The sequence below is a fragment of the Bacillus sp. SIMBA_008 genome (assembly GCF_046535495.1).
GTDB classification, from domain to species: domain Bacteria; phylum Bacillota; class Bacilli; order Bacillales; family Bacillaceae; genus Bacillus; species Bacillus subtilis.
On sequence record NZ_JAWRWL010000003.1, the window covers coordinates 288091 to 345761 of the forward strand.

The following is a 57671-nucleotide window of genomic DNA, read 5'->3' on the forward strand; positions in this document are numbered from 1 at the left end:
TAACTGTTCAAGCACGTTCATTGACCTCTTCCCCCTTTCACGATTCGAAGTAGTGATGTTTTTCTAAATATTCCTTGGCAACGACAGACGGTTCTTTGAGATTGCCGTCGACTTCATAGTTAAGCTCCTGCATCGTGGCTGTGTCGATTTTTCCGAGCATTTTCTTGATGATGCCTTCAAGCTCAGGATGTTCTTTGAGCACCTTTTCCGGAACAACCGGAGAGCAGTCGTACGGCGGGAAAAATTGTTTATCATCCTTTAGCATTTTGAGACCATAGGACTTGATTCTTCCATCGGTTGAATACGCAAGCACAATGTCCATTTTTCCGCTTTTCACCGCGTCGTACACAAGGCCGATCTGCATCGGATACGTGCCGCCGAATGTCATGCCGTAGGTTTTCGTAAAATCCTGATAGCCGTTTCCTTTGAGCTTCATCCAATAGTTGTCAACGCCCAGCTTTAATTGCGGCGCCCATTTTTTAACCTCTGATACGGTCTCTAAATGGTATTGGTCGGCCAGCTCCTTGCTGACTGTAAAGGCATATGTATTATCAAACCCGTAGGAGTCATACCACTTTAAATCATATCTTTTTTTAAACTCCCGCTGAGTAAGCGCCAGCGCTTTGTCCGGATCTTTTTCAGGTTCCATTCTCAGCGTGCCTGTCAGCGCGTCTCCCGTATATCTTGTGGCCGCAATGTCGATTTCATCATTCATTAAAGCCTGCTGCTGCACCGCGTTGGAGCCAAGATTTTTGATCGTTGTTGTTTTGAGATCAGTATGGTGTTCGATCAACTGGCCAAGCATGCTGGCGATGATTTCTGATTCGCTCATGCTTTGCGCGCCGATTTTAATGGTCTGGTCTGCAGCAGCGCTGAGACCAGGAAGCGAACAGCCGCTCAGCGTCAGCGTTGCCGCAAGTGCTAAACCTATCATTAATTTGAGATATTTTCTTTTCATGAGCCGCCTCCTTATGACAATTCCTTCAATCTCTGCATGCCGGCAGGTGTCAGTTTTCGTTCAGCAACTGCCAGCACATAATCAATCACAATTGCCAATATCGTGACAGGTACCGCGCCCCCGATGATATATTCCGGCTGATACAAATTCAGTCCGATAAAAATGTAATCACCCAATCCGCCGCCTCCGATAAAGGAAGCAAGCGTGGCCCAGCCGATTAAGTAAATCGTCGATGTTCTGATTCCCGCCATGATCACTGGCGCGGCAAGCGGCAGCTCCACCAAGCGGACTTGTTCAGCCGGCGTCATTCCGATGCCTTTACCAGACTCGAGCAGATTTTTGTTGACGCCGCGAATGCCGGTATACGTGTTGCGAAGAATCGGCAATACGGAATAGAAAAACAAAGCCACAATGGCCGGAACCTTCCCTACACCAAGGAGCGGAATAAAAAAAGCGAGGATGGCCAGACTCGGCAGCGTCTGAATGATATTGACAATGCCGATAATGGTGCCGGCTCCTTTTTTCATTCTGGTAAGCACAACTCCGAGGGGGACGGCAACCAGCACACCTAAGATCACAGCAATGAGCGATATCGTAATATGCTCGTATGTTTTATAAAGAAGCTCGCCCCCATTGGTTTGCAAAAATTGAACAATATGATGCATGACTTATCGCCCCTCCCTATGACAATGCTGCGAGCTGCTTTTCTTCTCCCCAGAGGGAGTCATACACGATGTCGACCAGACTTGCCCTCGTCACAATTCCGATCAGGCGTCGATCTTCATCCACAACGGGAACATATTTGACACCCCGTTTTAAAATTTTGCGGACCGTGTCGCGCAGCAGTGTGCCGCCCAGTACTGTGTATATATCTTCATGTAAAACCTCACCTATGAGATTGGCCTTTTTCCGGCATTGATCAATGATTTCAACATCGACATAGCCTTGCAGAACGCGCTCGTCATCGACGACCAGCAATGAATCGACCCGTTCCTGCCTCATCAGCTGAATGGCCTCAGAAAGCGTTTTATCCGCGGTGATCGTTACAGGCTGTGTGTTCATAATCTGGTCAACCCGTTCAACATCCGGGCTGGATGACTGAATCAGCCGCTCCTTGCCGATAAATTCCTCAACAAATTCGTCTGCCGGATTTCTTAAAATGTCATCGGGCGTTCCAACTTGAACGATTTCTCCCGCTTTTAAAATCACAATTCGGTCTGCCAGCTTAATCGCTTCATCCATATCGTGGGTAACAAATACGATGGTTTTATGTAAGGTTTTTTGCAGTTTTTTAAATTCTTCCTGGAGAGAATCCCTCGTAATCGGGTCGAGTGCCCCAAACGGTTCATCCATTAAGATAAGCGGCGGCTCCGCGGCAAGTGCCCGTAATACACCAATACGCTGCTGCTGCCCCCCGCTTAATTCATGAGGGTAACGGTCTAAATATTCAGGCCCCATATCGACCAATTTTAAAAGCTCACGCGCCCGTTCTTTCCGCTGCTGCTCCGGCCATTTCAGCAGTTTTGGGACGAGTGAGATATTCTGCTGAATGGTCATATGGGGAAACAGGCCGATCTGCTGAATCACATAGCCAATTTTGCGCCTGAGCTCTACAGGATCCTGGTCCATGATGTTTTCGCCGTCAATGAAAATCTTCCCGGCGGAAGGCTCAATTAATCGGTTAATCATTTTCATTGTTGTCGTTTTTCCGCAGCCGCTCGGCCCGATAAAGCAGATAAATTCGCCTTTTGCAATCTTAAGATTTACGTTGTTCACGGCTTTTTTGCCGCCCTTGTATGTTTTCGAGACATTTTCTAATGTCAGCAAACATCGCACCTCCAAAATTAAGTTTATTCAATTTGTTCAGTTTAAATTTAATTTTTCAGACAATTGAATGCTTCCCATTATAGAATAAAGTTTATAAAATAAAAAGTTTACAATTTGTTCATATTATTTATAAAGTATGTGTAAACGCTGATTTACCCGCATTGACGTGTGTTGATCTCCTTATTGCTCCAATTTCCTGCCAAATTCTCTTTTGACAGCATTTTCGCCGTATCAAAAATGTGGTATATTGACATCGGAATTGTTAGCTGAAAGGATGAAACCGTTGGAGAAAGATCCGTTAACGATCATTGAACAAGCCGAGGACCATTTTATAGAAAGAATCGCGGAAAACATGCATGCATTTGGAATGCCCTCTACCGTCGGACGAGTGCTGGGCATTATTTATATGAATCGAAAACCGATGACGCTTACGGAATTATCTGAGGCCACCGGCATGAGCAAAACACGCATGAGCCAGGTAGTGCGGGAAATGCTTGATGCCAACATTGCCGAGAAGGTGTTCGAAAAAGGCGTGCGAAAAGATTTATATGAGGTTGAGCAGGACTACTATCAAACATTTATCACGCTGTTTTCAGCCACCTGGAGCAAAGTCGTCAGCAAAAACAAAATGATGCATAAAAAACTCAATCGGGAGCTGCTTAGCGTGTTGGATGAAGAGCTTACTCCTGAAGCGGAAGAAAAAGTGAATGAACTGCTGAAAGAATTAAAGGAATGGCTTGATTATTATAATTGGCTCAGCCGTTTGATTGAGTTTTTTGAGAGCGAAGAAATTTTTAAATATGTGCCGAAGCCGTAAAAAACGCCCTGTCATTACAAGGCGTTTTTTCTTATGCGGCACCTTCCAGGTTTTTCTTTTTTCTCTTTTTAATCGGGCTTAATGCTCGTTCAAGCCAGCCCATTACCAAATCGGCAATCACCGCCATCAGAGCTGTGGGGATCGCTCCCGCTAATATAATCGCGGTTCCGTTTGTGGCGTTTGATCCTCTGACGATGATGTCCCCGAGACCGCCAGCACCGACAAATGTCCCGATGGCCGTAATGCCGATGGCAATGACAAGCGCGGTGCGCAGGCCGGCCATTATGACAGAAAGCGCAAGCGGAAGCTCGACCATCCGCAGCACTTGAAATTTTGTCATCCCCATTGCTTTTCCGGATTCAAGATAGGCGTGCTCAATACTGATAATCCCAGTATACGTATTTCTGATAATCGGCAGAAGAGAATACAGAAATAATGACAATATCACCGTATTAGCGCCCAGCCCCATGACAAGCATCAGCACGGCGAGCATGGCGAGAGCCGGGATGGTCTGAATGACGTTCGTGACCGCAAAAACCCATCCGCTTAATCTTCTGTATCTGGCTATCAGGATGCCAAGCGGAATTCCAACAATGGCGGCAAATAAAACGCCGTACACCGACATCAGAAAATGGCGGTAAAACTCCTGCAGCACATAACCGCCGTTTTGCGAATAGTATGTGCCAAGCTGCTGTAGTACTTCCATATGATCCACCTCTTTTCTTAGTTAAAATAATGATGTTTCTCTAAAAATTCCTTTGCTACGACAGACGGCTCCTTCAGCTTGCCATCCACCTCATAATTAAGTTCCTGCATCGTTTCCGTGTCGATTTGCCCAATCAGCTTATTGATCACACCTTCAAGTTCCGGATGCGCCTTAAGCACCTTTTCCGGAATCACCGATGAACAGTCATACGGCGGAAAGAAACGCTTATCGTCTTTTAAGATTTTCAGATCATATGCTTTAATCCGTCCATCCGTTGAATAAGCCAAAACCGCATCCATTTTCCCGTTTTTGACTGCGTCATAGACTAGCCCGATCTGCATTGGATAAGTTGTGCCGAACTCAAAGCCATATGTGCTGACAAAGCCTTTATACCCGTCGCCTTTTCGTTTCAGCCAAGCATTGTCGACGCCTAATTTATATTGGGAGGCATTTTTCTTCAGGTCAGACACGGTGTTAATATGCTCCTTTTCCGCAAACTTTTTTGTTACGGTGAAGGCATATGTGTTATCAAAGCCGTAGGAATCAAACCATTTATAAGAAAAGCGCTTTTGAAACTCGTTCTGCACAATGTTCAGCGCTTTTTTCGGATCTTTCTCCGCTTCCTTGCCGAGGGTGCTTGTTAAATCTGTTCCGGAATAGCGCGTGGCTGAAATATCAATGTCACCGCCCAGCATCGCTTGGTGCTGAACATAGTTTGAGCCGAGGTTTTTCACTAAAGCGGTATTCAAATCTGTATCATGTTCAATAAGCTGCGCGATCATATTCGCTACAATTTCTGATTCTGTCATGCTTTGCGCCCCGATTTTGATCGTGTCGTCAGAAGCGCCGCCGAGACCCGGCAGAGAGCAGCCGCCTAGCAGCATGACAAAGACGAGAGCAAACGCGCCAAGCCATTTGATTTTTGTCATTTTCAACAGTGCCAACTCCTTACGAAACTTCCTTCATCCCTTGCAAGCCTTTCGGCGTCACCTTTCGTTCTGTCACAGCCAGCACATAATCAATAATAATTGCCAGAATTGTGACAGGCACGGCACCGCCAATGATATATTCAGGCTGGTATAGGTTCAGTCCGATAAAAATATAGTCCCCGAGGCCGCCTCCCCCGATAAACGACGCAAGTGTCGCCCAGCCAATTAGGTAGATCGTTGATGTGCGGATCCCCGCCATGATGATGGGAATCGCCAGCGGGATTTCGACGAGCCGAATCTGCTCCCAGCCGGTCATGCCAATCCCTTTCCCCGATTCCAGGAGGTTTTTATTTACACCTTTAATGCCGGTATACGTATTGCGCAGGATCGGCAGCACCGAATAGAAAAATAAAGCGACAATCGCAGGCACTTTTCCTACGCCGAGAAGCGGAATAAAAAAGGCTAAAATCGCCAGACTCGGCAGGGTTTGCACAATGTTTACGAAACCGATAACCGCACCTGCGCCTTTTTTCATTCTGGCAAGAGCAACGCCGAGCGGCACTGCAACGATAATGCCCAATACAACGGCTATGAGTGAAATATATAAATGCTCTCCTGTTTTATACAGCAGCTCTCCGCCGTTCGTTTGCAAAAAAGTCATCATTTGATTCATCTTAAAAGAGCTCCTCCCCTGGTCAGATCGTCATGAGCTGGTTTTCCTCGTCGCCCCAAATGGAATCGTACACGATATCAACAAGGCTTGCTCTTGTCACAATCCCTGCTAAATGGTTCTGTTCATCGACGACCGGAACATACTTGATCCCCTGCTTCAAAATTTTTCGGACTGTATCGCGAAGTAGCGCCCCTTTTTGAACGGTATATATATCTGAGCGGTATACATCGCCAACGATGCTCGCTTTTTTGCGGTTTTGATCAATCATTTCCACATCAACATAGCCCTTCAGCACGTTTTGCCGGTCCACAACGAGCAGCGAGTCAACACGTTTTTCTCTCATCAGCTGAATCGCCTGAGAAAGCGTTTTGTCCGCAGATACCGTCACCGGCGTTCTGTTCATCATTTGCTCTACCCGCTCGATATCCGGTCTTGACTGAATCAGGCGCTCTTTCCCGATAAATTCTTCAACAAACTCATTTGCCGGGTTTCGAAGAATCTCATCAGGTGTGCCGACTTGAACGATTTCTCCCGCTTTTAATATCACAATCCTGTCCGCAAGCTTAATCGCTTCATCCATATCGTGGGTTACAAACACAATCGTTTTGTTTAAGGTTCTCTGCAGTTTTTTGAATTCTTCCTGAAGGGAATCACGCGTAATCGGATCAAGCGCTCCGAACGGTTCATCCATTAAAATGAGAGGGGGTTCCGCTGCCAGGGCGCGCAGCACGCCGATTCTCTGCTGCTGTCCGCCGCTGAGCTCATGCGGATAACGGTCTAAATACTCTGGGCCCATATCCACAAGCTTTAACAGCTCGCGCGCCCGTTCTTTCCGTTTTTCCTCAGGCCATTTCAGCAGCTTTGGTACGAGTGAGATGTTCTGCTGGATGGTCATATGGGGGAACAAACCAATCTGCTGAATCACATAGCCGATTTTTCTCCTCAGCTCAACCGGGTCCTGTTCCATAATATTTTCTCCGTCGATAAAGATCCTTCCAGACGATGGTTCTATCAGTCTGTTGATCATCTTCATCGTCGTCGTTTTTCCACAGCCGCTCGGGCCGATAAAACAGATAAATTCACCTTTGGCAATATCTAAATCAATGCTGTTCACAGCTTTTTTGCCGCCTTTATATACTTTTGACACTTGTTCCAATTTCAGCAATCCGTGCACCTCCGCAGGTTTCCTTTAAATTTTCTGAAAAGTATAATCCTTATTATAGTTTGAACTTTGTAAAATAAAAAGTTTACAATGTGTTGAAATTATATGTTATTTATAGATTATTTATTGTTATGACCGAGACGGAAAGGGTGTTCTTACAATTACGCCGGATACCTCCCACTTCCTCTGCATTCAGCTATTTTCAACACCAGGAAGAAATATGATATATTGACACCATCAATTGCCATTCGAAGGGATGATCAGCTGTGAAAAAAACCGCTCTCGACATCATTGAACATGCTGAAGAGCATCTCATTGAGAAGATTGCCGAAAATATGCATACGTTTGGAATGCCTTCAACTGTCGGACGTGTGCTCGGAATTATTTATATGAATCGAAAACCAATGACCTTAAGCGAGCTCTCTGAGGCAACGGGCATGAGCAAAACACGGATGAGCCAGGTTGTCCGGGAAATGATCGATGCCAATATCGCCGAAAAGGTGTTTGAAAAAGGCGTACGAAAAGACCTTTATGACGTCGAGCAGGATTATTATCAAACCTTCATTTCTTTATTCGCGGCGAATTGGACAAAGGTCGTGAGCAAAAACAAAGTGCTCTATAAAAAATTAAACCGGGAGCTGAGTGATCTTTTACAAAGGGACGGGCTTACCCCGGAAGCGGAAGAGAAAGTTAATCAGCTGCTGAATGAATTAAAAGAATGGCTTCATTACTATGATTGGCTGAGCAGGTTGATTGAATTTTTTGAGAGTGAGGAAGTCTTTCGGTATGTGCCGAAAACAAAAGAAAGCAGCTCTCTAAAATAAGAGAGCTGCTTTTTGTATCATGAGGTTAAGACCGGAAACATGCCTTTCAGCCCGGCACCAATCATCCCGACCGCAACCACGGCTAAGATTAATCCCATCAGTCTGGTAATCACATTCATCTCGGTTTTTCCGAGTTTGCTGCTGATAAAAGCAGAATAGTGGAAAAAGAGAAAGGTCAGGGCAATAACGGCGGCTATGCCGATCGTGACAGCCGCATAATGACCAATGCCGCTATGACCGGCGGAAAGGCTCATTACTGTTGCAATCGTTCCGGGCCCAGCAATGATCGGAATGGATAAAGGTGTGACTGATATATCCGCTTTTTCCTTGCTTTCCTTATGTTCATCATGGTGAAGAGATTGCACGTGTGATTCTTTCGCATTCAATAGATTATAGGCAATGCCGAAAATGAATATGCCGCCCGCCACTCGGAGCGCGTGAATGTTGATATCAAACAGTTTAAAGATAAGATGGCCGAAAACCAAAAAAGCCGCGAGAATAAAAAAGGATAAAATAGCTGCCTTCCGGGCAATCGCTTTTCTTTCCGCTGCAGTATAGCCTTCTGTCAGCGTCAGAAATATCGGTACGTTTCCGATCGGATTCGATACTGCGAATAAAGAAATGAAGACGTGAACGATGAATGAGAACATCTTATACCTCCTTGTTGATAGTCTCTGCACAGGAAATAGAATGATTCTCCACCCTTTTACCCGGAGGCGATTTCCCGGTAAACCTTTATAGCCTGTCAGAAACGCGCCATGCTACAATGAAGTGACAAATTGAATAGGAAGGACGTATACAGATGTTCAAAAAAATTGCGGCAGATGCCTTGGGCTTATCTGATATCGGAAAAATTATCGAACCTCAGGACTATGACAAAACAGACGCAGATGATTATGTCATGCATGAAGATAATGAGAAAATTTATTTCTTGATTAAAACAAAAGCAGACGAGTATTGCTTTACGAACCTGGCCCTGATCCATGTAGACGGCGAACGCGCCACTTCCTCGAAACGAACGTTGAAACGCTATCCTTATTCGCAATATAAAATCTCTGACGTTTTTCTTGAAACTGCCGGAAAAGTCGATTTGGATGTTGAAATAAAGTTTAAGCTAGGCGGAGAACAATTCGACATTGATGTCCACAAAGACCAGATTGAAAAGTTAAAAGACCTTTATAAAGCACTGCTTCGCATCGCTGAAACAACCTATGAAAATGACATTTTAATCAATCAAGCGGAGCAAAGCTTAGATAAAGCAGTGACGATTCTTCACCATACCCGCCCTGAGCAAGTCAATATTGAAACGCAATATAAAGAACTGACCGAATTCGGATTCACTTGGCTGACATCCGTTCGCTCGCAGTATCATATCAAGGATTTTGGGGATGTATTTGAGAAATATAGGAATAACTAGATAAAAAAAGACACAGCTGCTATCGGGCACGTGTCTTTTTTTGTATGAATATTGATTACTTTACAACTTTTTTCTTTTATAATAAAACTATTAGTCTATTTTCCCTATATTACATGTAAAGGAGTTATTTTATGTATTGTCCTCAATGCGGCCATCAAACAGATGGCGGAAATTTTTGTGAGAAATGCGGATCACCGCTCCCCGGTCAATCAGGCCACCAGCATCCAGCTCAAACTGGAGCCGCTGCAAAGCAAGCAGCAAAACAGTTCGGTTCATTTGTCTTATCCGTCCTGAAACGCCCTTATCAGGAATGTAAAGCAACAGGCGGAGAGCAGCTGATCAGCGCAATCATTACGATGGTTCTTTTCAGTTTGCTGACCCCTTTGATGTTTTATATTCTTTTTTCAGACGGTCCCGGAAGCGTAAGCTTTACAGCAATCTTCTTAGAGCCAACCCTTTATTTTATTTTATTTCTATTTGGCCTGCATGCATGCATCTTTTTCGCCCTGAAAATCGCGGGAAACCAAGTGTCTTTCAAGGATTCATTCTCAAGATTCGGAGCATTTCTTATTCCTTTTACGGCTATTTTGATTCTTGCCCTTTTCTTCTTTTTATTACATACAGACATTTGCTTTACTATATTAGCCATTGGTTTAATCGGTGCATTTTTCGCCATTCCTCCTGCGATGCTGAGCAGTTACCAGCATTCATATAAAGGGAAAATTGATGTCATTTACTCAACGATTGTGATTTATCTGATCATCTGCGTTACATTTCAGCTTATTATCGAACACTATGTCAAAGAAATTTTCCGTTATATGCTCTTTTAAAAACAACCCCATCACCTGCTGGTGATGGGGTTGTTTTATTGAATAGACGTTAAGTAAATTCTTCCGTTCTTCACTACGCCGGTGTAGGTCCAGTTATATGTTCTGAGCTTTGGACTGCCGCCTGATTTTGTGATATAGAATTCTTCATACGTCTTAATCGTGATAGCCGACCCATTTTGGCTCCAGCTTTTCACTTCATAGTTATTAAAGTCTTCTGTTGTCCCCTCTTTATTTAATTTCGACACGAGATGCTGCTGGTCGGAATAAAGGGAACTGCCTTTTTCAAGGCTGTCTTCCATCAGTGAGAAATTATTTTGATTCACGGCATCTGCCTGACTTTGCAGATAACTGCCCATAAATAATGTCACTTGTTCATCTGTAACATCGCCGCTTGCAGAGCTTTCACTGCCTTTGTTTTTCGAGCCAGCCCAGGCGGAAGTGTATGTCTCTGGTTTATCATTTTTGATTTTCTTTATATTTGTGCCTGCAGATTCGAATGTTGATTCTGCATCTTCGAAAATCCACTTTTTCTGTTTTTTATCATATGAAAGAAGATATTCATAACTCGGACTGTCGTCAGTCATTTCAGATTTTGTATAGTCGTTATACGAAGAAGACTGGTGAAGTTCTTTTCCTGTTACCGATACCTGCCACGTTCCGTCGTTTTTCTGAGAGAGGGCAAATGTGTCCAGGTCAAAATCAGTTTCCAAGTATCTATCTTTTAAGTATGAATCCGCGCTTTTCATAGAATCGACGGTGTCCTTCGTCTCCGCCTTCCAATTGGCACTTGCCTCTGTCATCTGGGCTGTATTCCCATCAGATAGAGCTTTGGAGTATTGTTTTGTTGTTTTGACAATTGTGTTCATAATCTGTTCCTGTGTATCTTGATCAGGAATTAACGTTAACTCCATTTCTTTATCATCGATCGGAACGCCGGCAGTTTTTGTTTTTCCCCACGGAAATTCTGCCTCGACTGAAGCTGTCATTGATCCATCTGTCAGCAGCGGACCATATGTTATGGATTTGAACGGATCTTTATGAATTGACTTGCCGTTAATCAGCAAATCTCCCTTCCCGCTCTTGATGTCATCCGCTAAGCTGAATGTCACATCGTCTGCTTCCAATGAGAGATCAACACGAAAGCTGCTATCGCCAATCGCCTGAATGTCTTCCTTTTTCACAAGGTCAACGACATCGTTTTTCAGTTTGGCTGAGACTGTATATTCGCCGGGAATGTACGGACCAAGGGTTTGTGCTTGATCTGCTTTCTTTACAGATCCGGCTTCCTCTTTATTGACATATAGATCGGTATTTTTATAATTGCTGCTCACTTCAAAATAAACAGGTGCTACCTTTAAGTCATAATGGTCAAATACCAGCAGGCTTTTCCCGTCTTTTTCTGCATATACGATATCCTTCTGGGCTGTTTCATCCCGCAGCGATGCAAAAAGTTCATCTTTTTTGTCTGGATGATCCTTCAAATATGTAAGAAACGGTTTTACATTATTTTTAGTGAGTTTAAGATTGTCATTTACCGGTGTAAGCAGAGTCGCGATTTGGTCCTGATCCCCATCATTTACGGCCTGTTCAAACTTGTCTACTAACCTATCCTTTGAAGTAAAATACGCTCCGGTTTTATATGCGGCGAATAATATAACGCACGCCGCGGCAATGCTGCTCCATAAAATGATGGTTTTCTTAGGGATCGGTTTTCGCGGAGCCTGCCTTGTTTCTGCAGTGCTAGCTGTTTCTTGATTTGCCTGTTTGCTGCCCCCTCCGATCGGGGTGCCGCATTGTTTACAAAACTTGGCTCCTTCATTATTCTGGGAGCCGCAATTCTTACAAAAAAACATGACTTTCCTCCTATTCTACTAATTTGATAACATTTACTGCTTTTCATATTTTATAATAAAACAGAATGAAATTGGGAACGAATGAAAAAATTAAATGTCTATCAGACTAAAAAGGTGGTACGAATATGCAAAAGCTCAGGATTGAATTAGGAGAAGAAACAAATGACGAACTATATGATCTATTGCTGCTCGCCGATCCATCGAAAGACATTGTAGATGAATATCTTGAGAGGGGAGAATGTTACACAGCTTGGGCCGGTGATGAGCTTGCAGGGGTTTATGTATTGCTAAAAACAAGGCCGCAAACAGTTGAAATTGTAAATATTGCGGTAAAAGAATCTCTTCAGAAGAAAGGCTTTGGCAAACAGCTTGTACTTGACGCCATCGAAAAAGCGAAGAAGCTGGGGGCGGACACGATTGAAATCGGCACAGGGAATTCCAGCATTCATCAGCTTTCCCTCTATCAAAAATGCGGATTCCGCATTCAGGCGATCGACCACGATTTCTTTGTCAGACATTATGATGAGGACATTTTTGAAAACGGGATTCAATGCCGCGATATGGTGAGGCTTTATTTGGATCTCTGAAAGCATAAAAAAGCCGCCGAGAGAAAATCCCGGCGGTCTTTTTATTACTTGTTTAAGTTGTAGAAAGAGTTGATACCATGGTATTGAGCAGTTTCAGCCAACTGATCTTCGATGCGAAGAAGCTGGTTGTATTTCGCAACACGGTCCGTACGAGACGGAGCACCTGTTTTGATTTGTCCTGCGTTTGTTGCCACAGCGATGTCAGCGATTGTGCTGTCTTCCGTTTCACCAGAACGGTGAGAGATAACAGCTGTGTAGCCTGCGCGTTTCGCCATTTCGATCGCATCGAATGTTTCAGTCAATGTACCGATTTGGTTTACTTTGATCAGGATAGAGTTGCCTACGCCGTTTTTAATACCTTCAGAAAGTTTTTTCGTGTTTGTAACGAAGAGGTCGTCACCAACAAGCTGAACTTTTTTGCCAAGACGCTCAGTAAGAAGCTTGTGGCCTTCCCAGTCGTTTTCGTCAAGTCCGTCTTCGATAGAGATGATTGGGTATTTAGAAACAAGCTCTTCATACCAGTCAACCATTTCAGCAGATGTTTTCACAACGCCTTCGCCAGACAGATGGTATTTGCCGTCTTCTTTGTTGTAGAACTCAGAAGATGCAGCATCCATAGCAAGTTTAACTTCTTCGCCAGGTTTGAAACCGGCTTTTTCGATTGCTTCAACGATTGTTTGAAGCGCTTCTTCGTTAGAACCAAGGTTTGGAGCGAATCCGCCTTCGTCACCTACAGCAGTGTTTAAGCCTTTTGCGCTTAATACTGATTTCAGGCTGTGGAAGATTTGAGCGCCCATGCGAAGTGCTTCACGGAAGTTAGGAGCACCTACAGGCATGATCATGAATTCTTGAATATCCACGTTGTTATCAGCATGCTCTCCGCCGTTTACGATGTTCATCATCGGTACAGGAAGCGTTTTTGAGTTGAATCCTCCAAGGTATTGGTAAAGAGGAATCTGTAAGAAATCAGCAGCAGCACGCGCACAAGCCATAGATACGCCAAGGATTGCGTTCGCACCAAGTTTGCCTTTGTTTTCAGTACCGTCAAGCTCGATTAAAAGCTGATCGATTGCGTTTTGTTCAGTTACATCAAAGCCAAGAAGCTCTGGAGCAATGATTTCGTTTACGTTGTTAACAGCTGTTAACACGCCTTTTCCAAGGTAACGGTCTTTGTCGCCGTCACGAAGCTCAACCGCTTCGTATTCACCTGTAGAAGCTCCGCTTGGCACTAATGCGCGGCCGAAAGCTCCTGTTTCTGTATATACTTCAACTTCAACTGTTGGGTTGCCGCGGGAGTCTAATACTTCGCGTGCATAAACATCAACAATGTATGGCATGAGTTTTGTCTCTCCTTTTGATTTTCAAATTATTTTTGAATTAAAGATGTTCCTGTCATTTCTTTCGGTTTTTCAACACCAAGAAGGTCTAATAACGTTGGTGCAAGGTCGCCTAGGATTCCGCCTTCACGCAGCGTAATGCCTTCTTTCGTTACAATCACAGGGACTGGGTTTGTTGTATGCGCAGTGTGCGGTTCGCCTGATTCTGTAATCAGAATGTCAGCATTACCGTGATCAGCGGTAATGATGGCGTGTCCGCCTTTAGCAAGGATCGCGTCAACGACTTCGCCCAAGCATTCGTCCACTGCTTCAATTGCTTTAATTGTTGGTTCAACCATTCCGGAGTGGCCGACCATATCAGGGTTTGCGAAGTTAAGAATGATCGCGTCATGCTTGTCAGCTTCAATTTCTTTGACAAGCGCGTCCTTCACTTCATACGCACTCATCTCAGGCTTCAAGTCATACGTTGCAACTTTAGGCGAGTTGATGAGAATACGCTCTTCACCCGGGAATTCAGCTTCACGGCCGCCGCTCATAAAGAACGTGACGTGCGGATACTTTTCAGTTTCTGCAATTCGAAGCTGTTTTAACCCGTGCTGAGATAATACTTCTCCGACTGTGTTATCAAGATTTATCGGTTTAAACGCTACATAACCGTCAACTGTTTCACTGAAGTGAGTCAGGCAGACGAAATACAGGTTCTTTGGATAATTCTCGCCGCGGTCGAAGTCACGGAAGTCTTTGTTTGTGAACGTGTTGGAAATCTGGATGGCGCGGTCCGGTCTGAAATTATAGAAAATCACAGAATCGCCGTCTTGGATTTTCGCAACAGGCTCACCGTTTTCTTTTGTAATGACAGATGGAATCACGAATTCATCGTAGATACCATTTGCATATGAATCATCAACAACATCCAGGGCGCTGCGGTAAGATGGGCCTTCGCCGTACGCCATTGCGCGGTACGCTTTTTCTACACGGTCCCAGCGTTTGTCGCGGTCCATAGAGTAGTAACGTCCGGAAATGCTGGCGATTTCACCCACACCGATTTCCTTGATTTGATCGTTCAACTGGTTGATGTACGTTTTCGCTGTCTGCGGACCTACATCACGGCCGTCAAGGAAGCCATGGATATAAACCTTTGTCAGCCCTTCTTTTTTCGCAAGCTTTAACAGTGCGAATAAATGGTTGATATGGCTGTGCACGCCTCCGTCAGATAAAAGACCGAACAGGTGCAAGGCTTTGTTGTTTTCTTTCGCGTTGCTGATCGCGTCAAGGAATGTTTGATTGCGTTCGAACTCTCCTTCGCGAATGGCAACATTTACGCGTGTTAAGCTTTGGTACACAATACGTCCCGCACCGATATTTAAGTGACCTACTTCGGAGTTCCCCATTTGCCCTTCAGGAAGACCTACAGCCTCGCCTGAAGCAGTCAATGTTTGATGAGGATACTGGTTCCAATAGCGGTCAAAATTCGGTTTTTTCGCTAAAGCGACTGCGTTCCCTACTGTTTCGTTACGTAATCCGAACCCATCAAGAATGATGAGTGCAGCTGGTTTTTTACTCATATTGACCTTCCTCCAATAATTGAACGAATGACTGTGGCTCAAGGCTCGCGCCGCCGACCAAAGCACCGTCAATATCGGACTCTGCCATATATTCTTTAATGTTTGCAGGCTTTACGCTTCCGCCATATTGGATGCGAAGCTTGTCTGCAGCTTCTTGGCTGAAGCTTTCAGCGACGGTTTTACGGATATGCGCACACACGTCATTCGCATCTTTCGCTGTAGAAGATTTGCCTGTTCCGATTGCCCAGATTGGCTCATACGCAATAACAGAAGCAGCAACTTGTTCTTCAGAAAGACCAGCAAGGCCTTTTTTCACTTGGTCAGCAACAAGATCATTTGTTTTGCCGGCTTCACGCTCTTCAAGCGTTTCACCTACACAGATGATCGGCACAATGCCGTGTTTGAAAGCTGCGTGTGCTTTTTTGTTAACTGTTTCATCAGTTTCAGCGAACATTTCACGGCGCTCAGAGTGGCCGATGACGCAGTAGTCAACGCCAAGGTCTTTCAGAGCAACCGGGCTGATTTCGCCTGTGAACGCGCCGCTTTCTTCGAAGTGCATGTTTTGAGCGCCGACTTTTAGGTCAGTGCCTTTCACAGCAGAAGCAAGCTTTTCTAAGAAAAGCGCTGGCGCGCAAACAACAGCTTCAGCTTTGTCTGCTGCTGGAATGGAAGATTTCACTTCTTCAACGAAGCTGACAGCTTCGCCGAGTGTTTTGTTCATTTTCCAGTTACCGGCGATAATTGGTTTTCTCATCTGTTCCACTTCCTTATAGCAGTTTTGAGATTATTTATCGTTCAGTGCAGCTACCCCTGGAAGCTCTTTGCCTTCCATAAACTCAAGGGATGCGCCGCCGCCTGTTGAGATGTGGCTCATTTTGTCAGCAAGGCCGAATTTTTCAACCGCTGCCGCAGAGTCTCCTCCGCCGATGACAGAGTATGTATCTTTCGCCTCTGCCAATGCTTCCGCAACCGCTTTTGTTCCTTGAGCGAACAAGTCGATTTCGAATACGCCCATTGGTCCGTTCCACACGACAAGTTTGCTGTTTTTGATGACGTCAGCATACGTTTCGCGTGTTTTCGTACCAATGTCGATTGCTTCTAAATCACTAGGGATTTCAGAGATCGGCACAATTTTCACGTTTGCATCGTTAGAGAAATCATCTGCAACGAGTACATCTTCAGGCATGTAGAAGTTAACGCCTTTTTCTTTAGCGCGGTCCATAAATGATTTCGCAAGCTCGATTTTATCCTCTTCAAGAAGAGATTTACCGACTTCATAGCCAAGCGCTTTTACGAAAGTATAAGCAAGACCTCCGCCGATGATCAGGTTGTCTACTTTATCAAGAAGACTCTCGATTACACCGATTTTGTCTTTTACTTTCGCTCCGCCGATGATCGCTGTGAACGGGCGGTCAGGATTGGAAACCGCTTTTCCAAGTACATCAAGCTCTTTTTCCATTAAGAAACCTGCAACTGCTGGCAGATGCTCGGCAATTCCAGCTGTAGATGCGTGAGCACGGTGGGCAGCACCGAATGCGTCATTTACATATACATCTGCAAGCTCAGCAAATGCTTTTGCAAGCTCAGGGTCATTTTTCTCTTCACCAGGATAGAAACGTACGTTTTCCAATACAAGAACGTCTCCGTCCTTCATCTCGGAAATTTGTGCTTTTACAGCATCGCCGTATGCTTCATCCGCTTTTTTCACTTCTTTTCCAAGCAGTTCGCCGAGACGTGCAGCGACAGGAGTTAAACGAAGCTCCTCAACCACTTCGCCTTTCGGGCGGCCTAAGTGGCTCGCAAGAAGGACTTTTGCGCCTTGGTCTGCAAGGTGTTTGATTGTTGGAAGCGCAGCACGGATACGTGTATCGTCTGTTACTTCCCCGTCTTTCATTGGAACGTTAAAGTCGACGCGGCAGAATACAACTTTGCCTTTTACGTCGATGTCTTTGAGAGTTTTTTTATTCATGCCTAGGAGATCCTCCTTCAAAATGGTTTGCATACAGCACGAAAAACGTGAAACCGTCTGTTCAAGCGATAACTCCGCTAGGGCAGATCGCAGTCTTTTTCGGCACAGGGCAGTTCGTCTAAAAGCCAGGGCAGCGGCCTTAGGCGAAAGCGCCGGCAAAGCTGCTTAAAACGCGGTCGTTTCTCTATCACAGAGCGTTTTCTGAAAGCCGGTCTTCATGGAAAAAGGGAAAGGGAGTCCGTCCCCTTCCCTTGTCCGCTTTCATTATAGCGCTTCTATTCGAAAGAACCAAGTCAGGTCCTTTTTCAGCTATAAATTAAAGACCTTTTTTTGCGATGTAAGCTGCAAGGTCAACAACGCGGTTAGAGTAGCCGCTTTCGTTATCGTACCAAGAGATTACTTTTACCATGCTGCCTTCCATAACCATTGTAGAAAGAGCATCGATTGTAGAAGAGTTTTTGTTTCCGTTGTAGTCGCCAGAAACTAATGGCTCTTCGCTGTAGCCAAGGATTCCTTTAAGGTCGCCTTCAGCCGCTTCTTTAAGAGCTGCGTTTACTTCTTCAGCTGTTACTTCTTGGTTCAGTTCAGCAACCAAGTCAACTAGAGAAACGTTTGGAGTTGGAACACGCATTGCTCCACCGTTCAGTTTGCCTTTTAGTTCAGGAAGAACTAGAGAAACTGCTTTAGCAGCACCAGTTGATGTTGGGATGATGTTTTCAGCTGCTGCACGCGCACGACGGTAGTCTTTGTGCGGAAGATCAAGGATTTGCTGATCGTTTGTGTAAGAGTGAACAGTTGTCATCATACCGCGTTTGATGCCGAATTTATCGTTAAGTACTTTTGCAAACGGCGCAAGGCAGTTTGTTGTGCAAGATGCGTTAGAGATAACATCGTGGTTAGCCGCATCGTATTTATCTTCGTTAACACCCATAACGATTGTGATATCTTCTTCGTTAGCAGGAGCAGAGATGATTACTTTTTTCGCGCCAGCTTCTAAGTGTTTCGCAGCGTCTGCGCGTTTTGTGAAGAAACCAGTAGATTCAACTACGATTTCAACGCCTTGTTTGCCCCAGCTAAGTTTAGCAGGATCGCGTTCTGCAGAAACTTCAATTGTTTTGCCGTTAACAACAAGGTTGTTACCGTCAACTGAAACTTCAGCGTCTAATTTTCCGTGTACAGAATCATATTGTAAAAGGTGAGCCAGCATGTTAGCATCTGTTAAATCGTTAACCGCTACTACCTCAACTTCAGGATTGTTTAATGCTGCGCGGAATACGTTACGTCCAATACGACCAAAACCGTTAATACCGACTTTTACTGCCATGATTGTTTCCTCCTTTAAATAAGTGAGAGATATTTATATTGAGGGATTATTCATCCCTTAATAACTTCTTTGCGGCTCCTTCGTCTGTGACGAGAACCGTGTTGCGTGGCTTTTTAAAGTAAGCCTCGATCGCTTCGGCTTTTGATGATCCGCCCGCTACCGCAATAATATCGGGAATGGCGTCTATGTCATCCAGCTGCATTCCGACAGAATGCACTTTGTGAACCACTTCGCCGTCCGCGTTAAAATAGTAGCCGAACGCTTCTGTCACCGCGTCGTTATCATCTATTTTCTTTAAGTCTTCTAAAGGCGTGTTTCTGCGCTGAGCCATAGTTTTAGCTTCGCCGATTCCGTGAACCAGCATACTCGCTGATTTAATGGTGTTCAGCACCTCTTTGACTGAAGGCTCTTCAATAATAGATGAATAGGCGCCTTGTGACAGCTGCCCCGGAACAAACAAAAGCCGGTAAGTGCCTGAAGCCTTCTCCGCCATATGCGCGCATATGGTGTTCGCCTGGTTTTTCACGTCTTCGCCTAAACCGCCTCTTGCAGGCACAAACAAAAGCTCGCGGTTTTTAGAATCCGGCGTCATCATTTCGGCGACAGCTTCAATTGTCGTACCGCCAGTTACAGCGACGATATTTTGGCCTGAAAATCTTTTTTTCATACATGCGACAGCCGCTCTTCCCATTTCTTTTTTGACCCATGGGGATTGATCGCTGTCTCCGGATACGATAATGGCATCCTTTAGATTTAAACGTTCTTTTAATGTCTTTTCCAAAAGAGTCAAACCTAAAACATCTTTCATCGTATCTTCCAAAACAGAAAGCAGTTCATAGCCCTCTTCTGTCAATGTCATGCCGTTTGTCTTAATATCGACCAGGTTCTGTTCCTTTAAAAACTGAACCTCGCCCCTCAGCACACGCTCGCTGATTCCGAGACTGGCAGACAGGCTTCTTCGCCCGATGGGTTCTGTCAGCCTGATATACTGCAAGATTTCAAACCTCTTTTGCATAACGAGCAGAAGATCAGGCAATAATTTTTTTTGAGCTTGTATTAACTGGTTCATGACTCAAACGTTCCTTCCTTTTTTGCTGGACATCATATGTCCCGCTATGACAAAAAACGTCCCGTCATAGCCAAAAAAAATCATTTCTGCTTTCTTTAATTATTTTAACAGGGTGGAATTGTTTATTCAACTGTTAAGAGCCAATTCATCGACAATATTCGCAGAGTTTTCATGCCGCGTCGTTTTATCCAGCAATATTTTATCCTATATATCTTTATCTTATACAGAAAGCGCCAAATGGTGCATCCCAATATAAACAGCCCTTCCCGTAGAAAGAGCTGTTTCATTAAAGCGTTTTCATTTTATCCAAAGCTTTTCAATTTCCTCGAGCGATTTGTTCTTCGTTTCCGGACAGATCGTAACGACAAACAGGAAACAAAGGATGTTAATCACCGCAAAGATCCAAAATGTATAGGCGAGCCCGAAAGAATCGATCATCATTGGCACAAACTGTCCGATCGCCCAGTTTGCTCCCCATAAAAAGATGGTCGCAATGCCCGCGGCCCGCGCACGCAGATGGTTCGGGAAGATTTCAGAAATCATAATCCATGTGATCGGTCCGACCGAGACACAGAAAGCAGCGACAAAACCTAATATAAGGACGATCATCATGATCCCGCTTGTTAACTCAAAATAAAACGACGTCCCGATTAAAATCATAAAAATAGCCATAAAAGCAGAACCGATGGACATCAGTTTTTTTCGTCCGACTTTATCAATCAGCAACACCGCAATAACGGTAAAAATAACTTCTACAACCCCGACGATACAAGTCGTCACAAATCCGGCGTTTTGCCCGAATCCCATCATTTTAAAGATTTCCGGCCCGTAGTAAGTAATCGCGTTCATGCCGATGACTTGGTTAAACAGCGCCAGCAGGATTCCAATGACAAGCGCCTTTCTGAGACCCGGCTTAAACAGCTGGGAGAGCGACCCCATTTGTTCTATTTTTAAAGAGTTCTCAATGTTCTTTAATTCTTCTTTTGCAACAGTTTCTCCATTAATACGTGTCAGGATCTTTAAAGCTTCATTTGTTTTGCCCGCTTTCGCCAGCCATCTCGGGCTTTCCGGGACGACGAGCAGGACAAGGAAAAAGATGACGGACGGCACCATTCCGTAAGCAAGCATCCATCTCCAGCCGGTGTGCACGCCCCATTCATATGTTCCAGAACGCTGCACAGCTAGATTAATAAAGTAGGTAGCGGAAATACCCAGTATCGTAAAGAGCTGATATAACGAAGATAAACTTCCGCGTATGGCGGGCGGTGCCGCTTCTGTAATATACGTAACAGAGAGCGATGAGCCCATCCCGATTCCCAGCCCCCCGATAATCCTTGCAATGATTAAGGTGGACACATCTTGAGAAAGCGCTGAAACGATTGCTGATATCGCAAATAACAAAGCGGCTGTCATTAAAATTTTTCTCCGGCCGAATCTGTCACTTAAAAATCCGGATATCCCGACGCCCACAACTCCTCCAATCATAATGCTTGAAATGACAAGTCCCTCCATAAACGGACTCAGGCTGTATAAATCTTTCAGAAAACCGATGGCGCCAGAAATCACTGCCGTGTCATAGCCATACAATAAGCCGCCAAGCCCCGCCGCACATGAGATCAAAATGACAAATCCCATAGAATGGCTTCGTGTTACAGGAACATTTGGTTCTAATTGAGTTGGAGTATTCTTCATTTCCCTGCCCTCCCGAATGTTGAGTAAAGCGTTTACATTATACTTTTCAATTGTACGTACTTATATTAAAATTTAACGAAAATTACATTTAATTAGTACGTACAAATATAGAATAATCTTGTTTGCATTTTCTGTCAATGTTTTCTTACAAAGAACGCTGTGATATACTGAAATTTGTCCGTATACATTTTGGAGGAATGGATATGTTACCAAAATACGCGCAAGTAAAAGAAGAAATCAGTTCTTGGATTAATCAAGGCAAAATACTGCCCGATCAAAAAATCCCTACCGAAAACGAATTAATGCAGCAATTCGGCGTCAGCCGGCATACCATCCGCAAAGCGATCGGAGACCTCGTATCACAAGGTCTGCTGTACAGCGTGCAAGGCGGAGGCACCTTTGTCGCTTCACGCTCTGCTAAGTCAGCGCTGCATTCCAATAAAACGATCGGTGTTTTGACAACCTACATATCAGACTATATTTTCCCGAGCATCATCAGAGGAATCGAGTCCTATTTAAGCGAGCAGGGGTATTCTATGCTTTTGACAAGCACAAACAACAACCCGGACAACGAAAGAAGAGGCTTAGAAAACCTGCTGTCCCAGCATATTGACGGACTCATCGTAGAACCGACAAAAAGCGCCCTTCAAACCCCAAACATCGGCTATTATCTGAACTTGGAGAAAAACGGCATTCCTTTTGCGATGATTAACGCGTCATATGCCGAGCTTGCCGCGCCGAGTTTTACCTTGGATGATGTGAAAGGCGGGATGATGGCGGCGGAGCATTTGCTTTCTCTCGGCCACACGCATATGATGGGTATTTTTAAAGCTGATGACACACAAGGCGTGAAACGGATGAACGGATTTATACAGGCGCACCGGGAGCGTGAGTTGTTTCCTTCTCCGGATATGATCGTGACATTTACAACGGAAGAAAAAGAATCAAAACTTCTGGAGAAAGTAAAAGCCACACTGGAGAAAAACAGCAAGCACATGCCGACAGCCATTCTTTGTTATAACGATGAAATTGCGCTGAAGGTGATTGATATGCTGAGGGAGATGGATCTTAAAGTGCCGGAAGATATGTCTATCGTCGGGTACGATGATTCACATTTCGCCCAAATCTCAGAAGTGAAACTAACCTCTGTCAAACATCCGAAATCAGTGCTTGGAAAAGCAGCCGCCAAATATGTCATTGACTGCTTAGAGCATAAAAAGCCGAAGCAAGAGGATGTCATATTTGAGCCTGAGTTGATCATTCGCCAGTCCGCACGAAAACTGAATGAATAAAAAAAGCAATGTATGGGTCTCCCCGCTACATTGCTTTTTTTATAGTTGTTATCTGTTTTTCCAAACGTCAGCGATGATTTCAAACGAACGCATTCTGTCTGCGTGTTCAAAGGTTTCTGAGTTAACCATAATTTCGTCAGCCTGTGTCGTTTTGACGAAATCTTCAAGCTTCGCCTTCACTTCTTCCGGACCTCCGACAATCGTGGAGCTCAGCTGCTCATTGACCATCGCTTTTTCATACGGGCTCCAGATTTGGTCCATATCCTCAACAGGCGGTTTAAGCTGGTTCGGCGTACCGCGGACAAGATCAAGAAACCTTTGATAATGCGAAGTCGCAAGGTGCTGCGCTTTCTCGTTTGTATCTGCCGCGATAATGGTGACACCGACCATCGCATACGGTTCGTCGAGCACGTCTGACGGCGTGAAGGAATTGCGGTACAGCTCCAAAGCGGGAACCGTATTCGCCGGTGAGAAATGAGCGGCAAAGGCAAACGGAAGACCTAATTCACCTGCCAGACGGGCGCTGAAGCCGCTTGAGCCCAGCAGCCAAATCGGCACGTCTATGCCCTCTCCGGGAATGGCGCGAACTTGATTGCGCACATTTCCTGACGGTTTAAAATAATTGCGCAGTTCCTCTAATTGTTCTGGAAAATCCTCCCCGCTGTTGATGTTTCTGCGGAGTGCTCTGGCTGTCAACTGGTCTGTTCCCGGCGCACGTCCAAGCCCCAGATCAATCCGCCCGGGATACAGTGTTTCCAGTGTGCCGAATTGTTCAGCAATGACTAATGAAGAGTGGTTCGGGAGCATAATGCCGCCGGAACCGACGCGGATTTTCTTCGTGCCTCCGGCAATATGGCCAATCAAAACTGCGGTGGCAGAGCTTGCAACACCTTCTATATTATGATGTTCAGCAAGCCAGTAACGGTGATAGCCCCATTCCTCTGCCCGGCGCGCCAAGTCCATGCTGTTTCGGAATGATTCTGCAATCGTTCCTCCCTGAACAACCGGAGATAAATTCAAGACAGAAAGCAAGGTATCTTTGCGTTGGTTGTTAGACATATTGTTCTCCTTTGCAAATGTGTTATCAGTAAACAGCCCAAAGCTGTCAGGTCATGATTGAAAGAACTTCTATCACACCATAACACAACTGCATTCAGGAATAAAAGAATTTGATTCGATGAAATTCGAACAATGTAAAAAGCATTTATTATACAAATAAATAAAAACTAAAAAATTGTTTCTTCAAACTCACTTTGATTACCAAACTTAAACTAAAAACAGTATCTTCTATTTTTGTTATATATATTTAGTTGTTGATAACCAGAAAACCCCATGATATATTATGGTATATATTAAATAAAAAGGAGATATTTCCTATGAAAAAAACAAGTATAAAAATTTCAGTTATTACAGCATTTACCCTGGCTATTATGTTGTTTTTCGGAAGTTCTAATGCATTAGCAGCCGGCTTTGATTCTGGTAAAATGGAAGATATAAACGTTTGGGGTTATACCGACGCTTCTCATTATACTAAAAAAGCCACATCCGTAGATTTTCTTATCGGTACCAGCTATCCATTTGGTCATAAAAAGGGAACACTATACCTCCAGCGCAAATCAGGGAAATCATGGAAAACATGCAAAAGTAAAACATTTGATTTTGTATATCATGTTGAAAAGTCATTCCCATTAAAAGGATGTTCAACTGGTTATTACAGAATCAAAGCTAAAATTACATATTCTTATAGCAAAGATTATTCATATAATTATTCGAATTCATTCAAAGTAAATCGATAAATTATTAAGCTGTCAGGTAAACTCGACAGCTTTTTATATTATTTAAAAACCATTCGTGTTAGATTCAATTTGTTTTATTACTCCAATATATAGAAGAAACTTCATTAACCAATTTATTGAATTCATTGTTAATAGAAACTAATATAATTAGTGATTTATTTTCCAAACAACTCCTTAGCCATCTCAATAAAGAGCTTAGCCGCCAGAGAAGCCTCCTTTAGCGACGGAACAGCAAGCTGCACATCACGGTATACCTGCGGGTCCAATTCCCGGGTCACCACATGCTCCGGCAGCGGCATCCCCGACATGGACATTTCTGATAAAATGGCCAGGCCCAGTCCTTCTCTGATCATACTGATCGAGGTGTTGATGTTATAGACCGTGAAAGCTGGGTGCAGCGTAGCGCCCGCCTGCCTGAACATATCGACAAATGGTGATTCATAGCCTCCGTCACAGACGATCATCGGTTCATGGTCAAGATCTTTCAGCGTAATGGCCGAATGACTGGCAAGCGGGTGATCGTCCCTGAGCACGACAGCCATTTTGTCTTTTTTCAAATGAATGTACTCCATCTCCTCTGTTGGATACAGAAGAATCCCGACATCTATCATCCGCGTATGAAGCCACTCCTTGACTTCATTTACAGTTCCCTCGTGCAGCACGAGCTAAAGTTTCGGATATTTTTGTTTAAATTCACTGATCAGCTTTGGCATAAAATAAGCCGAGGCAGTTGAGAATGTGCCGATATGAATCGTTCCCAGTTCAAGCCCTTTTTCCGCTGCTGCTACCTGCTCAACTTTTTCAATGCCTTTTAAGACTTCTCTAATGTGTACTAAGATCTGTTTTCCCGTATCCGTCAGCATCAGGCCATTGCGGCGGTCACGAATGATCAGCTTTACATCAAGCTCAGCTTCGATCGCAGAAATCGCATGGCTGACAGCCGGCTGTGTCATGTTCAGCGCCTGACCCGCTTTTGTAAAGCTTCCCGTTTCAGCTATTTTCACAAAAACCTTTAATTGTGTAATGGTCATAACAATTTACTTATGCTCCTTATAAAAAAGATTCATTTTATTTATCTTATGTTCTACCGTATCATATGATGGAAAAGTTCTACAAGGAGTGAATGAACAATGAAGCAGCTCTCAAAAACGCGGACAGCTCTCCTGCTCGCATTTCTCGTCATCATGTGGGGCGTCAATTGGCCGCTGTCCAAAGCCGCGCTCGCCTATTCTCCGCCATTATTGTTCGCGGGCATCCGAACACTGATCGGCGGGCTTTTATTAGTCATTGTCGCACTGCCGCGTATTCATAAATTACGCTTAAAAGAAACGTGGCCGATTTATCTTGTTTCTGCTCTTTTAAATATTACGTTATTCTACGGCCTGCAAACGATCGGGCTGAATTATCTTCCGGCCGGCCTGTTTTCTGCAATCGTCTTCTTCCAGCCTGTTCTGATGGGTGTATTTTCTTGGCTGTGGCTCGGCGAATCCATGTTTGTAATGAAAGTGATCGGCCTCATCCTCGGTTTTGCGGGAGTAGCCGTCATTAGTGCTGCGGGCTTTGGCGGGCATATTTCTGTCATTGGGGTTCTGCTGGCTCTCGGCTCCGCAGTCAGCTGGGCGCTCGGGACGGTATATATGAAAAAAACAGGCAGCCGCGTCGATTCCATCTGGATGGTCGCTCTGCAGCTGACGATCGGAAGCGTGTTTCTGCTTATATCCGGCTTTTGGACAGAAAGCTTTTCGGCGATCCAATGGACAGCTCCGTTTATCACGAGCCTGCTGTTCATCTCCGTATTCGTTATCGCGCTCGGCTGGCTTGTCTTTTTTACGCTTGTCGGTTCAGGAGAAGCAAGCAAGGTCGCATCTTATACTTTTTTGATTCCGCTCATATCAATCGTGGCCAGCTCCATTTTCCTGCATGAACCGCTCACCCTTAGCCTCTTGGCAGGGCTGCTGCTGATTGTCACGAGCATCTGTCTCGTGAATACAAAATCAAAAGCGCAGAAAGCTGCGGCGATTGGTATAAACGAGAAAGCTGCACAATAATAAAAACCCTCTTGCCGGATGCGGCAAGAGGGTTTCTTATTTACTGATGCTTGCGTCCTTTGACCAAATATGCAACTGTAATCAAAAGGTAGATCGCCGCAGTAATGCCGGTAATGACAATTGATGTTGTCATGATGACCCCGATCAGAATGGCGAGTAATGCCACAATCGCAAACCATGTCGTGTACGGGAACCATTTTACATAATAGGCCGGTGTTTCCGTTTGCTGTTTTCTCGATTTTAAATGAGCGAATCCGATGATCAGCCAAATGAATAAAACGGTATATCCCAATGATCCCATTAAATAATTAAATGTTTGGCTTCCTGCGAACAGAGAAATCAATACGCCAATATAGAGAGAAGAAGTGCACATCAGAATCGCAAACATCGGTACGTTTTTCGATGAAAGCTTCGAGAAGATTTTTGGAAGCCTTCCGTCACTTGCCTGTGTATACAAAATGCGTGATGATCCGTATAAACCTGAATTCATAGAAGAAATGATCGCCAGCAGGATGACTGCATTCATGATATGATCCGCGCCCGGAATGCCTACCATTTTAAAGACCATCACGAAAGGACTTTCCGGAACCGAATTGACTTGGTTCCATGGAATCAGGCTGACGATGATGAAAAACGGCAGCAGGTAAAACGCGACAATCCGTGTCAGTGTGCTGCGGACAGCTTTCGGGACAACCTTTTCCGGATTTTTTGTCTCTGCAAGCGTTACACCGATAATTTCTGTACCGCCGTAAGAGTAGATGACGACAAGCATCGCCGTGATCAGCCCTGTGCCGCCGTGCGGGAAAAATCCGCCGTGGTCTGTCAGGTTGGAAAATCCGGATGCTGTATGATCACCGAATGATACAAATAAGAGCAGCAATCCCAGAATAATAAAGATAATAATAACGGTAATCTTGATCATTGCCAGCCAATATTCAGTTTCGGCGAAGATTTTAACAGAAAGCAAGTTTACAATCGTGACGATAAGAGAAATTCCTAATGCCAACACCCAGATCGGGCAGCCCGGCAGCCAATATTGAATGAAAATCGCAGCTACAACAGCTTCAGCCGCAATGTTAAGCACCCACATTTTCCAGTAGATCCAGTCCAAAAAGTAAGCGGCGTAATTTCCCAATACCTGCTGGACAAGATCACGGAAGGTTCTGGCGTTACGGTTTCGAACAGCCATTTCCGCCAGCCCCTGCATAATAAACAGCAAAATAATCCCGCCGAGCAGGTATGCGATAATGACAGATGGCCCTGCCACATCGATCGCTGAGCTGCTCCCCTTAAATAAACCTGCGCCGATTGCTCCGCCCAGCGCCATCATCATAATATGGCGGGACGTCATCGTGCGTTTTAACGTTTGATTGTCGTTTTTCATCCTCTTCTACCTCTCCTTCTCGTTTTCAAAAACAAAAAAGCCCGCCGTCTCCTACCTAATCTAATAGATAAAGAGACGACGAGCCTTCGGCTGACCGCGGTACCACTCTTGTTGATTCTTCATAAAGAATCCTGCTTTTGACCTGTAACGAAGGTTAGCCGTTAAAACATAGGGAATATTCAATCTATTCCGTTCCGTCTTACCACTCCCGGGCGAGTTCAAAGAAGAATCAGGCTGCGTCGCACCACCCCGCAGCTCTCTGTTCTGATCACTTTCTTTTACTGCTCCCAATCTATGTGTTTTAGTTTTCTGAAAAACTCAAATTTTATGATCTGAATATATTAACATAATATACGTGCTTCTCTTTTAACTGTCAATAACTTCAGAGAAAAAAGAAACTGTTATTTTGTCCCTTTTCGAATGGCTTTCCAAAAGGATTCTGATTCGTTTCCTAATGCGTAAACTGAAACACCTGCTATTTTATATTGCTTTGCCAGATGGCTTTTCGTTTGAACGGTTTTTTCGTTTTCATACCACACGACATGTTTATGCTTCTTTTTGTCAACATAAGAAAACGTCATCGAGCCTGATTTTTTGTTGAATGCCGGCTTTGCTTTTTGTTTTTTGATGAGGGATTTGAGCTCATTCCATTCCCTTATTGTGCTGGTACTTCCGTCTTTTACATCCCAGTCATAGCCGTACGCAGGGATTCCCATGATGACTTTATTGGCTTTGATCTTTTTGACTGAAAACTGCAGAGAGCTTTTGATCCAGTTTGTGCTTGCCACTGACCCCGGCTCACCCCAAATGCCGTGTTCATCGTAGGTCATGACTTGTACGAAGTCGGCATATTTGCCGATTTTCGCATAATCATACGGCCAGCTCCAGTCATCATTTTTATCATCGGCGCTTTTGGCCGGAACGGATACCATTGTTTTAATATGTTTCTTATTCAAAGCCTGTGAGACATATTGAATGAAGTTCGAGTATGCAGCGCGGTCTTCTGGATTTACTGCTTCAAAATCGATATTGATTCCGTAATATGAGTGCTTTTTGGCCAGTGTAATTAACTGATCTGTGAATCGTTTTTTCGCTGTTTTATTACTCATGACTCGACTCGCTAAATCTCCGTCAAAGTCATAAATGGCATCATTATAGTTTGAAATGACAGCCCATGTCTTGATTTTTTTCTTTTTCGCATATGTCAGCTGCTTAGTTGGGGCATCGCCAATCACATGTCCGTTTTTTTCAAACGCAAACGTATCGGTTGCGATGGCATTCATGTATGTATGATATTTCGTGAGAGAATTGTATGAAGCCGTATCCCCAGTCGTGTAGCCTAGTGTCATTCCGACTGCCTTCGCTTCTGTTTTTGTATACATAAACAGAACAATCGCAATCGCCAGTGAAACCGCTATGATCAGCCACTTTTTCATCGCATTTCCTCCTATTTCAAGTCATACTCTTCTCATCGGCCAAAAAATTGGAAGTTGAAGTTTTTTCAAGCAAAAAGCCCGGCATATGCCTGCCGGGCTTCCTGAGTTCAGCGGTCAGAGATGAGAATATATGCTGCCTTTACTGGTCCGTGCACCCCCACAACTAAATCCATTTCAATGTCGGCTGAGTTACTCGGTCCGGTAATGTAGTTGATACATGAAGGAACAGTGACACCGTTCGCAATGTTTTGGCGGATGATATCACTGGCTTGTGTCATTCTCGGTACAATGCTTGATTTCGGCACGATCGCAATATAAGTCGTCGGCAAAAGGCTGACAGAGCGGCCGATGTCTTTTGAGGAGAAGAGGACAACCGTCCCCGACTCAGCCAATGTAATTTCGCTGAATGTAATCCCTACATTGGCTTGCTCCGCTTTTTTGATATTTTCCTCGCCTTTGTCAGCATCCCACTCCCAGACCGGCGTTCCTTCACTCGGCCAGTCCTTGGTGAGCAGGCTTTTCAGTCCGTATTCTTCAAAGCGGGGGTCCTTCGGAATGATGACAGGGCCTCCGGAAAAGCGGCTGACTTGCTCGCGCAGGGCATCATAAAGGCCGGTTGAATCCGTTTCAATCAGCTCTGTATGGATTTTGACACAATGGTTTTTGAGCACTGTGACTAAGTCATCCGCTGAATAACCTTCAAGTGTTTTATATTGCGGCTGATGCGCCCATTCAGGGACTGCCACGCCTCCTGTTCTTCTTTCACGGCCCAGGCTGGATGCGATTCGATTTAAAAAGCTCTCTTGATTCTGAATGGTTCCCTTCGTCATCACTGCTCCTCCTTCGTGCGTTCACTTGTTTCTCTGTCCGCAAACCAGTCTCTGAATCTCGATTTATGCGGTGCCGGGAAGTCACGGATCTGTGTCCAATTTTTAAGCGGGCCGGGCCCTTTCGAAATTTTTTCGTCCTCTGTAAAAGGCGTCATGGCGGCCGGCGCCCATTTTGAGCCCATTTTGTAAAGCGATAAAGAGGATGCGCCAAGTCCGAATGCTTTCATTGCAAGCTTTTCACTGATCGGCGCTCTGCCTTCTTTTTCGACGATATTCTGACGATGCTTGAGTAGCAGCTCATGAAGCGGGATTTTGACCGGGCAGGCTTCTGAACAAGCAGCGCACAGTGAAGATGCGTACGGCAGCTCCTTATAATCGTCATAACCGCCGAGCAACGGTGATAAAACCGCTCCGATCGGCCCCGAGTAGATTGAGCCGTATGAATGTCCGCCGACATGGCGGTACACAGGACAGACATTGATACAGGCTGCACAGCGGATACATTGCAGCACAGACTGGAATTCCGTTCCAAGGATATTGGATCGTCCATTGTCAACGATGACAAGATGAAATTCTTCCGGACCGTCCACTTCACCTTCCAGCTTCGGACCCGTCAAAGCTGTAATATAGCTTGTCAGCCGCTGTCCGACAGCACTTCTTGTCAGCATGCTGACTAGCACTTCAAATTCAGAAAATGACGGGACAATCCGCTCCATTCCCATGACGGTAATTTGTGTTTTCGGCAAGGTGCTCACAAGCCGTCCATTTCCTTCATTGGTCACAAGGCTGACGGAACCCGTGTCAGCGATGGCGAAGTTACAGCCGGTAATGCCGATATCCGCTTCCAGAAACTTTTTCCGGAGAATGGCGCGCGCATGCATCACCAGCTCTTCCGGTTTTTCTGTATGTTGATAGTCCAGCCTTTCTTTAAACACATCGCGTATCTGCTCTTTATTTTTATGAAGGGCGGGCGCAACGATATGTGACGGCGGATCGTGATCATCGATCTGCAAAATATACTCGCCGAGATCGGTTTCTACGACTTCACAGCCTTCCTTCTCCAGCACCTCATTCAGATTGATTTCCTCTGTGACCATTGATTTAGATTTCACAATTTTCTTCCCGTTCTTCTTTTGAATGACATCACGAATATAAGAAGACGCCTCTTCCGCTGTTTCCGCGAAATAGACATGTCCGCCTCTTTTCGCCACATTTTCGGCAAGCTGTCCAAGATAGAAATCAAGGTTTTCAAGGACATGCTGCCTGATTTCCTCTGATAATGAGCGCCACTCCTCCCAGTTTCCCAGTTCTTCTGCTGCCTCTAGGCGCCGCGTCCGCAGACGCTCCTGTGCACCCGAAACAGCGCCTCTCATAAATTCATTATCAATCCCCTGTGATACCCGCTCTTTAAAAGCGTCAGTACCGATTTTCATCGCCATGATCCTTTCCCCCTCTGAATCCAGTTTTATCTGCTGTTGAGCACTTCGGCGATGTGCATCACTTTGACATTCTTATCTTTTCGGCCAAGCCGTCCCCCGATATTCATCAAACAGCCGCAGTCAGCACCGATCAGCACCTCTGCTCCCGTTTCCTCCACACATTCGACTTTTTCATCGACCATCTGCTCAGAAATCTGCGCCATCTTGACGGAGAACGTTCCTCCGAATCCGCAGCAGTTATGTTTGCCCGGAAGCTCTGTAAACTGCAGGCCCTTCACATGGCTCAACAGCTTCATCGGCTCCTCCCGAACACCCAGCAGCCTAGTCATATGGCACGACGTATGTAAGGTCGCTTTTGTATGAAGGGTCGCGCCGACATCCTCTACTCCAAGTACGTTCACAATAAAATCTGTCAGTTCATACGTTTTATCCGCCAGCTTTTTCGCTTTATCGGCCCATTTCGGATCATCCTGAAACAGGTGCGGATACTCCCGGAACATCGTTGTGCAGGAACCGGAAGGACTGACAACATATTCAGAATCCTGAAACGTTTCGATCATCCGTTTCATTGCTTTTTTGGCGTCATTTACATAGCCGCTGTTGTAAGCCGGCTGCCCGCAGCAAATCTGCCCTTCCGGAAAATCAACCTCACACCCAAGCCGCTCCAGCAGCTCAACCGTTGCTTTTCCGACATTTGTTTGAAACATATCAACAAGACAAGTGACAAAAAGTGAGACTTTCATGATGAACCCCTCTCTCATCCCCAATATATGATCAGGTCATCTGATGACCTGAGTTAAAATAACTATATGAATATCGTACACTATTCTGACAATGGAAGGAAAGGGTTTTCTAAACATCTCGGCAATAAAAAACGCCTGTTCCACTGGACAGACGTTCATAGCACTACACACTTTTTAATGGCCATACAGGCACTTTCTGTATTTTTTAAATGTCTTTACAAATGAATAAAAGAAGCTAAGAGCGCTAAGGAGAACAATCCAGCCCGCTACCCCTCTCATCAGTGCAAAAGGTGTTTCAAACAAAAAGGCTCTGATAAAAGCTGCTCCCGTCTTATCCCACAGGCCCGGCGTATAATACAAACTCTGGGGACGGATAAATAAATCAGCAGTCAAACCATTAGTAGTAAAGAGGATCATGATGAAGGATAAGAATATAAAAGAAAGTGCAAAGTACGATTGCAATAGGCGTTTATATCTTCCGGCTCTGGATTCTGTATCCGAAAAAATATCGTCTGATGCACTGGCTTTCTCTTTTCTAAAATAATGCAGGCCTTGTGAACTGAAAAGATGCTTCCATCCGCTGTCTTCAAAGAGAGTTCGATAATCAGTAAAATCTCCCGGATGTTTAAAGGTGCGATAGTCTATTTTGACGGTAGAATTGTCAGACGATGTTTCATCTGAAAAACAATAGGATAAAAAAACTTTCCCTTTTAATTCGCACCCCTTATCTGCCATCTTATTCAGCCATTGTTCCTCACTGTCTATGTCCATAAAATATCTGTATTTCTTCATATGGTCTCCCCCTTTTTATTTACTTCCTGCCTCGTTATGTCAACCAGCCGCTCCATTCTCTCCATATCCTTCCACAACACATTTCTTCCCAGTTCAGTGATAATATATGTTTTTCTGCGGCGATCTTCACTTGGATAAGGCTCTATCAATTGATGCTTCAATAAGTTTTCAATTGCGCCATAAAGAGTTCCAGGCGCCATTTTAACTCTTCCGCCGCTAAGATCTTCAATATTTTTCATAATGATGTAGCCGTGAGCAGGATGTAACAAAGATAAAAGAACATAGTAAACAGTCTCAGTCAGCGGCAAATGCTTATTGTCATTCATATAACAGCCTCCAATATTCAGTATAACTGTATAATCCCATCATATACAGTTATACTGAATATTACAACCATAAATGACCAGCTAAACACAAAAAAACCCGGCTATAAATAACCAGGTTTCCATTAAATCCATCCCTTTTCCTCAGCAATGCTGGCGGCTTCTGTCCGATTTCTCGCATGAAGCTTTTGGATGATTTCTGAGATATAGTTTCGAACTGTGCCTTGAGATAAATAGAGCTCAAGCGTAATGTCTTTAGTTGTCTTGCCTAAAGCCGCAAGCCTCAGAATTTCTTGCTCTCTAACGGTTAGCGGATTTTCGTCTCGCATCATATTAAACGTCAGCTCGGGGCTGAAGACACGTTTTCCCTTTACACATTTTCGAATGGCATCGGCCAGATCGTCAATTTCGCCGTCTTTCAGCAGATAGCCATGTGCACCGGCCTTTACGGCGCGTTCAAAATATCCGGGGCGGGCAAAGGTGGTTAAAATAATGACCTTGCTGACGCAGCCTTTTTTCATTAATTCCTCTGCCACATCCAGCCCGCTTCGAACCGGCATTTCAATGTCCATAATGCATACATCCGGCTCCAGCTTCAAAATAGCATGTAGCGCCTCTTCCCCGTTTAATGCTTGTCCGATGACTGTCATATCCTCTTCTAAATCAAGCAAAGATCCCAAAGCGCCTAAAAGCATTCGCTGGTCCTCAGCAATAAACAGACGAATCATTCTTTTCGTCCTCCAATCATTCTGCTTTTTTAATAAGCGGAATCGTCAGTGCCACAACCGTTCCGTTATGATCTGAAACCGTTAATCCCCCTTCAATGAGTATGAGCCGTTCTTCCATTCCCCGCAGGCCATTCCCAAACATTTTCTCCTTCGGCGCTCCCTTTCCGTCATCCCGTATCACGATCCTCATTTTGTCAGCAAGCTGAGAAATGGTGATGGCACAGTGGGTTGCTTTGCTGTGCTTGATAATGTTAGTCACGGCTTCCCGCATACACATACTGATAATATTTTGAGTGACGGGAGATATCGCTGAAAAGTCGTCGGCTCCTTCGTATTGAAAGGTAATGTTCCCCGCTCTTAATATGTGCTGAATGTTTACGAGCTCCTCTGTTATCGTGACCGTTCTCATATCAGAAACCAGCTCTCGAACTTGCTTGAGTGCGGAGCGTGAACTGGTTTCCATTTCTTTTGCCTCAAGCTTGGTCCGTTCTATATCAGATGCAGCCAGCCGCTGAATGAGCTGGCTTTTTAATGTAAGCAGCGACAGGGTGTGGCCAAGAGTATCGTGAAGATCACGGGCGATTCGAACACGCTCCTCCCTTTTAGAGAGTTCTTTTATCTGTTCGTTGGCTTGTGCAAGCTTAGCTTCAAGCTCAATTCTCCGAAACATAGAACGAATGCCGAATGGAGAAATGAGCATAATGACGAGAAACGGGAGAACAGAAAAAAGCTCCCGGAGCGAGACCGAATTCGCGATAAATTGGTATAGGCATGGAAAAAGCAGTATAAAGATTAAAGCGCAGAACGCACGGTTAAAATTCGTTTTCTCTTTGTAATAACCAACAAAGTTTGCCGGGAAAAAACCTAAGTATATATAGGTGATATTGTAAAACACACTATATATCAGAATAACCGCCATTTGCACGATAAGCCAATATGTAAACGAAGCTCTGCCAACGCTGCAGAATAACTGGCGATATGCGGCTGCAAAAAGGAGCAGCATGCCATATCCGATCACCTGTTTGACCCCTGATTCTTTTAATAAAGAGAGGAATGGCATAATGGTATACACCAGAAAGATATAAGGGAAAAACCCGAATTCCTTCGGGAAAATAGATATTGCCTTTTTCATGTATTACACCGCTTCTTGTTTTCTTCTTATATATTTAGATAGTAGCATGAAGAGCATCATATAAGCGATTAATATCAGAATATTTTTCCAAGTCGGACTCCCACCCCGGACAAGTTCCCACGCTCCGCTCCCGAAATGATAAGACGGAAGCCACTGGCCAATGCTCTGCATCATGTCAGGCATGACCTCAAACGGCATCCACATCCCTCCGCCTAAAGCCAGCAGCATATAAAGCACATTACTGATTCCGGCCGCTGTTTCTACTTTTCTCATGAGGCCGATTAGTGTGCCTAATGCTAAAAAAGGCAATGCGCCAAACAAAATCCACAGTCCGCTCATCATCCATTCAAACGGTGACAAGGCAATATCATTGATGATTGCGCCGAACAGAAATATGACGGTAATCGATAAAACGTGAATGACACTTTGGCCGATCATCTGAGCTGATAAATAGATATGATCCGGAAGAGGCGTAAGGCGGATAAAGGCGGTCCAGCCTTGTGACCGCTCTTGTACCATTCGGATGCCAAGCGTCATGATAGAGGAACCCATCACGCTGAAGACTGTCATCGACATCAGGTAATGGGCTTCCCATGCACGTTGATCAGGGACGTTGGTATTCACTACATTTGTAAAGAAATAATAAAAGGCAATCGGCATGATCAGAGACCAAAGCACAAAGTACTTGTTCCTAAGCACCCTTTTCATTTCAGCGATGCTTTGCTTTTGCAGCATGTTCACTCACATCGCCTCCCTGTTGCCGTCAGCCAGCTGGCGAAATGCCTCATCGAGCGTCGCTTGCTCAATTCGAATATCTCGTACTGGGATGTTTTCTTGAAAGATCAGCGCCAACACTTTATCTGTATTTGATGTCTGGATGATGGTTCTTTCATGCTCATGGATCACTCTCTCGACTTCCGGGTGACAAGACAGCCTTTCCAATGATTCACTTGAATGAAGCGTAAAGGAAACAGACTGTTTTTGAATTCTTGAGCGGATTTGCATTGGTGAGTCGTCTGCAACAAGCCGTCCTTCAGTAAAAAATAGGATTCGCTGTGCGGCATCGTCTGCTTCTTGTAAATAATGAGTTGAAAAAATAATTGTTTTTCCTTGGTCCGACAGTCCGTGAATGGTCTGCCAGAATCGATGTCTTGATGAAGTATCCATGCCGACTGTCGGTTCATCAAGTATAAGCAGCTCCGGGTTCCCGGCAAGAGCCAAAGCAAAGCTCAAACGGCGTTTTTGTCCGCCGGATAATTTTTCTGCTCTTGTTTTCAAATCTTCTTTGGTGAGTGCTGTTAACGAAACGAGTTCTTTCATGGACAATGGATTCGGATAATAGCTCCGGAAGAGTTCAAGAATTTCATCCACCTTAAGGCCCGGCATGACACTCACTTCCTGAAGCATTACACCTATTTTTTCACGAACCAGTTGATCATCGGGAACCCGGTTAAATAGTTTGATTTCTCCCTCACTCGGTTTCAGCAATCCTAATATCATAGAGATGACGGTCGTCTTCCCTGCCCCATTTGGCCCGAGAATGGCTGCAATTTCTCCTTTTTCAATACTGAAGCTGATGTGGTTTACAGCGGTTTTTCGCTGGAAATGTTTTGTCACGTTGCTTACTGTTATTGCTTCTTTCATCACATGAGCACCTCCTGATCGTTTACATTGATTGTAAAATGACGGAGAAGACGATGTTAGTATGGGGTGTCATGATGATGGAGTGACAAATGTCATTTTTTTTCTCACCCCGGTGTCTAGGCAATCCTCCTCCTGAATCTTCCAATTCATCCATCTTTTCTATCTCCCATGTCCTCTTTCTTTTAAACTGCTGTGACATTCATAGAAAGATACACTCTTCAAACCATCCGAGTGTTATGATAGAAATATTGAACTTTATATTACTTTCCGGCTGAAAGGAGCCAATCATGAACGAAGCGATTTTGTCTAGAAATCATGTGAAGGTGAAAGGCAGCGGCAAAGCATCTATCATGTTCGCACCTGGTTTTGGATGCGATCAAAGCGTGTGGAATGCCGTGGCACCTGCCTTTGAAGAAGATCATCGGGTGATTTTATTTGATTACGTCGGTTCGGGACATTCAGATTTGCGCGCATATGACATGAATCGTTACCAGACACTTGACGGCTATGCCCAGGATGTTCTTGATGTTTGTGAAGCTTTAGATCTGAAGGAAACCGTGTTTGTGGGGCACTCCGTCGGGGCCTTGATTGGGATGCTTGCATCCATCCGCCGCCCGGAGCTTTTTTCCCATCTGGTGATGGTGGGGCCTTCTCCTTGCTATTTGAATGATCCGCCTGAGTATTACGGAGGATTTGAAGAGGAGCAGCTCCTTGGCTTGCTGGAGATGATGGAGAAAAATTATATCGGCTGGGCAACTGTATTTGCGGCAACCGTTCTGAATCAGCCAGATCGGCCTGAAATTAAGGAAGAGCTTGAAAGCCGTTTTTGTTCTACTGATCCTGTCATTGCCCGCCAATTCGCGAAAGCGGCGTTTTTTTCTGATCACCGAGAGGATCTTTCGAAGGTAACGGTTCCCTCTCTTATTCTCCAATGTGCAGATGATATCATCGCACCTGCAACAGTAGGTAAGTATATGCATCAGCATCTGCCTTATAGCAGTCTGAAACAAATGGAGGCTCGCGGACATTGCCCTCATATGAGCCATCCAGATGAGACGATACAGCTGATCGGCGATTATTTAAAAGCACACGTGTGATATAGGAACGAAAGGGATAGAGGTGACCCTCTTAGATGGACAAACAATTGAATGATGCACCATGCGGTTTCCTCGCTTTGTCAGAAGAGGGGTCGATCATAGCTGCCAACCGCACCCTTATCAAGATTCTGGATTATGAACCGGAGCAGGTTATCGGCCAGCACATGAATATGATGTTGACCATTCCCGCGCAGCTTTTCTGCCAGCTTTATTTTTTTCCGCTTTTGAAATTGGAGCATCACATCGAAGAAATATACATTTCCCTGAAAGCAAGAGATGGAGAAGAAATTCCCGTCCTTATCAATGCTATTGCGAGACACGATAGCGGGGCTTCTGTCTTTGATTGTGTTCTGATTCCAATGCGAAAGCGAAATGAATATGAAAATGAGCTGCTGATAGCCAGAAATGAGGCTCAGGAAGCTTTGCTTGCCAAACAGAAAGCCAATGCGGAGTTAGAAATTGCCTTGGAAACGCTGAAAGCAAAACAAGAAGAACTTCTTGAGATCAATAAACAAAATCAACAATTTAAATTAAACACCAAAAGAGAGCTTGAACTCGCCAGAAAGATCCAGAAAAACTCGTTGACTGAACCGATTGTAAACGATCAGGTTCAGATTGACTCTTATTACAACGCATCGAGTGAATTGTCAGGTGATCTTTACGGATATTATCAAATCGATGAACACCGTTACGGCATTATTATCCTTGATGTGATGGGGCACGGAATTTCATCTGCATTGATTACGATGTCTCTTCATCCTTTGTTCCAGCGCCAGATCACGCAAGGTCTCAGCCCCGTTAAAGTTATGAAGGAATTGGACCGGCACCTTCACAGCTTGTTTCAAAATGATGAGGAAGCAAGACATTATTGCACTGCTATTTATCTCGAGATTGATATAGCACGGCAAAGAATTGATTATGTCAACGCAGGGCATCCGCCGGCACTTTGGCAGGACGATAGCGGAACTCAACATCTGCTTCACGCGACTTCACCTCCGATCGGGTTGTTTGAAGACTTAGAGTTTCAGTCAAGCAGCCTTTCATACACGGAGGATGGAAGATTGCTTCTGTATACGGATGGCGTGATGGATCCTACGGCTTCATGTTATTTATTTGATTTACTAAAGGATCATCCTGATTCGCCAATCGCTGACCTGAAGGAGAAAATCCTTACATCACTGCAGCATCAAAAGGAAGCTCATCATAAGAGTGATGACGAATGTTTTATATTAGTTGATGTAAAATAAAATGATCCATGAGACATAACAATGATTTGTTACATCTCATGGATTTTTTTGTTTCAGCGTTTCTTTGGAATATGTCCTGACTCCGCATATTGAAACACCTGCAAGGAAGGCAGCGGGTGTCCATTAAAATCAAATAAAGCTTGATTATCTACAGCACTTCCCCCATACCACTTCCCGGCGTCTTCAGGGTCGTATTCAGCAGCATAGCTGGACGCCCACCCTGACCCGTATGTTTCCCATAACACTTTGTTTTTCTCTATCTGTGTCTTCGGCCCGACTGGAATCCACGCCGGCTCCCAGTAGAAAACACCAAGTCCTGCTTTGCCCGTATTCGCCACTGCCTCCATTACATCTCTTACTGCAGTTGCCTGGCCTTGAACAGAAATTGGATATGGCAGCGTCTGCCCGCTTTTTGGTGCTGTATTTCCATGCCCATCGCCATCCTCAGCGGTATAGGTGTACGATGTCTCCGCCACCATGACTTTTTTGCCGTACGTATTGGCAACAGCCTTCAGCACGGAGGTCAAATTTTGTAATGTGCCATGCCAGAAAGGATAATAGGAGCTCGCAAACACATCATAATCCACTTTGTTTTTGCTGAGTGTTTCCGCAATAAATGAATACCTTCCAGCAGTTTCAGGATTGGTAAAATGCAGGGCGACCAAAATATTTGAATTTGTCTCCCTGACCGCTCGGCTTCCTTCATTAAATAATTGGCACATCTTCGTCCAATCAGTCTCACCGGCAAATCCTCCTGTTGTTTCATTTCCGACCTGAACCATGCCGATGTCAACGCCTTCCTTGATCATCTTTTGCAGGCTTTGTTTCGTATACTCATAGAGCTTTGCTTTTTTTGCTTCAAAGCTGAGATTCGCCCAGGCTTTGGGCACCTTTTGTTTCGCTGGATCGGCCCAGAAATCAGAGTAGTGAAAGTCGGCCAGCACCTTCATTCCGTTCGCTGTCGCTCTTTTTCCGATTTCGATGGCTTTTTGAACATCATTGTTTCCCCCGCCATACCCGTTGCCATTTGAATCATACGGGTGATTCCAGATGCGGACGCGAACATAGTTGACCCCAGCCTGTTTTAAAGTTGTAAAGATATCCTGGCGTTTTCCGCTTGTATTGTAAAAGGTGACACCGCTGTTTTCCAAAGCAATAACGCTGGATACATCTGCCCCTTTGATAAAGTCCTTGTTCATCCCCTCTACTTTTTTAACAAAAAGATCCTCTGCCCGAAGCTCTGACACGTGCTTCTCCTTCTCAATGGCAGCGGCATATCCTGTTGAACTACATGCACTCCACACGATGGCAGCCGCAAAGAACATTTTCACTTTGCTTTTCATGATTTCATCCCCCCAAGACTTAGTAAGCGTTTTCACTCTATAGAAAAAAGAATCCGCCCATATCGAGCGGAGCATCAGCCTAATGTGTGTTTACGACAATTCTCACTTCATACTTTTCCATCGTCAGGTCGCCTGACAATATGTCTCCTGTCATTATGTCCTTCACACTCTGATCAAACGTGACCAGCTGTTTTTCTTCCGTGAAATTCATGACAAAAATATAATCATTGTCCTGATCCTGCCTCGCTTGTACGGAGACGCCTTTTCCGTGCCGAACCGGAAAAACTGGAGAAAGAGACAGGTCTGTGATCAGACCCTCATAGAAATCACGCTGAAATTGATCCTCCAAACGCGCGCCGATAAAATACGCCTTGCCCTGCTGATACTCATGGCTTGTGACCGCTGGCGTGCGCGCATAAAAATCTTCTTGATACACCGCTTCCACTGAAGCTGTCTTTACATCAATCACGGTTGCATAATCCTTCATTTCATATATTTGGCTGCGGTAGCTGACAGCGTTTCGATCCTTCGGATACAGGGTGTCCGTTTCAAGAGGCTCAACTCCAAATATAGCTTGAAGATCCGGATGCCATCCGCCTGTGTATGTTAAGTCATGCTCATTCACAACCCCGCTGATATACGTCATGACTAAGGTGCCGCCATCAGCCGTAAACGCTTTTAAACGGGAAATGGTGTCCTCGCTGATTAAATACAGCATCGGGACGATCAGCAGTTTATATGGTGAAAAGTCTTGTTCTTTCGTGATGACGTCGACAGGGATATCGTGTTCCCAGAATGTGCGGTAATGCTGCTGAAGCGTTTGCGGATAACGTTTTGTCGCCTTCGCAAACCCCTGAGCATCCTCGAGCGCCCAATGATTTTCCCAGTCATATAAAATCGCGGTTTGAGCCGGCCTCTTCGTTCCGACAACTTCGGACAGCCGTTCCAATGTCTCGCCTACCTTGGCCACTTCTTGAAAGACGCGGTTCTTCGGGCTATTGTCATGATCCACAACCGCTCCGTGTAATTTTTCTGATGACCCCCGTGATTTGCGGTATTGGAAATAGAGAACGCTGTCCGAGCCGTGGGCAATCATTTGCATGGATGACAGCAGATTCATGCCCGGGCGCTTTGCCTTGTTGACGTTATGCCAATTGACCGCGCTTGGCGTACACTCCATTAATAAGAAGGGCTGCTGCTTCAAGCTTCGGTACAGATCATTGATAAAGCCGACCTTCATCGCCAAATCAGCTGTGCTTTCCCAGTTATTGTGCCAGACAGGATAAGCGTCCCAGCTGATGACATCGACATGCTTTGCAAATTTGCTGTAGTCGAGGCCCTGATACGGGATCAAATCCGGTGTGTCAGCCATAAAATTCGTTGTGATAGGGATATCAGGCGTCAATTCTTTCAGCGGAATGATTTCATTTTTATAAAACGAAATCGTTTGATCGGTGACGAACCGGCGCCAATCTAAATTCAGGCCATGCAAGCCATTTTCACCGATCGGCGAAGGGCTTTCAATTTGTGACCAGTCATTGAACGTATGGCTCCAAAAAGGGGTCCACCACGCATGGTTCAATGTCTTGAGGCTGTTGTCATATTTCGATTTCAGCCACTCCCGGAAAGCATGCTGGCATAGATCACAGTGGCAATCTCCCCCGTATTCGTTTGAAATGTGCCACATTAACAGCGCCGGGTGATGTCCGTATCGTTCTGCTAATAAGCGGTTGATGTGCCGTGTTTTTTCTCGGTAGACTTTAGATGTGAGGCAGTGGTTGTGCCTTCCGCCGTGCAGCTGTTTGACGCGGGAGGCATTGACGCGCAAAACTTCCGGATAGGTTTGCGACAGCCAGGCCGGACGGGCTCCGCTCGGCGTTGCTAATATGACCCGGCCGCCTATACTGTGAATCCGCTCAAAAATATCATCCAGCCATTCAAATTGATATACGCCCTCCTCCGGCTCAAGTGCGCTCCATGCAAAAATGCCGACAGAAAACGTATTCGTATGAGAAAGCTTCATCAGTTTGATATCGTCAGCTAAAATATCGGGCCGATCCAGCCACTGATCGGGGTTGTAGTCTCCCCCATGGAGCATAAATTTTGCTTTTGTTACGTGCGTTTTTTCAAGCTTTGACATCACATTCTCCTCCTTGTTCTCTTAGCCCTTCGTTCCGCCTGCGGTTAATCCGGACACAAAATTCTTTTGCAGCATAATAAAGATGACGGCAACCGGTATGCTGATAAGCAGGGCTCCGGCCGCAAATGTCGTATAGCTGGCCCCCATGACATCATTCACTAAATTGAATAGACCGACGGGCAATGTATATGATTCAGGCGTTCTCAATATGGTTGAGGACAGCACAAAATCTCCGAGCGGACCGGTAAAGCCGTTCATGGCCACGACTGCCGCCATCGGTTTTGATAATGGCAGAATGATCTGGAAGAAGATTCTGGTGCTGCTGGCTCCGTCAATCTTGGCGCTTTCGTCTAAATCCATCGGAATGGAATCCATGTACCCTTTCATCAAATACGTATTCATCGGGATCAGGCCGCCGATATAAAGCAAGATTAGCAGCCAGTGGCTATTGATCATTCCCAAGATTTGCGCCAGCACAAACAAGGCAATTAAAGCTGAAAACTGAGGAATCATCTGCAGCAATAAAAAGAGCGTTAAAGCGTATTTCCTCCCTTTAAACCGAAAGCGCGAAAACGCATAGGCCGTAAACGTCACACAGAGCAAAGACCCTGCCATTGTAAACAGGCTGATCTTCATAGAGTTGACATACCACTGCACATATTGAAGGCTTTCCTTGCCCGCAAATAATTCCTTGTAATGATCGAATGTCGGATGCTTCGGAATGATGGATGTACTGATTAAGCTGTTGCCGGGATTAAAGCTTGCGCCTGCCGTCCAAAGGAGAGGATAAACAATGATGACCGCCATAAAGGCTAGCAACAAGTAAGAGAAAAGGAGACGGATATATTTTCTGACTTTCATATCTGCCAGCATACCTTATGCCCCCTCTTTAAAAGACTTTGTCTGTCTGAATTGCCACAATGCGATGGAGATAACAAATACAGATAATAAAATGGTTAAAGCCGCAGCAAGAGAATATTGACTGGACTGCATTGTCAATTTATAAATCCATGAAACGAGGATATCTGTCCCGCCGGCTGTTGATCCGGTTACAGCCGGACCTCCACCATTGAATAGATAGATAATATTAAAGTTATTAAAGTTAAACGTAAACTGAGTAATGATAATCGGAGCCATTGCAATGAACACCATCGGAAGCGTGATGTATCTCAGCTTTGAAAAGACAGAAGCGCCATCAATCGTAGCTGCTTCATACAGATCGTCCGGGATGGATTGCAATACGCCTGTTGAGACGAGAAAGATGTACGGAAATCCGAGCCAGCCCTGCATGAGAATCAACGCAAGCCTCGACCAATTGGCATCTGTCATCCACGGAAGCGGATCTATCCCAAAGAAAGCCAAGATGTCGTGATTCATCGCACCGAAGCTATCATTAAACAGTCCCGCAAAAATTAAAATCGTCACAAAACCGGGAACGGCCCATGGCAAAATCAGAATGGTCCGAAAAAAACGTTTAAACCGAAGGTCTTTCTGGTTAACAATGATCGCGAGAAAAATCCCCAAGCTGACTTGCAGTGTGGATGCAGCAAGTGTCCAAACCACCGTCCAAGCCAGTACATCAAAAAAAGTCGACCTCCAAATATCAACTGTGAAAATATTTGCGAACGTTTGAAAACCGACCCAATCAATTAATTTTGCAGGAGGAGAATGATACAAATCATAGTTTGTAAACGCTAATGCAAAGCTGAATAAGATAGGAAAGATCACGGCGAAAATTAAAATAAACAAAGATGGGCCGCTGACGACATAAGGATAGCCCTCAGAAATGATATGCTGGTATTGTTCCTTTAAGGAACTTAATGGCTTATTTTCATCACGCTGTTTTCCGCTTTGGAACGCATCGCGAAGATTTACATAATACACCGCAAGGCCAAAGCAGGTCACGATGACAGCAATAATCCCTTCCGCCAGCAGAAAAACGGAATTATCCCGCGGCACTTCTGTTCCCAGTGTAAAGATTCCCCAAAACCCCATATTGAGCAGATCTCCAAAGACCGCAAAAAACGATGCGCCTAAGAAAAGAAAGACAATACCTTTTATCCATTGCTTGTTATAAAATTGCCCGAGTCCCGGAATGATAGAAAGCAACAAAGCGACTTGACGATGCTGCACCGTTTTCACCTCTCTTACAATACAAATCTAGCTTTCTCTTTATTTTCCGCTGTGCTTTGCCTTAATTTGTCCTTTGGCCGTTTCAGCTGCTTGATCCAATGCTTGTTTCGGATCTGCCTTCCCTGTTGCAACCGTCTGTAATGCTGAATCAGCCGGCGTCCATATTTCATTCATTTCCGGAATATTTGGTGTTGGCTCTGAGAAACGGGATTGTTCAGTAACAGCCCGTGCCGCCTCGCTTTTCATAATAGCCGGGTCATTGGCTAGGGATTTCACAGCAGGAACTTCTTTCGTTTCTTCATATCGTGTTTTAGAATTTTTTTCATTTGCCAGGAAAACGGCTAATTCTTGCGCCAGCTCTTCATTCTTTGAAAATGCACTAACGTTGTAGCTTTTGACGCCGATAAAGGAGCTCATGTTTTTCCCATTTTCCAGCTTCGGCAGTTTCGTAATGCCATAATTGATTCCTGCTTTCGAAAAAGCTTCTACATTCCATGGCCCAGAAATAATTGCGGCGGCTTTTCCTTCTGTGAACAGCGATTCCAATACGTTAATCCCTTGTTCTCCAATAATGCCAGCCGGGAACAGGCCATCTTTGTAAAACTTCTGAATCAGCGCCGCACCTTTGACAGCTCCTTTATTATTGATTCCAATGTCTGACGGGTTATAGCTCCCATCTTTGGCCTTTCCAAAAATGTATCCGCCATATCCGCTCATCACACTTTCTGCATAATAAATTTGATCAAATAGGGCTAAAAAGCCAAATTTGCTGCCATTAGCAGCCTTTTTGGAATAGTCGTACCACTCTTCCAGCGTTTTGGGCAATTCCTTTTCGGAGATGAGATCTTTGTTGTAAAAAAGGACAGTCGTTTCGACCGCTTTTGGCAGTCCATAAAGCTTTTGATCTACCATTTGAGACTGAATGGAAGCGTCAGTATAAAGTGATTGAACGTCTTTTTTGACATGTAATTCCTTGAGTAATCCTTCCGTGACAGCGGTTCCGATTTGGTCCCCTGGCATTGTTAACACGTCAGGGCCTGTGCCGGCCGGTCCGTCCATTCGCAAATCTTCAATCTGCTTAGCATACGGTTTTTCAACGACTTTGACCTTCACATCATGCTCTTTTTCAAACGCAGCAACGGCGTCTTTAATGCCGATGCTCTTTTCTTTATCCTCCCATACAACAAGCTCTGACCCTTTTGAACTCGATTTGGCGCTGCTGCTTTCCTTTGGGCCGCAAGCCGCCAAGGATAAACTGACAGCTGCGCAGAGCATGAATACGGAACACTTTTTTGCCATTTTCATTGATTGTCACCCTTTCGGTAGGAATGAAAGCGCTTTAAAGATAATATAGCACGCCTGAGAAAATGTGTAAACAAACTATTTACCTCTCAAAGTAAATTTTTTTACCCAAATAAAAAATGACTTAGTGTCCTAAGTCATCCTTCATTCATACTCTTCCTGACGATTAATTCTGCGCCCACATATAATGTTTTTACCGTTCTTCTCTTGTCCTGCACTTGTTCAAGCAGTAATTGAACAGCATTTTTACATAATTCATGTATATCAATATGAAACGTCGTCAGAGGAGGCGAGACATACTTCGCGAAGCTGATGTTGTTGATACTCACAATGCTTACCCTGTTTGGTATGGCAATTCCTTTTTCGTTCAGGGCTTGCAGACAGCCCACTGCAATCGGGTCCGCTGCAATCATAAAAGCAGTCGGAAGCTGATCGCCTAATGTGTCGATCGCTGCTGACATCAGGCGGTAGCCGTTTTCTACAGAGAATCCGCGATGACAGAAAATATAGCGCTCGTCCAGCATGGCTTTTTCCCTCATATAGGATCTGAAGGTTTGTTCACGGATGTCCATTTCGTCCTGATTGGTATTCGGATTTTTGTATGTGCCGCCGATAAAACCGATGCTCTTATGCCCCTTCTCAGTCAGGATGTTTACCGTCTTCTTTGTCATTTGTGCCAAATCGGGCCTTACCGAATCAAAATGATCGGGATCAGGAGTTGAATCGATGAACACGCCATTTTCAGTGAGATTTCTGAGGAAAGCCAGCTCTTCATCTGAAAATGTGCCAACGGCAATAAACCCTTCCGTATGTTCAGGAATGCTCTCGATTCCATCCGCTATTTTATAAGTGGTCATATCGACATTGAATGCTTTCGCCAGTTTCTCTACTTCTAATCTCATCGTTTTAAAATAGACATCTTCTAATTCTTCTTTATCTGTCAGCCAATATAAAAACGCAATATGTTTCACCAGCGGCCTTACTGTTTTTTTGCGGTAATTGAGCTTTTCCGCCGCTTCATAGATTTTCTCCCGTGTCTCATCAGGAACAGAAAGGCTTTCATCGTTATTTAAAACGCGGGAAACGGTTGAGATTGAAAATCCCGCTTCCTGCGCGATATCTTTAATTGTCGCCATTGTATCTGCCTCCATTATTCAGCTCGGATTGTTTTAGTAAAATATTTTACTTTATTTTTCACAAATGTCAAGTGCACAAAGCCCTCTGGCTTCCATGTAAAAAGACTGAACCATTTGCGGCTCAGTCTCAGTTGTTCGTATCATTCGGAACCGGCGGAATTGCCCGGGAAATGAGTTGGTTATTGCACATTTTCCTCGAAATATCCCGAAAGCACATCTTCCACATTCGTCAAATGCGCCAGCATGGCGGCTTCCGCCTGTACACCGTTCCCGGCAGCCACAGCATTGTAAATCCGTTCGTGCTCCTCATACAGCCGCTGAACGGAGGTCTTCTTGGAAAACAGCCAGATTTTCCTCGTTTCCCTCATTGTTTCCAGCAGCAATGATGACACGTGATTCATCAAGTGTTTAAGAAGTTCATTTTGAGAAGCGTCCGCAAGCGCAAGATGAAATGCGAAGTCTGCTTTCTCTCCCAGCTCCCCGTCCGCTTCAATGCTGCCCATTTCCTTTAGTGCATCCTGAATTCTTTCGAGATCTGCTTCTGTCCTTTTTTCAGCCGCTAGTGAAGCCACGCCGATTTCAAGCAGTTTTCTGACCTCGAGCAGCTGCTTGACGTCCTCTTTTTTCATCAGAAGGGCCGCTGAGAGCGGCTGAGAGATTTGATTGAGCTCAAATTCCTTCAGATACGTGCCTTCTCCCTGTTTCATTTCGACAAGCCCCATCGCTTTTAGCGCAGAAAGTGCTTCGCGAACCGCTGAACGGCTGACTTGAAAGCTCTCAGCAAGCGCCTGAACAGAGTCCAGTTTATCCCCCGGCTTCAATTCGCCGTTTTTGATCATATCTAATAGGGCATCTGCTACTTCTTCATATATTTTTTTTGTTTTAATCTGTTTGTATTTCAATGCAATTCACCCCGTAACTTGTAGGTCTGGCTGTTTACGATCTATTATACTCTGTTTTGTGGGCCGCCAAAAGATTTTGACTATTTTGTCAAAAAGTCTTGTACTTTGATTTTTTTCAAAATATAATGCTAGGTAACTGGTCTTATTACCCAGTCATCAGATGATCATATCATCTATAGAAACCGCTTACATATGGCGCCAGTTTATGTTTCAAGGAGGGGTTTGGGATGCAATGGACACAGGCATATACGCCTATAGGGGGAAATTTGCTATTATCAGCGCTTGCCGCACTTGTACCGATTATTTTCTTTTTTTGGGCACTCGCGATTAAACGGATGAAGGGGTATACAGCTGGCTTGGCCACATTGGGGATCGCCCTTATTATTGCTGTATTGGTTTATCGTATGCCGGCGGAAAAAGCGCTGATGTCCGCGACACAAGGAGCCGTATACGGATTGTTGCCGATCGGCTGGATCATTGTGACGTCTGTTTTTTTGTATAAAATCACTGTGAAAACGGGACAGTTTGATATCATTCGCAGCTCTGTTCTCTCGATTACTGATGACCGACGGCTTCAAGCTCTCTTGATCGCTTTTTCATTCGGGGCTTTTTTAGAAGGGGCAGCAGGCTTCGGAGCGCCGGTCGCCATTTCTGCCGCGCTGCTGGTCGGTCTCGGCTTTAATCCTCTTTATGCTGCGGGGATCTGTTTGATCGCCAATACGGCGCCGGTTGCCTTTGGGGCAATTGGGATTCCAATTACAGCCGTAGAAGGGCCGACAGGGATTCCGGCGATGGAGATTTCGCAAATGGTCGGGCGGCAGCTGCCGTTTTTATCCGTATTTATTCCTCTTTATTTAATCATCATCATGAGCGGGTTCAGGAAAGCCTTGGAGGTCTGGCCGGCGATTCTCGTATCCGGTGTTTCCTTTGCTGTTGTTCAATATCTCAGTTCCAATTTTTTAGGGCCTGAGCTGCCCGATGTTTTGTCAGCTCTTGTTTCAATGGCTGCACTTGCTGTGTTTTTGAAATGGTGGAAGCCGAAAACAACATTCCGGTTTGCCGGTGAACAAGAGTCGGCCGCCTCAATTGAAACGGCGCGCACAAATCCGGCGGCGCCTGCGTACAGCGGCGGACAGATTTTTAAGGCTTGGTCGCCATTTCTGCTGCTGACGGCGATGATTTCCGTATGGGGCATTCCATCTGTCAAATCTGCACTAACCGGGCATTATGAAGGCTCTGCGGTGTTCTTGAAGTGGCTGAATGCTGTTGGAGAAAAACTGACTTTTGCCCCCGGTGTGCCTTTTTTGAACAATCAGATTGTCAATGCTGACGGTACGCCGATTGAGGCGGTTTACAAGCTTGAGGTGCTTGGTTCAGCCGGCACCGCGATATTGATTGCCGCAGTGCTGTCAAAGTTCATCACGGCGATTTCGTGGAAAGACTGGGGAACCGTTTTTAAAGAAACAGTCCAGGAATTGAAGCTTCCGATTTTGACCATCGCTTCTGTCGTTGGTTTTGCCTATGTCACCAACTCCTCGGGAATGAGCACGACACTCGGGATGACACTCGCGCTGACAGGTTCGATGTTTACCTTCTTTTCGCCCGTCCTCGGCTGGCTCGGCGTCTTCATTACCGGCTCGGATACTTCCGCCAACCTGCTGTTCGGCAACCTGCAGAAAGTCACCGCATTATCAGTCGGCATGGACCCCGTTCTGTCTGTGGCCGCCAACTCTTCAGGCGGTGTCACAGGAAAAATGATTTCACCGCAGTCGATAGCGGTGGCGTGCGCCGCGGTAGGACTCGCCGGAAAGGAGTCAGATCTTTTCCGCTTTACCATTAAACACAGTCTGTTTTTGCTGCTGCTCGTTTGTATCATCACCTTTTTGCAGCATCACGTATTCAGCTGGATGATTCCTTAAAAAAATCCTCCCGTCTAGGGAGGATTTTATTTATATCGCTTTCTCGCTGCCGATGACGGAATATTCATTTGATCACGATATTTTGCCACGGTGCGTCTCGAGATTTGGATGCCGTGTTGTTCATACAGCAAATCGACAAGCTTTTGATCTGAAAGCGGTTTTGTTTTGTCCTCTTGATTGATCAGGTCTTCCAGATGCGTTTTGACTGCATAATTCGACGCATCTCCATCACCTGAAGCCTCGGCTTTTGCTGAGAAAAAGAGTTTCATCTCAAACAGCCCGTAAGGCGTTTGTATTGTTTTCCCTTTAATGGCCCGGCTCACAGTTGATTCATGAAGGCTTAGACAGTCCGCCACCTCTCTGAGAGTCAGCGGCTTCATTGCGCTTCGCCCTTTCAGAAAGAAATCCTTTTGGCGTGTGATCAGTTCATTGATAATTCTCGTGATTGTCTGTTTTCGCTGCCGCAGCGCGCGGCTCAGCCAGCGCCACTCCTGATATTTCGCAGATAAATAGGAGACAGTATCCTGACAGGAGCCGGATGATAAAAGCGTTCTGTACTGCGGATGCAGATCGATCTCGGGAAACGAGCGGGTATTCAGTTCCGCTGCGATGTGCCCGTTTTTTACAGTGATAAAAATGTCAGGCTCAATATACACATCTTGCTCTGGCCGGGCAAACAGAAGGCCAGGTCTAGGATGAAGAGCCGCGATATCATCTGAGATATCTTGAATGGTATGAAGCGGAATTCCCGTCTCTACTGAAAGCGCTTTCCATTTTTTTTGCGCAAAAGCATCAAAATGAGCTGAAACCAGCATTTCTGCTTGTTCATTTCTGTTCGGCAGCCGCTGTAATTGAAGAAGGATGCATTCCTGCAAAGATCTCGCACCGATTCCAGCCGGTTCTAATGACTGGAGTTTTGCCAAAACAGCCTCCGCTTCCTTGGCCGATACAGATAATCGCCGTGCTGCCTCCTCTATATCTTCTTCCAAGTACCCGTTTGAATCAAGCGAATGAATCAGATAATTAAAAATCTTTTTTTCAGTGTTTGTCAGATTCATATCGAGTGACTGCTGTTTTAACGCATCCTGCAATGTTTTTTGCGGATTACTTAATTGAAGGCCCGCTTCCTGTGCATTCATCCTGTTTTTGTTTGTTTTATGGTAAGATAGTGGCGGTGTGTCTGTTTCCTTTCGTTCAATAAGAGGGTTTTCCAGTGAGAGCTCATCAATGTACTCGGCGAGTTCTGCCGAATGATAGCCAAGCAGTGTGATGGCCTGCCTGAGCTCCTGTGTCAGTTGAGGCTTTAATACTTGTACTTGCTGAAGTTTCATATCCATCATGCTCACTCCCCTTTCTTCATTGTACATGATTGAGATCACACCGTATACATTTATGAAAAAGGAGCTGCCAAAGAAATGTCTGAACTTTTTTCCGTCCCTTATTTTATTGAGAATTTAAAACAGCATATTGAAATGAATCAGTCTGAGGATAAAATCCACGCGATGAACAGCTACTACCGTTCCGTTGTTTCAACACTAGTGCAGGACCAGCTGACGAAAAACGCAGTTGTCCTGAAACGGATTCAGCATTTAGATGAAGCATACAACAAAGTCAAACGTGGAGAATCAAAATAAACCTTCCGCTCACATGTGAGCAGGAAGGTTTTCCTTCTTTGAGGCGTGCTGGATGAGCCGGGTGCCTGGCACTCCTTCCATCCAGGTATGAAAGTAATTGGCGTTTTTCCCATAGGAATTATCAATGACCGTGTTTTCTTTTTGAAGAAGAGCGGACAAGATGTGTCCGTGCAGCCTTGACGTTTCCACCGATTCGTAACGGCTGAAAAACCGAATGGCTTTTTGGACGATATAATCCGAGTATTTTCCCCATATATACGCAATGGGCAAAGGGTTGCCTGCTTTTTTATTCAGGACGTTCAGCGTTTGGAGAAAAGCAATCGTCCGGCGGTCTGAAGCTGACAGCACCGTGCGCCAGTCGTAGCTTTCCGCTTCTGTGTGTTCCTGAAGCGCCTGGTTTGCTTCATGATCTGTTCGGATAAATCTCAGCTTTTGATTGGACGGCTGCTGCGTGGGAATGACGGGAAACAGCTGATGAGCCATATCAGGCAGAAGCTGAATATGATTTTTTGAAAAATAAGCCTGTGCCGTAGCATAGGAGGCTTTTTCCCTTGTCATGATGTGAAGGTTCGCATGCTTAGAAAATATCTCTGCCGTCCGTTTGAGGTTGTCTTTGTTTTGAAAATAAATCGATTGCGGCAGGATCACAATTTTGTGGTTCGGATAGGTTTGGACGATTTTCTCTCTAAAGCCTTGATAATACGGATACAGATCCCCGAAGTTTCCGCCTCCCTGGCAGACGATGATGAGATTAGGATCCAGCTTTCGCCCGACTGGAAAATTGTCAGGATTCCAGCGTTTTCTGACCCGAATCCCGTGTTCTTTAAAGAAGGCTTCTGTTCCTTTCATAATAAATAAATCCCCTACATTCCCATATAGAGGATAGTCAGCATATATAATCTCTGATTGTTTCGGAATGACGTCGAACAGCCCGGACAGTTTCTGTTTCAGGCTGATCATCGAATGCTTGCTGTCCATTTCTTCACCTCGGCAGTTTGGAATAAGTGCAGTAGCACTTCAATGACCCGGTCTTGCTCATCTTCTGTCATATTGGACCCCGATGGGAGACAGATTCCTCGCTTGAACAAATCTTCGCATACGCTTCCTGTATCTTCATGAGAATAAAATAAAGCCGGATCGAACAGCGGCTGGGTATGGAGCGGCTTCCACAGCGGACGGGCTTCAATGTTTTCTTCAGCAAGACGTTGAACTACGTCATATGGGCTGAGCCCGTTATCAAGTGTGAGCGTGGTGAGCCAGCGATTGGATACGCCTGCTGCGTACTCCGGCATAAAGCGGACGCCGGCTATGTGACCGAGCGCATTTTTGTATCTCGTGAAAATGTTCCTTCTTTTCTCCACTCGCTCATCCAGCACCTCAAGCTGGGCAATGCCGACGCCGGCTAAGATATTGCTCAGCGTGTAATTATGTCCAATTTGACTGTGCTGGTAATGAACAGCCGGCTCTCGTGCCTGCGAAGCGAGAAATCTTGCTTTTTCAATTGCTGCTTCATCATTTGAAACGAGCATCCCTCCCCCTGATGTGGTAATGATTTTGTTCCCGTTAAATGAAAAAATGCCGAAGCGCCCGAAAGTTCCGCTTTGCTTCCCTTTATAGACTGTGCCGAGAGATTCGGCTGCGTCCTCAATGACAGGAACTCCGTATGCATCACACAGGCTTACGATTTCATCCATTTTCGCGCTCTGCCCATATAGATTGACGGCAATCACCGCTTTTGGCAGTGTTCCATTTCTTTTCGCTTCCTCCAATGCTCTTTCAAGGGCTGTCGGCGACATATTCCACGTATCAGGCTCAGAATCAATAAAGACGGGCACCGCTTTTTCATATAGAATCGGATTGGCGGTTGCTACAAATGTGAAGGACTGGCAAAACACGCTGTCACCTTCTTTTACCTCAAGTAAACGCAGCGCGAGATGAATCGCCGCCGTTCCTGAGCTGACCGCAGCAGCTGCTTTTACACCGACTCGTTCTGCCAGCTGTTCTTCAAATGAATTCACGAGCGGCCCAAGCGGCGCAATCCAGTTTGAGCGAAAGGCTTCTGAAATATAGTGCTGCTCCCTGCCGCTCATATGAGGGGGAGATAAGTAGATTTTTTTATGCATAGAATCATCCTTTGTTTGATGTTTGAATGGAAGAAATGATGTATGCCGGAGCACCGGCCGCCGTTACCCTGTCCGGTATGGGACGGATCACCGCGGAGCCGGCTCCGACAATGCTCCAAGCCCCGATTGTGATCTGCGGTATGACGGATGCACCAGTTCCGACGTGAGCGCCTTCCTGAACGGAAACCGCTCCTGACAGCGTGACACGCGGGGACAGATGAACGTAATCGCTGATTTGATTATCGTGCTCTGCCACTGCACCCGTATTGATGATGCAATGAGCGCCGATGCGCGCATCCGCCTGAATGATCGCGCCCGCCATAATTACTGTCCCTTCCCCAATGACAGCCGACCTGCTGACGATGGCTGACGGGTGAATCAATGTAATAAAATCATCTTTCCTCAGTCCCAGTCGCTCCGCCAGCTGTTTTCTGACACTGTTATTCCCAACAGCAATCAGAAACAGCACATCAGGAATGAGCCTGCGTAGTTCAGTAACGGCTTCCGGCGGTCCTGTGTACCATTCTTTTCCGCCTTCGAACGTTTTGAATTTATCATCCAGCACCGCGGCTAAGCGCGTATCTGAGCGGGCGTTTATCAGCTCTCTGATCACCTTTCCGTGTCCGCCGTCACCCACAATGGCCACGTTTTTCATGAGGACACATCTCCGCTTCCGGTAAACCGTTCCGCGGTCACATGATTGGTTTGCTGAATCCCTTCTGAAACAAGGACCTTTCGCACCGTCAAACATAAAATTTTCAAATCGAGAAAAAATGACCGGTTGTCAACGTACCAAACATCTAATTCAAATTTCTTTTCCCAGGAAATCGCGTTTCTGCCATTGATTTGCGCCCAGCCTGTGATACCCGGCTTCACCTCATGGCGCCGTGCCTGTTTTTCTGTATAAAGAGGCAGATAGTCCATCAAAAGCGGCCGCGGCCCGACAAGGCTCAGATCGCCCTTCAGGACATTCAGGAGCTGCGGAAGCTCATCAATGCTCAGCTTTCTGATCAGCCTGCCTGTTTTCGTCAGCCGGACTTCATCGGGCAGCAGATTTCCCTCACCGTCCCGTTCATCCGTCATTGTCCGGAACTTATATAGGGTGAACGGTTTGCCGTGCAGGCCTGGCCTTACTTGCTTAAAGAAGACAGGTGATCCTATTTTCAGCCTGACAACGGCGATGGTGAACAGAATGATCACACTTGTACAGCACAACAAAAAAATGGCGGCCGTCAGATCAAAAAGTCGTTTCAGGATCAAAGATTCACAGCTCCTTTCGTTTTTCGAAACCGTTTTAATACCAGCTGTCTTTCCTCTTTTGTACAAACGAGCATAAAAGCGAAAACAGCGTAGAAAAAGCTGACTGTCACTCCCGTCGCTATCAATGACGGCCAGCTGTCAATCTTCACAATGAACTGAATTGCCTTACAGACCGTCCAGGCAAACACAGCGGCTGAAAGAGGCCCGATGATGCCTTTAAAGAACACGTGCTTTTTGTAGCCTGTAATGCGGGATACGTAAAGCGGCGTAAAGATGGCATTTTTTAAAATAAGAGAAATGGCCCCTGCCAATGTTATGCCGTACAGACCGAGATGAGCCGGCCCGCTCAGCGTGACCGCCAGCACCACATTCACCGCACCTAACAGCAGGGTAACAATCGCCGGTGTTTTTTGTTGATTAAAAGCGGTCCATATATAAAACAGCGGCATAAAGGCGAGGCTGACAACCAAGTATCCGGCATGAATAAATAAAAGCGGTGCTATCGACGAAAAGGACGGTCCGAGCCAGATTGTCAAAAAAGGTCCCGCCAATCCGCCCAATAAGGCAGCAGGAAGTGCAAGCAAAAGACCATTGAGCCTCACTGCCTTATTGGCGTAATTCATCAATCCGTCCATATCGCCTTTTGAATAATATGAAGTCATGATAGGCGCAAACAGGGATGCGACCGTTCCGGCCAAGCTGCGCAAAAGCAGCGGAAACTGGATAATTGCCGCGTATTTCCCAGATGCGGACGCCCCAAGCATCAAATTGGCGGTTAACAGATCAATCTGCAAAAAAAGCAGGACGCCGATTTGATTGACGGAGCTCCATGCGCCAGCTTGAAATAGCTCCTTGCTAGTGCGGAATGAAAGATCCTTCATACGAAACGAAAACCACGGAATCAGCTTTTTGAAGAAATAGAAAGACAGCACAGACGCCATGACAGCACCAGCTAAAGCTGCAAGCTGGATCTGCCAGATTTTCGGCGCAAAGCATGCAAACAGGAGCAGCACAGACAGCACCCGTATAAGCATTTGCACCGCCTGAATGGAACTGGTGATATAAAGGCGGTTGGCATAAAATGGTGCAGCACCGAAACCCGCCATCAGAAACGTTAAAATAAACAGTACACTGCCGATTAAAATCGACAAGCGCACATCTGCCAAAAGCGCTTGCGGCACATTCATGACGCGGTCAATAAAAAAAGCCGAACCCGCAAGCGGCAGCAAGAGCAGCAATGAAATCAAAACAGAGGCGGCTAAATAATTGCTGATATACGCATTTGCTTTCTCCCGCTCTCCCCTGTGGGCAGCAACAGAAAAGAACCGAACGACAACCGAGCTGAGCGCCACGGTAATAACCGAAAAGTAATTAATCACATTTTGTGTCAAGTGAACAAAGCCAAACGCTTCCACACCAAGCGTTTTGACAATAAAAGGCGTCATCCAAACCGATAGGAAAACGGACAAGAGAAAAGCCGTGAGATTAGCGCTGAAGTTTATCGTGAATTTCATGCCTGCTTCGCACTGCCTTTCATTGTCCCCCGCTGCTCGAAAAACAGCTTGATGAGAAAAGTGAGCCGCCATTTACACAGTGCTAATACCAAACGCTCTCCTCTTAATAATTTCTCATGCTGAATCGGTGTATGTCTGACAGCCTGCCGCACCATGTCATAGGACAAAATCTTCCTGATCTTCTTTTTGATGTCTTTCGGCGAATTCGGAGAAGCACAGGCATTTGCCAAAAGCATCGGAAGCTGGTGCCTGCAAATGTACACATTCAAATCTTCTTTGCATGCGCCTGCTAAGCCATAGTGATTGTAGAATGCAATTTTAGCCTGATATTGTTTTTGAAGATGTTCATCCATCGCCGGCTTATAAGGGATTTCTGTCAGGCTGTTCGGGTTTTCACGATAGATGTACAAGCCTTCATCCAGCATTTTCACCCGCTCCGCTTCGCAAAAAGCGGACAAATTGAAGGGAGAGTCTTCAGCAAAACGGATGTCTTCATCAAACAACAGATTCGCCCTTTCAAAAAGCTCACGACGGTAAAGATAACGCCATACATACCAGATAAATCTCGTTTCGTGAGCATGTTTAAGCTGTTCAGTCATTTCTGGTTTCGTCAGCACGCGGTTTGCCTCAAGCTGCGGCGGCACATATGTCCGCCTGTCCGATGACTGCTTGTAAAAACCGCATCCGACGATGTCAAGCTGATTTTGCTCCGCTTCTTCAGTCAGCCTCTGGAACATGGCGGATGATACATAATCGTCTCCGTCTACAAAGCCGATGTAAGTGCCCCGCGCGGCC

At 45.3% G+C, this 57671-nt stretch carries 56 protein-coding genes, 1 pseudogene and 1 other annotated feature (2 of these 58 only partly in view); of the genes and pseudogenes, 12 read left to right on the forward strand and 45 right to left on the reverse strand.

The features are described from left to right. The 4 genes in view from opuBD to opuBA are tightly spaced (at most 16 nt apart) and all read right to left on the reverse strand, a layout consistent with a single transcriptional unit that may run on beyond the window. On the reverse strand, nucleotides 1–21 hold the 5' portion of the coding sequence (gene opuBD / locus SB658_RS12105; protein ID WP_003228374.1) for a choline ABC transporter permease OpuBD. Its footprint begins 660 nt before the window's first position; the window shows 21 of its 681 coding nt (coding positions 1–21); it begins with the start codon at nucleotides 19–21; its stop codon lies off the left edge, out of view. A 16-nt stretch (nucleotides 22–37) separates the two neighbouring features. Next, entirely contained in the window at nucleotides 38–958 is a 921-nt protein-coding gene (gene opuBC, locus SB658_RS12110; RefSeq protein ID WP_144500524.1) for a choline ABC transporter substrate-binding lipoprotein OpuBC, read from the reverse strand. Between the two features lie 11 nt (nucleotides 959–969). Further along, nucleotides 970–1623: a choline ABC transporter permease OpuBB gene (gene opuBB, locus SB658_RS12115; RefSeq protein WP_003228370.1), complete on the reverse strand. Its 654-nt coding sequence runs from the start codon at nucleotides 1621–1623 to the stop codon at nucleotides 970–972. Between the two features lie 16 nt (nucleotides 1624–1639). Then, entirely contained in the window at nucleotides 1640–2785 is a 1146-nt protein-coding gene (gene opuBA, locus SB658_RS12120) for a choline ABC transporter ATP-binding protein OpuBA (protein WP_038427916.1), read from the reverse strand. 283 nt (nucleotides 2786–3068) lie between these two features. Here opuBA and SB658_RS12125 point away from each other — a divergent pair, with 283 nt between their 5' ends. Beyond that, on the forward strand, nucleotides 3069–3602 hold the full coding sequence (locus SB658_RS12125) for a GbsR/MarR family transcriptional regulator (RefSeq protein ID WP_014478002.1): 534 nt from the start codon (nucleotides 3069–3071) through the stop codon (nucleotides 3600–3602). 31 nt (nucleotides 3603–3633) lie between these two features. Here the strand turns inward: SB658_RS12125 and opuCD are convergent, their stop codons facing one another. The 4 genes from opuCD to opuCA are packed head-to-tail and all read right to left on the reverse strand — an operon-like array spanning nucleotide 3634 to nucleotide 7075. Next, on the reverse strand, nucleotides 3634–4308 hold the full coding sequence (gene opuCD, locus SB658_RS12130; protein WP_038427917.1) for a glycine betaine/carnitine/choline/choline sulfate ABC transporter permease OpuCD: 675 nt from the start codon (nucleotides 4306–4308) through the stop codon (nucleotides 3634–3636). Nucleotides 4309–4325: 17 nt separating this feature from the next. Further along, nucleotides 4326–5237: an osmoprotectant ABC transporter substrate-binding lipoprotein OpuCC gene (opuCC, locus tag SB658_RS12135; protein WP_072692820.1), complete on the reverse strand. Its 912-nt coding sequence runs from the start codon at nucleotides 5235–5237 to the stop codon at nucleotides 4326–4328. 19 nt (nucleotides 5238–5256) lie between these two features. Beyond that, entirely contained in the window at nucleotides 5257–5910 is a 654-nt protein-coding gene (opuCB, locus tag SB658_RS12140) for a glycine betaine/carnitine/choline/choline sulfate ABC transporter permease OpuCB (protein ID WP_038427919.1), read from the reverse strand. Between the two features lie 22 nt (nucleotides 5911–5932). Next, nucleotides 5933–7075: an osmoprotectant ABC transporter ATP-binding protein OpuCA gene (opuCA, locus tag SB658_RS12145; protein WP_003243370.1), complete on the reverse strand. Its 1143-nt coding sequence runs from the start codon at nucleotides 7073–7075 to the stop codon at nucleotides 5933–5935. Between the two features lie 263 nt (nucleotides 7076–7338). Here opuCA and opcR point away from each other — a divergent pair, with 263 nt between their 5' ends. Then, nucleotides 7339–7896 (forward strand): opuC operon transcriptional regulator OpcR, encoded by a 558-nt coding sequence (gene opcR / locus SB658_RS12150; RefSeq protein WP_003228345.1) that lies wholly within the window; start codon nucleotides 7339–7341, stop codon nucleotides 7894–7896. 17 nt (nucleotides 7897–7913) lie between these two features. On the opposite strand, the gene SB658_RS12155 is transcribed toward opcR, so the two are convergent. Then, on the reverse strand, nucleotides 7914–8546 hold the full coding sequence (locus SB658_RS12155; protein WP_029725941.1) for an NAAT family transporter: 633 nt from the start codon (nucleotides 8544–8546) through the stop codon (nucleotides 7914–7916). A gap of 152 nt (nucleotides 8547–8698) precedes the next feature. On the opposite strand from SB658_RS12155, the gene SB658_RS12160 reads away from it, so the two are divergent. Together SB658_RS12160 and SB658_RS12165 are read left to right on the forward strand one after the other, a co-directional pair. Next, nucleotides 8699–9313 (forward strand): PH domain-containing protein, encoded by a 615-nt coding sequence (locus SB658_RS12160; protein WP_038427920.1) that lies wholly within the window; start codon nucleotides 8699–8701, stop codon nucleotides 9311–9313. A 131-nt stretch (nucleotides 9314–9444) separates the two neighbouring features. Then, entirely contained in the window at nucleotides 9445–10143 is a 699-nt protein-coding gene (locus tag SB658_RS12165) for a zinc ribbon domain-containing protein (protein ID WP_038427921.1), read from the forward strand. A 35-nt stretch (nucleotides 10144–10178) separates the two neighbouring features. Here SB658_RS12165 and SB658_RS12170 read toward each other — a convergent pair whose 3' ends face one another. Beyond that, complete coding sequence (locus SB658_RS12170) at nucleotides 10179–11996, reverse strand: zinc ribbon domain-containing protein (protein ID WP_029318391.1); 1818 nt, start codon at nucleotides 11994–11996, stop codon at nucleotides 10179–10181. A 125-nt stretch (nucleotides 11997–12121) separates the two neighbouring features. Between SB658_RS12170 and SB658_RS12175 the strand changes: the two genes are divergently transcribed. Beyond that, nucleotides 12122–12583: a GNAT family N-acetyltransferase gene (locus tag SB658_RS12175; RefSeq protein WP_033883442.1), complete on the forward strand. Its 462-nt coding sequence runs from the start codon at nucleotides 12122–12124 to the stop codon at nucleotides 12581–12583. Nucleotides 12584–12627: 44 nt separating this feature from the next. Here SB658_RS12175 and eno read toward each other — a convergent pair whose 3' ends face one another. The 7 genes from eno to araE all read right to left on the reverse strand — a co-directional run bounded on the left by eno (nucleotide 12628) and on the right by araE (nucleotide 21539). Further along, nucleotides 12628–13920, reverse strand: a complete 1293-nt coding sequence (gene eno, locus SB658_RS12180; RefSeq protein WP_003228333.1) for a phosphopyruvate hydratase — start codon at nucleotides 13918–13920, stop codon at nucleotides 12628–12630. Between the two features lie 29 nt (nucleotides 13921–13949). Then, nucleotides 13950–15485, reverse strand: a complete 1536-nt coding sequence (gene gpmI, locus SB658_RS12185; protein ID WP_003228330.1) for a 2,3-bisphosphoglycerate-independent phosphoglycerate mutase — start codon at nucleotides 15483–15485, stop codon at nucleotides 13950–13952. Further along, complete coding sequence (gene tpiA / locus SB658_RS12190) at nucleotides 15478–16239, reverse strand: triose-phosphate isomerase (protein ID WP_003243394.1); 762 nt, start codon at nucleotides 16237–16239, stop codon at nucleotides 15478–15480. Before tpiA ends, gpmI begins: the two co-directional genes overlap by 8 nt. A 30-nt stretch (nucleotides 16240–16269) precedes the next feature. After that, nucleotides 16270–17454, reverse strand: a complete 1185-nt coding sequence (locus SB658_RS12195) for a phosphoglycerate kinase (protein WP_003243051.1) — start codon at nucleotides 17452–17454, stop codon at nucleotides 16270–16272. Between the two features lie 316 nt (nucleotides 17455–17770). Further along, nucleotides 17771–18778 carry a type I glyceraldehyde-3-phosphate dehydrogenase gene (gap, locus tag SB658_RS12200; protein WP_003219957.1) on the reverse strand — a complete coding sequence of 336 codons (1008 nt, stop codon included), beginning with the start codon at nucleotides 18776–18778 and terminating at the stop codon, nucleotides 17771–17773. Nucleotides 18779–18824: 46 nt separating this feature from the next. Beyond that, nucleotides 18825–19847: a gapA transcriptional regulator CggR gene (gene cggR, locus SB658_RS12205; protein WP_003228324.1), complete on the reverse strand. Its 1023-nt coding sequence runs from the start codon at nucleotides 19845–19847 to the stop codon at nucleotides 18825–18827. 297 nt (nucleotides 19848–20144) lie between these two features. Continuing rightward, a complete protein-coding gene (gene araE / locus SB658_RS12210) occupies nucleotides 20145–21539 on the reverse strand; it encodes an arabinose-proton symporter AraE (protein WP_003243899.1) in 1395 nt (464 codons plus the stop codon). 203 nt (nucleotides 21540–21742) lie between these two features. On the opposite strand from araE, the gene araR reads away from it, so the two are divergent. Further along, nucleotides 21743–22831 carry an arabinose utilization transcriptional regulator AraR gene (araR, locus tag SB658_RS12215; protein ID WP_003243070.1) on the forward strand — a complete coding sequence of 363 codons (1089 nt, stop codon included), beginning with the start codon at nucleotides 21743–21745 and terminating at the stop codon, nucleotides 22829–22831. Between the two features lie 48 nt (nucleotides 22832–22879). Here araR and SB658_RS12220 read toward each other — a convergent pair whose 3' ends face one another. Continuing rightward, entirely contained in the window at nucleotides 22880–23890 is a 1011-nt protein-coding gene (locus SB658_RS12220) for an LLM class flavin-dependent oxidoreductase (RefSeq protein ID WP_003228318.1), read from the reverse strand. 317 nt (nucleotides 23891–24207) lie between these two features. Here SB658_RS12220 and SB658_RS12225 point away from each other — a divergent pair, with 317 nt between their 5' ends. Next, nucleotides 24208–24627, forward strand: a complete 420-nt coding sequence (locus SB658_RS12225; protein WP_029318390.1) for a hypothetical protein — start codon at nucleotides 24208–24210, stop codon at nucleotides 24625–24627. A gap of 155 nt (nucleotides 24628–24782) precedes the next feature. Here SB658_RS12225 and SB658_RS12230 read toward each other — a convergent pair. Further along, nucleotides 24783–25658, reverse strand: a pseudogene (locus SB658_RS12230) (LysR family transcriptional regulator). 99 nt (nucleotides 25659–25757) lie between these two features. On the opposite strand from SB658_RS12230, the gene SB658_RS12235 reads away from it, so the two are divergent. Continuing rightward, a complete protein-coding gene (locus SB658_RS12235) occupies nucleotides 25758–26675 on the forward strand; it encodes a DMT family transporter (RefSeq protein WP_003228315.1) in 918 nt (305 codons plus the stop codon). A gap of 40 nt (nucleotides 26676–26715) precedes the next feature. Here SB658_RS12235 and SB658_RS12240 read toward each other — a convergent pair whose 3' ends face one another. From SB658_RS12240 to SB658_RS12295, 12 genes are all read right to left on the reverse strand, one after another. Continuing rightward, complete coding sequence (locus SB658_RS12240; protein ID WP_029725945.1) at nucleotides 26716–28059, reverse strand: amino acid permease; 1344 nt, start codon at nucleotides 28057–28059, stop codon at nucleotides 26716–26718. A 68-nt stretch (nucleotides 28060–28127) separates the two neighbouring features. After that, nucleotides 28128–28363: a binding site (T-box leader), on the reverse strand. A 97-nt stretch (nucleotides 28364–28460) separates the two neighbouring features. Further along, nucleotides 28461–29495 (reverse strand): glycosyl hydrolase family 18 protein, encoded by a 1035-nt coding sequence (locus SB658_RS12245; protein ID WP_029725946.1) that lies wholly within the window; start codon nucleotides 29493–29495, stop codon nucleotides 28461–28463. Nucleotides 29496–29602: 107 nt separating this feature from the next. Next, a complete protein-coding gene (lutC, locus tag SB658_RS12250; protein WP_029725947.1) occupies nucleotides 29603–30325 on the reverse strand; it encodes a lactate utilization protein LutC in 723 nt (240 codons plus the stop codon). Beyond that, a complete protein-coding gene (lutB, locus tag SB658_RS12255; protein WP_014480926.1) occupies nucleotides 30325–31764 on the reverse strand; it encodes a lactate utilization iron-sulfur protein LutB in 1440 nt (479 codons plus the stop codon). The genes lutC and lutB overlap by 1 nt, the downstream gene beginning before the upstream one ends. 26 nt (nucleotides 31765–31790) lie before the next feature. Further along, nucleotides 31791–32507, reverse strand: a complete 717-nt coding sequence (lutA, locus tag SB658_RS12260) for a lactate utilization iron-sulfur protein LutA (protein WP_029725948.1) — start codon at nucleotides 32505–32507, stop codon at nucleotides 31791–31793. Nucleotides 32508–32681: 174 nt separating this feature from the next. Continuing rightward, nucleotides 32682–33299 (reverse strand): DUF2812 domain-containing protein, encoded by a 618-nt coding sequence (locus SB658_RS12265; protein ID WP_046160859.1) that lies wholly within the window; start codon nucleotides 33297–33299, stop codon nucleotides 32682–32684. Beyond that, entirely contained in the window at nucleotides 33296–33625 is a 330-nt protein-coding gene (locus SB658_RS12270; RefSeq protein ID WP_046160860.1) for a PadR family transcriptional regulator, read from the reverse strand. Before SB658_RS12270 ends, SB658_RS12265 begins: the two co-directional genes overlap by 4 nt. Nucleotides 33626–33747: 122 nt before the next feature. Beyond that, nucleotides 33748–34350 (reverse strand): two-component system response regulator YvfU, encoded by a 603-nt coding sequence (gene yvfU, locus SB658_RS12275; protein ID WP_064671572.1) that lies wholly within the window; start codon nucleotides 34348–34350, stop codon nucleotides 33748–33750. A 16-nt stretch (nucleotides 34351–34366) separates the two neighbouring features. Next, complete coding sequence (yvfT, locus tag SB658_RS12280) at nucleotides 34367–35482, reverse strand: two-component system sensor histidine kinase YvfT (protein WP_128740737.1); 1116 nt, start codon at nucleotides 35480–35482, stop codon at nucleotides 34367–34369. Nucleotides 35483–35485: 3 nt separating this feature from the next. Continuing rightward, a complete protein-coding gene (locus SB658_RS12285; RefSeq protein ID WP_021480631.1) occupies nucleotides 35486–36223 on the reverse strand; it encodes an ABC transporter permease in 738 nt (245 codons plus the stop codon). Continuing rightward, a complete protein-coding gene (locus SB658_RS12290; RefSeq protein ID WP_128740738.1) occupies nucleotides 36224–37129 on the reverse strand; it encodes an ABC transporter ATP-binding protein in 906 nt (301 codons plus the stop codon). It lies immediately after the preceding gene. 19 nt (nucleotides 37130–37148) lie between these two features. After that, complete coding sequence (locus SB658_RS12295; protein WP_269450162.1) at nucleotides 37149–37280, reverse strand: hypothetical protein; 132 nt, start codon at nucleotides 37278–37280, stop codon at nucleotides 37149–37151. Nucleotides 37281–37413: 133 nt separating this feature from the next. On the opposite strand from SB658_RS12295, the gene rsbQ reads away from it, so the two are divergent. Together rsbQ and rsbP are read left to right on the forward strand one after the other, a co-directional pair. Further along, complete coding sequence (gene rsbQ, locus SB658_RS12300) at nucleotides 37414–38223, forward strand: sigma factor SigB/phosphatase RsbP regulator RsbQ (RefSeq protein ID WP_038829406.1); 810 nt, start codon at nucleotides 37414–37416, stop codon at nucleotides 38221–38223. A 35-nt stretch (nucleotides 38224–38258) separates the two neighbouring features. Continuing rightward, nucleotides 38259–39470, forward strand: coding sequence for a phosphoserine phosphatase RsbP (gene rsbP / locus SB658_RS12305; protein WP_041850517.1), 1212 nt, complete (start codon nucleotides 38259–38261; stop codon nucleotides 39468–39470). A gap of 53 nt (nucleotides 39471–39523) precedes the next feature. On the opposite strand, the gene ganB is transcribed toward rsbP, so the two are convergent. The 7 genes from ganB to lutR form a co-directional block, all read right to left on the reverse strand. Continuing rightward, nucleotides 39524–40813: an arabinogalactan endo-beta-1,4-galactanase gene (gene ganB / locus SB658_RS12310; protein WP_021480636.1), complete on the reverse strand. Its 1290-nt coding sequence runs from the start codon at nucleotides 40811–40813 to the stop codon at nucleotides 39524–39526. Nucleotides 40814–40892: 79 nt separating this feature from the next. Then, nucleotides 40893–42956 (reverse strand): beta-galactosidase GanA, encoded by a 2064-nt coding sequence (ganA, locus tag SB658_RS12315; protein WP_144500523.1) that lies wholly within the window; start codon nucleotides 42954–42956, stop codon nucleotides 40893–40895. Between the two features lie 18 nt (nucleotides 42957–42974). Continuing rightward, nucleotides 42975–43826, reverse strand: coding sequence for a galactooligosaccharide ABC transporter permease GanQ (gene ganQ / locus SB658_RS12320; RefSeq protein WP_014478026.1), 852 nt, complete (start codon nucleotides 43824–43826; stop codon nucleotides 42975–42977). A 3-nt stretch (nucleotides 43827–43829) separates the two neighbouring features. Next, entirely contained in the window at nucleotides 43830–45086 is a 1257-nt protein-coding gene (gene ganP, locus SB658_RS12325; protein WP_015714738.1) for a galactooligosaccharide ABC transporter permease GanP, read from the reverse strand. 39 nt (nucleotides 45087–45125) lie between these two features. Continuing rightward, nucleotides 45126–46391 carry an arabinogalactan oligomer ABC transporter substrate-binding protein GanS gene (ganS, locus tag SB658_RS12330; RefSeq protein ID WP_144500522.1) on the reverse strand — a complete coding sequence of 422 codons (1266 nt, stop codon included), beginning with the start codon at nucleotides 46389–46391 and terminating at the stop codon, nucleotides 45126–45128. A 134-nt stretch (nucleotides 46392–46525) separates the two neighbouring features. Next, nucleotides 46526–47524, reverse strand: coding sequence for a galactan degradation operon transcriptional regulator GanR (gene ganR, locus SB658_RS12335; RefSeq protein ID WP_021480639.1), 999 nt, complete (start codon nucleotides 47522–47524; stop codon nucleotides 46526–46528). A gap of 179 nt (nucleotides 47525–47703) precedes the next feature. Next, nucleotides 47704–48426: an L-lactate utilization/bacilysin biosynthesis transcriptional regulator LutR gene (gene lutR / locus SB658_RS12340; protein WP_021480640.1), complete on the reverse strand. Its 723-nt coding sequence runs from the start codon at nucleotides 48424–48426 to the stop codon at nucleotides 47704–47706. Between the two features lie 227 nt (nucleotides 48427–48653). On the opposite strand from lutR, the gene lutP reads away from it, so the two are divergent. Continuing rightward, a complete protein-coding gene (gene lutP, locus SB658_RS12345) occupies nucleotides 48654–50345 on the forward strand; it encodes an L-lactate permease LutP (RefSeq protein WP_015714740.1) in 1692 nt (563 codons plus the stop codon). A 26-nt stretch (nucleotides 50346–50371) separates the two neighbouring features. Here lutP and rpoN read toward each other — a convergent pair whose 3' ends face one another. Continuing rightward, a complete protein-coding gene (gene rpoN / locus SB658_RS12350) occupies nucleotides 50372–51682 on the reverse strand; it encodes an RNA polymerase factor sigma-54 (protein ID WP_128740740.1) in 1311 nt (436 codons plus the stop codon). A 78-nt stretch (nucleotides 51683–51760) separates the two neighbouring features. Here rpoN and yvfG point away from each other — a divergent pair, with 78 nt between their 5' ends. After that, nucleotides 51761–51979, forward strand: a complete 219-nt coding sequence (yvfG, locus tag SB658_RS12355) for a protein YvfG (RefSeq protein WP_003219905.1) — start codon at nucleotides 51761–51763, stop codon at nucleotides 51977–51979. Nucleotides 51980–51988: 9 nt separating this feature from the next. Here yvfG and SB658_RS12360 read toward each other — a convergent pair whose 3' ends face one another. The 6 genes in view from SB658_RS12360 to SB658_RS12385 are tightly spaced (at most 4 nt apart) and all read right to left on the reverse strand, a layout consistent with a single transcriptional unit that may run on beyond the window. After that, the gene (locus SB658_RS12360; protein WP_077671056.1) at nucleotides 51989–52957 is read right to left on the reverse strand and encodes a polysaccharide pyruvyl transferase family protein; all 969 of its coding nucleotides are present in this window, start codon (nucleotides 52955–52957) and stop codon (nucleotides 51989–51991) included. Beyond that, nucleotides 52936–54102 carry a DegT/DnrJ/EryC1/StrS family aminotransferase gene (locus tag SB658_RS12365; protein WP_144500521.1) on the reverse strand — a complete coding sequence of 389 codons (1167 nt, stop codon included), beginning with the start codon at nucleotides 54100–54102 and terminating at the stop codon, nucleotides 52936–52938. The genes SB658_RS12360 and SB658_RS12365 overlap by 22 nt, the downstream gene beginning before the upstream one ends. Before the next feature lie 4 nt (nucleotides 54103–54106). Further along, nucleotides 54107–54757, reverse strand: coding sequence for an acetyltransferase (locus SB658_RS12370; protein WP_144500520.1), 651 nt, complete (start codon nucleotides 54755–54757; stop codon nucleotides 54107–54109). Beyond that, nucleotides 54754–55362, reverse strand: coding sequence for a sugar transferase (locus SB658_RS12375; RefSeq protein ID WP_015251185.1), 609 nt, complete (start codon nucleotides 55360–55362; stop codon nucleotides 54754–54756). Before SB658_RS12375 ends, SB658_RS12370 begins: the two co-directional genes overlap by 4 nt. Continuing rightward, entirely contained in the window at nucleotides 55359–56876 is a 1518-nt protein-coding gene (locus SB658_RS12380) for an MATE family efflux transporter (protein ID WP_041850511.1), read from the reverse strand. The genes SB658_RS12375 and SB658_RS12380 overlap by 4 nt, the downstream gene beginning before the upstream one ends. Further along, a protein-coding gene (locus SB658_RS12385) for a glycosyltransferase (RefSeq protein ID WP_144500519.1) crosses the window boundary here: on the reverse strand, nucleotides 56873–57671 show its 3' portion. Its footprint extends 236 nt past the window's final position; only the last 799 of its 1035 coding nucleotides appear in the window; the start codon falls outside the window, past its right edge — the gene reads right to left on this strand; it ends in the stop codon at nucleotides 56873–56875. Before SB658_RS12385 ends, SB658_RS12380 begins: the two co-directional genes overlap by 4 nt.

What these genes read in the sequence shown, in the direction of transcription:
- opuBC (WP_144500524.1), bottom strand. Translation starts at nt 958, where the DNA reads ATGAAAAGAAAATATCTCAAATTAATGATAGGTTTAGCACTTGCGGCA.
- opuBB (WP_003228370.1), bottom strand. Translation starts at nt 1,623, where the DNA reads ATGCATCATATTGTTCAATTTTTGCAAACCAATGGGGGCGAGCTTCTT.
- opuCD (WP_038427917.1), bottom strand. Translation starts at nt 4,308, where the DNA reads ATGGAAGTACTACAGCAGCTTGGCACATACTATTCGCAAAACGGCGGT.
- opuCC (WP_072692820.1), bottom strand. Translation starts at nt 5,237, where the DNA reads ATGACAAAAATCAAATGGCTTGGCGCGTTTGCTCTCGTCTTTGTCATG.
- opuCB (WP_038427919.1), bottom strand. Translation starts at nt 5,910, where the DNA reads ATGAATCAAATGATGACTTTTTTGCAAACGAACGGCGGAGAGCTGCTG.
- SB658_RS12155 (WP_029725941.1), bottom strand. Translation starts at nt 8,546, where the DNA reads ATGTTCTCATTCATCGTTCACGTCTTCATTTCTTTATTCGCAGTATCG.
- SB658_RS12160 (WP_038427920.1), top strand. Translation starts at nt 8,699, where the DNA reads ATGTTCAAAAAAATTGCGGCAGATGCCTTGGGCTTATCTGATATCGGA.
- SB658_RS12165 (WP_038427921.1), top strand. Translation starts at nt 9,445, where the DNA reads ATGTATTGTCCTCAATGCGGCCATCAAACAGATGGCGGAAATTTTTGT.
- SB658_RS12170 (WP_029318391.1), bottom strand. Translation starts at nt 11,996, where the DNA reads ATGTTTTTTTGTAAGAATTGCGGCTCCCAGAATAATGAAGGAGCCAAG.
- SB658_RS12175 (WP_033883442.1), top strand. Translation starts at nt 12,122, where the DNA reads ATGCAAAAGCTCAGGATTGAATTAGGAGAAGAAACAAATGACGAACTA.
- eno (WP_003228333.1), bottom strand. Translation starts at nt 13,920, where the DNA reads ATGCCATACATTGTTGATGTTTATGCACGCGAAGTATTAGACTCCCGC.
- gpmI (WP_003228330.1), bottom strand. Translation starts at nt 15,485, where the DNA reads ATGAGTAAAAAACCAGCTGCACTCATCATTCTTGATGGGTTCGGATTA.
- tpiA (WP_003243394.1), bottom strand. Translation starts at nt 16,239, where the DNA reads ATGAGAAAACCAATTATCGCCGGTAACTGGAAAATGAACAAAACACTC.
- SB658_RS12195 (WP_003243051.1), bottom strand. Translation starts at nt 17,454, where the DNA reads ATGAATAAAAAAACTCTCAAAGACATCGACGTAAAAGGCAAAGTTGTA.
- gap (WP_003219957.1), bottom strand. Translation starts at nt 18,778, where the DNA reads ATGGCAGTAAAAGTCGGTATTAACGGTTTTGGTCGTATTGGACGTAAC.
- cggR (WP_003228324.1), bottom strand. Translation starts at nt 19,847, where the DNA reads ATGAACCAGTTAATACAAGCTCAAAAAAAATTATTGCCTGATCTTCTG.
- araE (WP_003243899.1), bottom strand. Translation starts at nt 21,539, where the DNA reads ATGAAGAATACTCCAACTCAATTAGAACCAAATGTTCCTGTAACACGA.
- araR (WP_003243070.1), top strand. Translation starts at nt 21,743, where the DNA reads ATGTTACCAAAATACGCGCAAGTAAAAGAAGAAATCAGTTCTTGGATT.
- SB658_RS12220 (WP_003228318.1), bottom strand. Translation starts at nt 23,890, where the DNA reads ATGTCTAACAACCAACGCAAAGATACCTTGCTTTCTGTCTTGAATTTA.
- SB658_RS12225 (WP_029318390.1), top strand. Translation starts at nt 24,208, where the DNA reads ATGAAAAAAACAAGTATAAAAATTTCAGTTATTACAGCATTTACCCTG.
- SB658_RS12235 (WP_003228315.1), top strand. Translation starts at nt 25,758, where the DNA reads ATGAAGCAGCTCTCAAAAACGCGGACAGCTCTCCTGCTCGCATTTCTC.
- SB658_RS12240 (WP_029725945.1), bottom strand. Translation starts at nt 28,059, where the DNA reads ATGAAAAACGACAATCAAACGTTAAAACGCACGATGACGTCCCGCCAT.
- SB658_RS12245 (WP_029725946.1), bottom strand. Translation starts at nt 29,495, where the DNA reads ATGAAAAAGTGGCTGATCATAGCGGTTTCACTGGCGATTGCGATTGTT.
- lutC (WP_029725947.1), bottom strand. Translation starts at nt 30,325, where the DNA reads ATGACGAAGGGAACCATTCAGAATCAAGAGAGCTTTTTAAATCGAATC.
- lutB (WP_014480926.1), bottom strand. Translation starts at nt 31,764, where the DNA reads ATGGCGATGAAAATCGGTACTGACGCTTTTAAAGAGCGGGTATCACAG.
- lutA (WP_029725948.1), bottom strand. Translation starts at nt 32,507, where the DNA reads ATGAAAGTCTCACTTTTTGTCACTTGTCTTGTTGATATGTTTCAAACA.
- SB658_RS12265 (WP_046160859.1), bottom strand. Translation starts at nt 33,299, where the DNA reads ATGAAGAAATACAGATATTTTATGGACATAGACAGTGAGGAACAATGG.
- SB658_RS12270 (WP_046160860.1), bottom strand. Translation starts at nt 33,625, where the DNA reads ATGAATGACAATAAGCATTTGCCGCTGACTGAGACTGTTTACTATGTT.
- yvfU (WP_064671572.1), bottom strand. Translation starts at nt 34,350, where the DNA reads ATGATTCGTCTGTTTATTGCTGAGGACCAGCGAATGCTTTTAGGCGCT.
- yvfT (WP_128740737.1), bottom strand. Translation starts at nt 35,482, where the DNA reads ATGAAAAAGGCAATATCTATTTTCCCGAAGGAATTCGGGTTTTTCCCT.
- SB658_RS12295 (WP_269450162.1), bottom strand. Translation starts at nt 37,280, where the DNA reads ATGGATGAATTGGAAGATTCAGGAGGAGGATTGCCTAGACACCGGGGT.
- rsbQ (WP_038829406.1), top strand. Translation starts at nt 37,414, where the DNA reads ATGAACGAAGCGATTTTGTCTAGAAATCATGTGAAGGTGAAAGGCAGC.
- rsbP (WP_041850517.1), top strand. Translation starts at nt 38,259, where the DNA reads ATGGACAAACAATTGAATGATGCACCATGCGGTTTCCTCGCTTTGTCA.
- ganB (WP_021480636.1), bottom strand. Translation starts at nt 40,813, where the DNA reads ATGAAAAGCAAAGTGAAAATGTTCTTTGCGGCTGCCATCGTGTGGAGT.
- ganQ (WP_014478026.1), bottom strand. Translation starts at nt 43,826, where the DNA reads ATGCTGGCAGATATGAAAGTCAGAAAATATATCCGTCTCCTTTTCTCT.
- ganS (WP_144500522.1), bottom strand. Translation starts at nt 46,391, where the DNA reads ATGAAAATGGCAAAAAAGTGTTCCGTATTCATGCTCTGCGCAGCTGTC.
- ganR (WP_021480639.1), bottom strand. Translation starts at nt 47,524, where the DNA reads ATGGCGACAATTAAAGATATCGCGCAGGAAGCGGGATTTTCAATCTCA.
- lutP (WP_015714740.1), top strand. Translation starts at nt 48,654, where the DNA reads ATGCAATGGACACAGGCATATACGCCTATAGGGGGAAATTTGCTATTA.
- rpoN (WP_128740740.1), bottom strand. Translation starts at nt 51,682, where the DNA reads ATGGATATGAAACTTCAGCAAGTACAAGTATTAAAGCCTCAACTGACA.
- yvfG (WP_003219905.1), top strand. Translation starts at nt 51,761, where the DNA reads ATGTCTGAACTTTTTTCCGTCCCTTATTTTATTGAGAATTTAAAACAG.
- SB658_RS12360 (WP_077671056.1), bottom strand. Translation starts at nt 52,957, where the DNA reads ATGGACAGCAAGCATTCGATGATCAGCCTGAAACAGAAACTGTCCGGG.
- SB658_RS12365 (WP_144500521.1), bottom strand. Translation starts at nt 54,102, where the DNA reads ATGCATAAAAAAATCTACTTATCTCCCCCTCATATGAGCGGCAGGGAG.
- SB658_RS12370 (WP_144500520.1), bottom strand. Translation starts at nt 54,757, where the DNA reads ATGAAAAACGTGGCCATTGTGGGTGACGGCGGACACGGAAAGGTGATC.
- SB658_RS12380 (WP_041850511.1), bottom strand. Translation starts at nt 56,876, where the DNA reads ATGAAATTCACGATAAACTTCAGCGCTAATCTCACGGCTTTTCTCTTG.